The 55,903-nt window shown below is 71.1% G+C and carries 38 protein-coding genes and 1 pseudogene (1 of these 39 only partly in view); 19 read left to right on the top strand and 20 right to left on the bottom strand.

All coding sequences use genetic code 11. From position 1 onward, the window contains the following. Positions 1–17,488 carry the 3' portion of an EndoU domain-containing protein gene (locus tag ACFXBC_RS05225; protein ID WP_385018924.1) on the top strand. The gene continues 470 nt to the left of window position 1, outside the view, so the window shows 17,488 of its 17,958 coding nt (coding positions 471–17,958); its start codon lies off the left edge, out of view; it ends in the stop codon at positions 17,486–17,488. 67 nt (positions 17,489–17,555) lie between these two features. Beyond that, the gene (locus tag ACFXBC_RS05220; RefSeq protein ID WP_385018866.1) at positions 17,556–19,199 is read left to right on the top strand and encodes a hypothetical protein; all 1,644 of its coding nucleotides are present in this window, start codon (positions 17,556–17,558) and stop codon (positions 19,197–19,199) included. A gap of 24 nt (positions 19,200–19,223) precedes the next feature. Here the strand turns inward: ACFXBC_RS05220 and ACFXBC_RS05215 are convergent, their stop codons facing one another. The 12 genes from ACFXBC_RS05215 to ACFXBC_RS05160 form a co-directional block, all read right to left on the bottom strand. Then, the gene (locus ACFXBC_RS05215) at positions 19,224–20,096 is read right to left on the bottom strand and encodes a DMT family transporter (RefSeq protein ID WP_385018864.1); all 873 of its coding nucleotides are present in this window, start codon (positions 20,094–20,096) and stop codon (positions 19,224–19,226) included. Between the two features lie 259 nt (positions 20,097–20,355). Beyond that, on the bottom strand, positions 20,356–20,994 hold the full coding sequence (locus ACFXBC_RS05210) for an OmpA family protein (RefSeq protein WP_385018862.1): 639 nt from the start codon (positions 20,992–20,994) through the stop codon (positions 20,356–20,358). A 3-nt stretch (positions 20,995–20,997) separates the two neighbouring features. Continuing rightward, the gene (locus tag ACFXBC_RS05205; RefSeq protein WP_385018860.1) at positions 20,998–21,585 is read right to left on the bottom strand and encodes a hypothetical protein; all 588 of its coding nucleotides are present in this window, start codon (positions 21,583–21,585) and stop codon (positions 20,998–21,000) included. 19 nt (positions 21,586–21,604) lie between these two features. Next, entirely contained in the window at positions 21,605–22,168 is a 564-nt protein-coding gene (locus tag ACFXBC_RS05200) for a pilus assembly protein TadG-related protein (RefSeq protein WP_385018922.1), read from the bottom strand. Between the two features lie 35 nt (positions 22,169–22,203). Then, positions 22,204–22,431, bottom strand: a complete 228-nt coding sequence (locus ACFXBC_RS05195; protein WP_164262970.1) for a hypothetical protein — start codon at positions 22,429–22,431, stop codon at positions 22,204–22,206. A gap of 355 nt (positions 22,432–22,786) precedes the next feature. Further along, complete coding sequence (locus ACFXBC_RS05190) at positions 22,787–23,677, bottom strand: DUF5936 domain-containing protein (RefSeq protein ID WP_385018858.1); 891 nt, start codon at positions 23,675–23,677, stop codon at positions 22,787–22,789. Between the two features lie 18 nt (positions 23,678–23,695). Next, a complete protein-coding gene (locus ACFXBC_RS05185; protein WP_385018856.1) occupies positions 23,696–24,634 on the bottom strand; it encodes a type II secretion system F family protein in 939 nt (312 codons plus the stop codon). Positions 24,635–24,643: 9 nt separating this feature from the next. Next, positions 24,644–25,981, bottom strand: coding sequence for a CpaF family protein (locus ACFXBC_RS05180; protein ID WP_385018854.1), 1,338 nt, complete (start codon positions 25,979–25,981; stop codon positions 24,644–24,646). Continuing rightward, on the bottom strand, positions 25,978–26,367 hold the full coding sequence (locus tag ACFXBC_RS05175; protein WP_385018852.1) for a TadE/TadG family type IV pilus assembly protein: 390 nt from the start codon (positions 26,365–26,367) through the stop codon (positions 25,978–25,980). The genes ACFXBC_RS05180 and ACFXBC_RS05175 overlap by 4 nt, the downstream gene beginning before the upstream one ends. 275 nt (positions 26,368–26,642) lie before the next feature. Next, positions 26,643–28,253 carry a CpaE family protein gene (locus ACFXBC_RS05170; protein WP_385018850.1) on the bottom strand — a complete coding sequence of 537 codons (1,611 nt, stop codon included), beginning with the start codon at positions 28,251–28,253 and terminating at the stop codon, positions 26,643–26,645. 48 nt (positions 28,254–28,301) lie between these two features. Further along, positions 28,302–29,015 (bottom strand): Flp pilus assembly protein CpaB, encoded by a 714-nt coding sequence (gene cpaB, locus ACFXBC_RS05165; RefSeq protein WP_385018848.1) that lies wholly within the window; start codon positions 29,013–29,015, stop codon positions 28,302–28,304. Beyond that, a complete protein-coding gene (locus tag ACFXBC_RS05160; protein WP_385018846.1) occupies positions 29,012–29,869 on the bottom strand; it encodes a hypothetical protein in 858 nt (285 codons plus the stop codon). The genes cpaB and ACFXBC_RS05160 overlap by 4 nt, the downstream gene beginning before the upstream one ends. Before the next feature lie 421 nt (positions 29,870–30,290). On the opposite strand from ACFXBC_RS05160, the pseudogene ACFXBC_RS05155 reads away from it, so the two are divergent. Beyond that, positions 30,291–31,169: pseudogene (locus tag ACFXBC_RS05155) on the top strand (chitinase); the annotation flags it as partial. A 75-nt stretch (positions 31,170–31,244) separates the two neighbouring features. On the opposite strand, the gene ACFXBC_RS05150 reads toward ACFXBC_RS05155, so the two are convergent. Continuing rightward, entirely contained in the window at positions 31,245–32,072 is an 828-nt protein-coding gene (locus ACFXBC_RS05150) for a serine protease (RefSeq protein WP_385018844.1), read from the bottom strand. 542 nt (positions 32,073–32,614) lie between these two features. Here ACFXBC_RS05150 and ACFXBC_RS05145 point away from each other — a divergent pair. From ACFXBC_RS05145 to ACFXBC_RS05120, 6 genes are all read left to right on the top strand, one after another. Beyond that, positions 32,615–32,830: a type A2 lantipeptide gene (locus tag ACFXBC_RS05145; protein WP_385018842.1), complete on the top strand. Its 216-nt coding sequence runs from the start codon at positions 32,615–32,617 to the stop codon at positions 32,828–32,830. Positions 32,831–32,986: 156 nt separating this feature from the next. Further along, entirely contained in the window at positions 32,987–33,793 is an 807-nt protein-coding gene (locus ACFXBC_RS05140; protein WP_385018840.1) for an HlyD family efflux transporter periplasmic adaptor subunit, read from the top strand. Next, the gene (locus tag ACFXBC_RS05135; protein WP_385018838.1) at positions 33,790–36,114 is read left to right on the top strand and encodes an NHLP family bacteriocin export ABC transporter peptidase/permease/ATPase subunit; all 2,325 of its coding nucleotides are present in this window, start codon (positions 33,790–33,792) and stop codon (positions 36,112–36,114) included. Before ACFXBC_RS05140 ends, ACFXBC_RS05135 begins: the two co-directional genes overlap by 4 nt. A 1-nt stretch (position 36,115) precedes the next feature. After that, on the top strand, positions 36,116–38,965 hold the full coding sequence (locus tag ACFXBC_RS05130; RefSeq protein WP_385018836.1) for an NHLP bacteriocin export ABC transporter permease/ATPase subunit: 2,850 nt from the start codon (positions 36,116–36,118) through the stop codon (positions 38,963–38,965). Between the two features lie 94 nt (positions 38,966–39,059). Beyond that, the gene (locus ACFXBC_RS05125; RefSeq protein WP_385018834.1) at positions 39,060–39,359 is read left to right on the top strand and encodes a hypothetical protein; all 300 of its coding nucleotides are present in this window, start codon (positions 39,060–39,062) and stop codon (positions 39,357–39,359) included. 28 nt (positions 39,360–39,387) lie between these two features. Next, complete coding sequence (locus ACFXBC_RS05120; RefSeq protein ID WP_385018832.1) at positions 39,388–39,855, top strand: hypothetical protein; 468 nt, start codon at positions 39,388–39,390, stop codon at positions 39,853–39,855. 46 nt (positions 39,856–39,901) lie between these two features. Here ACFXBC_RS05120 and ACFXBC_RS05115 read toward each other — a convergent pair whose 3' ends face one another. The 3 genes from ACFXBC_RS05115 to ACFXBC_RS05105 form a co-directional block, all read right to left on the bottom strand. Beyond that, positions 39,902–40,339, bottom strand: a complete 438-nt coding sequence (locus tag ACFXBC_RS05115) for a cytidine deaminase (protein ID WP_385018830.1) — start codon at positions 40,337–40,339, stop codon at positions 39,902–39,904. Between the two features lie 114 nt (positions 40,340–40,453). After that, positions 40,454–41,950: an alpha/beta hydrolase gene (locus ACFXBC_RS05110; protein ID WP_385018828.1), complete on the bottom strand. Its 1,497-nt coding sequence runs from the start codon at positions 41,948–41,950 to the stop codon at positions 40,454–40,456. Between the two features lie 54 nt (positions 41,951–42,004). Then, the gene (locus ACFXBC_RS05105) at positions 42,005–42,481 is read right to left on the bottom strand and encodes a hypothetical protein (RefSeq protein WP_385018826.1); all 477 of its coding nucleotides are present in this window, start codon (positions 42,479–42,481) and stop codon (positions 42,005–42,007) included. 174 nt (positions 42,482–42,655) lie between these two features. Here ACFXBC_RS05105 and ACFXBC_RS05100 point away from each other — a divergent pair, with 174 nt between their 5' ends. The 6 genes from ACFXBC_RS05100 (at position 42,656) to ACFXBC_RS05075 (ending at position 46,609) form a co-directional block, all read left to right on the top strand. Continuing rightward, positions 42,656–43,864 carry a sensor histidine kinase gene (locus ACFXBC_RS05100; protein ID WP_385018824.1) on the top strand — a complete coding sequence of 403 codons (1,209 nt, stop codon included), beginning with the start codon at positions 42,656–42,658 and terminating at the stop codon, positions 43,862–43,864. Continuing rightward, positions 43,861–44,466 carry a response regulator gene (locus tag ACFXBC_RS05095; RefSeq protein WP_385018822.1) on the top strand — a complete coding sequence of 202 codons (606 nt, stop codon included), beginning with the start codon at positions 43,861–43,863 and terminating at the stop codon, positions 44,464–44,466. Before ACFXBC_RS05100 ends, ACFXBC_RS05095 begins: the two co-directional genes overlap by 4 nt. 116 nt (positions 44,467–44,582) lie before the next feature. Further along, positions 44,583–45,062 carry a MarR family winged helix-turn-helix transcriptional regulator gene (locus ACFXBC_RS05090; RefSeq protein ID WP_385018820.1) on the top strand — a complete coding sequence of 160 codons (480 nt, stop codon included), beginning with the start codon at positions 44,583–44,585 and terminating at the stop codon, positions 45,060–45,062. A 128-nt stretch (positions 45,063–45,190) separates the two neighbouring features. After that, a complete protein-coding gene (locus tag ACFXBC_RS05085) occupies positions 45,191–45,598 on the top strand; it encodes an SgcJ/EcaC family oxidoreductase (protein ID WP_385018818.1) in 408 nt (135 codons plus the stop codon). A 232-nt stretch (positions 45,599–45,830) separates the two neighbouring features. After that, entirely contained in the window at positions 45,831–46,187 is a 357-nt protein-coding gene (locus tag ACFXBC_RS05080; protein WP_385018816.1) for a hypothetical protein, read from the top strand. 62 nt (positions 46,188–46,249) lie between these two features. Further along, a complete protein-coding gene (locus ACFXBC_RS05075) occupies positions 46,250–46,609 on the top strand; it encodes a hypothetical protein (protein WP_385018814.1) in 360 nt (119 codons plus the stop codon). Between the two features lie 126 nt (positions 46,610–46,735). Here the strand turns inward: ACFXBC_RS05075 and ACFXBC_RS05070 are convergent, their stop codons facing one another. The 4 genes from ACFXBC_RS05070 to ACFXBC_RS05055 form a co-directional block, all read right to left on the bottom strand. Then, on the bottom strand, positions 46,736–48,205 hold the full coding sequence (locus ACFXBC_RS05070; RefSeq protein WP_385018812.1) for a GntP family permease: 1,470 nt from the start codon (positions 48,203–48,205) through the stop codon (positions 46,736–46,738). 171 nt (positions 48,206–48,376) lie between these two features. Then, a complete protein-coding gene (locus ACFXBC_RS05065) occupies positions 48,377–48,787 on the bottom strand; it encodes a RidA family protein (RefSeq protein ID WP_385018810.1) in 411 nt (136 codons plus the stop codon). Further along, entirely contained in the window at positions 48,784–49,578 is a 795-nt protein-coding gene (locus ACFXBC_RS05060) for an IclR family transcriptional regulator (RefSeq protein ID WP_385018808.1), read from the bottom strand. The genes ACFXBC_RS05065 and ACFXBC_RS05060 overlap by 4 nt, the downstream gene beginning before the upstream one ends. Further along, positions 49,575–50,726, bottom strand: a complete 1,152-nt coding sequence (locus tag ACFXBC_RS05055; protein ID WP_385018806.1) for a sugar kinase — start codon at positions 50,724–50,726, stop codon at positions 49,575–49,577. The genes ACFXBC_RS05060 and ACFXBC_RS05055 overlap by 4 nt, the downstream gene beginning before the upstream one ends. Positions 50,727–50,860: 134 nt before the next feature. Between ACFXBC_RS05055 and ACFXBC_RS05050 the strand changes: the two genes are divergently transcribed. The 4 genes from ACFXBC_RS05050 (at position 50,861) to ACFXBC_RS05035 (ending at position 55,613) form a co-directional block, all read left to right on the top strand. After that, complete coding sequence (locus tag ACFXBC_RS05050; RefSeq protein ID WP_385018804.1) at positions 50,861–52,156, top strand: amino acid deaminase; 1,296 nt, start codon at positions 50,861–50,863, stop codon at positions 52,154–52,156. Positions 52,157–52,216: 60 nt separating this feature from the next. Beyond that, positions 52,217–53,821, top strand: coding sequence for an amidohydrolase family protein (locus ACFXBC_RS05045; protein WP_385018802.1), 1,605 nt, complete (start codon positions 52,217–52,219; stop codon positions 53,819–53,821). A gap of 97 nt (positions 53,822–53,918) precedes the next feature. Next, positions 53,919–55,130 (top strand): pyridoxal phosphate-dependent aminotransferase, encoded by a 1,212-nt coding sequence (locus ACFXBC_RS05040; protein ID WP_385018800.1) that lies wholly within the window; start codon positions 53,919–53,921, stop codon positions 55,128–55,130. Between the two features lie 96 nt (positions 55,131–55,226). After that, positions 55,227–55,613 (top strand): hypothetical protein, encoded by a 387-nt coding sequence (locus ACFXBC_RS05035; protein ID WP_385018798.1) that lies wholly within the window; start codon positions 55,227–55,229, stop codon positions 55,611–55,613. Positions 55,614–55,903 lie beyond the last annotated feature (290 nt).

Raw genomic sequence — 55,903 nt, 5'->3', positions numbered from 1 at the left:
CGGGGCGGGCGGGGGGGGCGGGGGGGGGGGGGGGGGGGGGGGGGGCCGGGGGGATCCCGCCCCGCCCCCCGGCGGGGGGCGCCGCCCGGGCGCGGGGGGGGGGCGCCCCCCCCCCCCCGCGACCGGGGAACGCAACCCCAACGGCACCTACCAGGCGGGCAACCGTCCGGACGGCACCGTCCGGACGATGTTCCCCGACCACTGGAGCCCGGACGAGGTCCTGCACGCCGTCCGGCAGGTCTATCTGCACAGCGTCCGGACCGGCGGGCTGACGCCCAGCCCGGGGCGCTCCGGGCGGTCCGTCTTCGACGGTGAGTACCAGGGCGTACGAATCCGGGGCACCGCCGACTCCCTCGGCGACATCACCGACTTCGCGCCCCACCCCGACCAGTCGGGTCTGGAACCCCCCGCCCACCTCACGCCCCCTCCCCCGCGCGTTGTCGGCGACGACCCGGCCATCAGCGAGGCGGCCGGCCAGTTCTTGCTGCGCGGGGACCCGTCCACCCGGACCGGTGTCCACTACGCCCACGCGGAGAACGACCTCCCGCAGAGAGAACGCGGCATCATCTTCGACCGGTTCGAGACACCGGGGCCCGGTGGAGTGCAACAGGCCCAGGTCTGGTTCCGCGAGCCGACGCGTGGATCGGGAGGCCGGCCGGGCGGCGATCAGGTGCGCTTCCGGGTCGCCAGGGGCGACGTCCCCGAGATGAGCACCCCGGACGGGCACGAGATCCATCCCCGGATGCTGTTCCCGTCCTCCTGGAGCGCCGGAGTCCTGCGCGACGCCGCACGCGACGCCCACCGGGCCGCCCTGGCCGGTGGCCTCTTCGAGGTGCTGCCCGAGGGCGGATACCTGTGGGAGGGCGACGCCAACGGTGTCCGCATACACGGCTTCGTGAAGGACGGGGAGCACCGCTGGTTCCGTCCCTCCCGCTTCCAGCCGCGTGCCGAGTGGAACCAGGACAGCGTCATCGCCGTCACCGGCCCGACGCCGGTGACGATCGCAAGGCCGACCGGCGGCCTGGCCGAATTCCGGGTCGAGCACGTGGTGTTCGAGGGCGGCGACCGGGGGCTGTCACTCACCCGGGTCGTCACCTACCCCAGGGAAATGCCTCCCACCGAGGTCGAGTCGCTGCGGCAGCAGGCGGCGGCGGTGCAGCAGCACATCGACGTCCACCACAACGCATCGAACCCGTCCCGTGCCGATGGGCAGTTGCCGCTGACCCGGTTCGCGGTGGAGCTGAGGCCGGCGGACGGGCCGGGCCGGCACATCGACGGCTCGGACCTCGGCGACCTGTCGACCCAGGACGCCTCGGTGGCCGCCGACCGGCTGCTGGGCCTCGACCGGGACCCCGTGGCGGACCGGACCGCGCTCGTACGCCAGGTGCTGGAGCACCGGCAGCCGGTGCCGGAGGACAGCGATTCCTGGCACAAGCCGCCCGGGCACACGGCGCACACGGACGGGAACGCCCAGCAGGAGAGGCTCTGGCGGGCGGACATCACCGCCGCGCTGCGCCGTCACACCAGGCACGGCCTGCTGGACGAGCCGGGCGTCCGGGAGCTGCTGTCGGCGCGCCGGACGGCCGACGACGCGCCCCATGTGACCCGTGGGACGACCGAGGCGGAGGTGGTGGCCCGTACCGAGGCCGCCTTCGATCCGGACTACAACGGGACGTCCGGCGCGTCCCTGGGGCAGAGCTGGACGGCCGACCGGCTGCGGCTCGCGGCCCTGCACGCGGCCCGCGGCAACGCACCGCGCCGCCAGGACACCTCCCGGCCCGGCACCCTGATCATCGAGACGACACCGGAGCCGGGCGTCAAGCTCGTCACCCGGATCGACCGCGGGTCGCTGCTCATCCTCGGGGCCCAGGTCCGCGCGGTTCCTGTCCCGCGCCCTTCGGTGGACGGTCCCGGTACCCCCGCGCCGCTGACGCCCGGCGTAGAAACGCCCACCCCACAGACGCCCGGAGCGGGGCCGTCCACGCCTGGCACGCTTTCCCCCGAGTCGCCGTTCCCGGAGTCGCTCCTCCCCGGGTCTCCCTACTTCGAGACGCCCTTCCCCGAGTCACCCGCCGCCGGCATGTCCGTACCGCGGACACCCGGTCCCGAGACACCCGGCGCACCCCTGACACCCGGCCCCGGCACTCCCCGTGCTGAAACACTCCCGCTGGAGACACCCGGCCACGAGACGGCCGGCCACGAGACACCTGCCCCACTTGCCGGGCACAACACCCAGGTGAACCCGGTGCACGAGGCCGCCCTGGCGGATGTGCTGGGCCTGCAGCCCGCCGACCTGCTCAGCATCTCGCCCATACTGCGCAGTTCGTCCTCTCCCAGCGAGGCGTTCCAGAGGCTCACCACTCTGGCGGGCCGCGTCGACAACCACCTGCACGTGCCCACGCTCGTCCAGCGGATGACGGAACTCCAGGTTTCCGTGCTCGACTTGTGGGACCTGTCGACCTTCCTGCACAACCAGGGCGACAGCCTGCAGAGCTTGATCGGCCTCCCCCACATGGACCCGGTCGGCCAGCAGACCGCCCAATGGCGGACGACCAAGGTCCCGAAGCCCGATTCGGACACCCTTGCCGTCGCTCACGCGCTGGACGTGCACCCCCTCTTCCTGACCAGGCTGGTCAAAGCCCTCAACCTGCCCGGCCCCCTCGCCGTCGCCCGGCTCAGCGGCGATCCCTCCGCGTGGCAGCGCGCCGCCACCCCCGAGTACCTGGGGCACGAGTATCTCGTCAGCCGGCGCGCGGAAGTCGAGAACCTCAGGGCCGAGCTGGACCGCGAGCGGTTCGCCACCGTCACCGAGAACGTGCTCGGCGGGGACTTTATCCGGACCAGCGACACCGACCGCGACTACCGCAGCTTCCTCCACTGGACCACCACCTCCGATTTCGGTCTGCGGCCCTTCTCGGACGAACAGTTGGCGCACCTGATCACCAACTGGTCTGCGGCGAGGGACACTCCGGCTGCGTCACCACCCGCCCATTTCGATCCCGCGGTGCTCCGGACGTTGCAGGACGAGTTCGACCACCATGTGAACCTCGCCCGTTTCGGGGTCAGTCAGGCCGAGAGGGGCACCGACCCCACGGCGCTCCTCCATGCCTATCTGGGACTCAACGAGCTGAGCCCCATCGTGGAGGAGCAGCAGACCGAACTCGCTCAGCGGCTCGCCGCTCTGTGGGCGAACAACCCCATGAGTCCCGCAACGGTCACCGGACCGACCGCTCCCGCCGGACAACGCACACCGACGCCCCCGGTCGTCGACGAGGACACGGTGATGGGCGAGGATGCCTTGCTGGACGAGGACGGGGACACCGTGATGTCCTCGCCCCCGCTCGTGCCCCACCCGTCCCCGCCAGTGGCCCCGGCACACACCCCCACGCACACACCCGCTTCCCAGCACACCGCCGACCACTCCGTCGCCGAACTCCCGACGGCTCCCGAGCCGGTCTCCGACGACCTTTCGCTGGGTACTGCCGAGGTGCTCCCGCCCAGCAACCGGACCATGGTCCGGGGCGGGGCCGCCGCTTCCGTCTGGGTGCGCGGGTTCGCCGTGGAGCGCACCCAGCTCAGCGACGGCAGTGTGCGCGCCGAAGTCACGGTGCGCATCCATCTGGAACTGCAGGGGGGCGCCACCGACCGACATGCCGAGTACGCCGAGGAGATGGCGGATCGCGGCATCGACGCGTACTACAACACCCCGAACCACCGTCTCCCGAACGGCGATCTGCTGCGGGTCAAGATGAAGTTCGTCGACGACCCCGCACAAGCCCACCACACGGTGAAACTGCACCCGGACCCGGACGGGACCGGCCGTGACGACAGCGGCACCTGGTATGTCTCGGAGGGCGGCGCAAACGCGAAAGAAAAGTCGCACATCATCGCGCACGAGACCGGCCATCTCCTCGGCTTCCAGGACCAGTACCGCGAAGCCAGGGAGGGCGTGCCGCTGCGGCCGGTGTACGACGACCACTCGCTGATGTCCGGCTACTGGACCGACGACGCGGGTCTCGTGCAGTTCAGCATGGACCACATGGCTGGAGGGCGGTTCGACCCGTCGCTGCGGATCGTGCCCCGTGACCTGCTGCTGCTCTCCACAGCCATCGACGCCGCCTGGAAACACACCCCCGGCGTGACCCCGGGCAAGCACGACAAGGCCAAGGCCCACATCCCGCTCGACGTACGGGAACGCGTCCTGCGCGGCAACCCCAGCACCGGCACCACCGGCCTGCTCGCCCCACGCGGCCCCTCCGGACGACACCGCCCCGAAGCCACCGGACCACGCAACCCCAACGGCACCTACCCGGCAGGCAAACAGCCCGACGGCACCGACCGGACAATGTTCCCCGACCACTGGAGCCCCGAAGAAGTCCTGCACGCCGTCCGCCAGGTCTACCTCGACCACGTCAGGACCGGCAGCCTCACCACCGACCCCGACCCCGACCACGCCGGACGCAGGACGTTCGACGGCGTCTACCAAGGCGTACGCGTCAAGGGCACCGCCAACGCCAACACCGGCACCATCACCGACTTCGCACCCCACCCCGACCAGAGCGGCCTGCAACCGCCCACCCACCTCGAACCACCACCACCCCGCGATCCGTACGACGAACCCGCGTACGGGGACGTCGCGCTGCGCTTCCTGACCTACGGCTCCACCTCCGGCAGAACCGGCGTCCACTACGCGATGCCCGGTCCGGGCGGAGCCCTCGCGCAACGCAAACACGGCGTCCTGGTCAATCCGACGTGGGCCGCGCATCCGAACGGAACCCAGTGGGCCAACGTCTGGTTCAAGGAACCGAACCTGCGAGGGCTGACGGCACAGGCCGCCGCCAACGGTGCCCCGCCTCCTCTCGAATGGCAGCGCGGCGACCAGGAGAACGGAGCCGTGCTCGGCGCCGACGGCACGGTGACCACTGGCCAACTGCTCTTCCCCGACCGCTGGTCGCTGTCCGATCTCCGGAAGGCGGTAGCCAGAGCCCACGACCACGCGCTCGGCAACGGTTCGCGGGCGGACGCCCCGGGGGGCGGCTATCTGTGGGAGGGCGTGCATGACGGCGTACGGATGCACGGACACATCCGCGACGGCGAACACCTGTGGGTCAGGCCCTCGACATACCAACCGCTGCTCTCAGCCACGTCCGCCGAGGTACTCGCGGTCACCGCTCCCCTGCAATTCAGTGTGCCCAAGCCGGATGGCACGGAGGCGCTGTTCCACGTCCAGCGGGTGATCCACCAGGACAGCACCCTGGGCATGCGCGTCACCCGGATTCTGCCGCGTCCTTCGCTGGGCGGGGAGGTACACAGCCGACTGGTCGACCAGCAGCTGCCGGAGGTAAGCAGGCAGCTGGCCGCCGAGTTCAAGGTGCTCGACCCGCTCCAGCGCCGCGAACTGAGCAGGATCACCTTCGCCGTAGAGCTGTCCCCGACGAACGTCACGACGACGATCCCCCGCCGCTCCGAACTGTTCCAGATCATGATGGACAACGTGGACACGAGCACCCTGCAGGACCTGACGCTGTTCGCCCCCACCGACCAGCAGGGCCTGTCCTCCTTCGTGTACAGCGTGGCGGAACTGCTGCCTCCGGTACCGCGGACACCGGCCGGCTGGCAGGGTCCGCAGGGGCAGCCGCACCACGGGCAGGACCCGGTCTGGGCATCGGACGTGACGGCCTCGGTGCACCGCAACACCCCCGCCGGACTGCTCGACGAGCCCGGCGTACGGGAGTTGCTGGCGCAGCACGGAAGCCAGAATCCGCAGCCCGGCCCCGTCCCGAACGCGAGCGCAGGCACAGACCCAGGCGCTGGCACAGAGCCAGGCACAGGCACAGGCACAAACATCGAGCGCGCGGCCACGGCAGCCCAGGCCCTCGGACTGCACCCCTCCGACCTCACCAGCATCGACGTCGCTGTGCGGGGCAGCGGCCCCCTGCATCCGGCCCTCGACGCGCTCGACCGGCTGACCGCCCGACTGGAGGCCGGGCCCACAGGGCCGTTCGTCCGCCGGATGACGGAAATCGGTGCGCCGCTCTCCGAGTGGTGGCACTTCTCGTCGTACCTGCACACCAAGCGGGGCCGGCTGTCCGACGTGGTCGGTATGGACCTGGCCGGAGCCAAGAAGCTGCTCAACGACTCGCGCACCCGCCCCCTGCCACTCATCCCGCACGACACGGCAGCCCAGGCCCATGAACTGGGTGTGCACCCGAACTATCTGAAACGACTGGCTGACACCCTCCAAGTACGCCCGGAGTACGTCACCAACCTGGGCGAGGACAAGACCTACTGGCAGCAACCCCTTTCACCCGAAACCCTGGGGCAGAACTACCGCGACAGAGAACGCGAGAAGCAAGAAGACATTCGCATCGCCGGCGACCGCACCCGGTTCGACACCATCGCCGACCAACTGCTCGGCGGCGAACCCTCCCGCACGGAGCAGAGGTTCCGCTCCTTCATGCACTGGTCCAAGGAGGCGCAGTACCTGGGCCTGGAGGTCTTCACGGATCAGCGCCTGCGGGAGTTGGCGGAGCACTGGCGCAAGGAGACGAAGGACGGGACCACCCCAGTGCCCGCGGACTTCGACCCGCGCAAGAACGGGAGGGTCCGGGCCGATCTGTTCCTTACGGTGGAACTCGCCCGGCGGTCGGGCCCACTGCCCCAGAAACTGACGGACGACCTGGCCCTCTACCAGGAGTTCGCCGTCCAGCCCCAGCTGACGGATCTGGACAGGCGGTACGTGGGCGGCGTGTCCCAGGACGACGGCCCGCCCGCGACACCTCCCACGGACCCGCACCCCGCCCAGCCGACCTCCATCCAGCCACACGCCGGCCCGCACAGGGCCCCGGCATCCATACCCACGCCCGCTACTGCTACTGCTCCTGCTCCTGCTCCTGCTCCCACCCTCACCGCCACACCCGCGCCCGCACTCACGCCCACCGCCAAGTACGCCGTCGCCGATCTCCCCCCGGCTCGCCGCCCCGAGCCGGTCACCGTCATCCGTTCGCTGGGTACGGCCGACGTTCTCCGGCCCAGCAACCGGACCATGGCCAGGGGCGGGATCGCCGCGCCCGTCTGGGTGCGCGGGTTCGCCGTGGAGCGCACCCAGCTCAGCGACGGCAGTGTGCGCACCGAAGTCACGGTGCGCATTTATCTGGACCTGCAGCCCGGCGCCACCGACAGGCACGTCGAGTACGCCCAGGAGATGGCGGAGCGCGGCATCGAGGCGTATTTCAACACCCCGAACCACCGTCTCCCGAACGGAGATCTGCTGCGGGTGAAGATGGAGTTCGTCGACGACCCCGCACATTCGAACCACACGGTGAAACTGCACCCGGACCCGGACGGGACCGGCCGGGACAACAGCGCCACCTGGTACGTCTCGGACGGCGGCGCGAACGGAGTCGACAAGTCGCACATCATCGCGCACGAGACCGGCCATCTCCTCGGCTTCCAGGACCAGTACCGCGAAGCCAGGGAGGACGTGCCGCTGCGACCGGTGTACGACGACCACTCGCTGATGTCCGGCTACTACACCGACGACGCGGGACTCGTGCAGTTCAGCATGGACCACATGGCTGTCACCGGGCGGTTCGACCCGTCGCTGCGGATCATGCCCCGTGACCTGCTGCTGCTCACCACGTCCATCGACGACGCCTGGTCGCAGACCCCCGGCGTGGCCCCGGGCGAGCACGACGGAACCAGGGCGCACATCCCGCTCGACGTACGGGATCGAGTCCTGCGCGGCAACCCCGGCACCGGCACCACCGGCCTGCTCGCCCCACGCGGCCCCTCGGGGCGGCCCCAGCCCGAAGCCACCGGACCACGCAACCCCAACGGCACCTACCCGGCAGGCAAACAGCCCGACGGCACCGACCGGACAATGTTCCCCGACCACTGGAGCCCCGAAGAAGTCCTGCACGCCGTCCGCCAGGTCTACCTCGACCACGTCAGGACCGGCAGCCTCACCACCGACACGATCCGGTCCGAACGCCACGGACACCCCGTACGCTCCGGACGCAGAACCTTCGACGGCGTCTACCAAGGCGTACGCATCAACGGCACCGCCGACACCACCGGCACCATCCTCGACTTCGCGCCCCACCCCGACCAGTCAGACCTGCAACCGCCCACCCACCTCGAACCACCACCACCCCGCGAACTCACCGACGAACCCGCATTCGGAGACGTCGCACTGCGCTTCCTGACATACGGCTCCGCCTCCGACCGAACCGGCGTCCACTACACGCTGCCGGGTGACGCCGGGGCCTTCGCGCAGGACAAACACGGCGTCTCCATCGAACCGCTGTGGCCCGCATACCCGAACGGCACCCAATGGGCCACGGTCCTGTTCAGGGACCCGAACGTGCGGGGGCGGACGGCACAGGCCGCCGCCGACGGCGCCCCGCCGCCTGTCGAATGGCAGCGCGGCGACCGGGAGAACGGGACCGTGCTCATCTCCGACGGCATGACGGCCACCGGTCAGCTTCTCTTCCCCGAATACTCGTCGCTGTCCGATCTCCGCGACGCGGTAGCCGGAGCCCACCGCACCGCACGCAGCACCGACTCATGGGTGGAGGTCCCGGAGGGTGGCTATCTGTGGGAGGGCGTGCACCACTATCTGCGGGAGAACGTGCACCTCCACGTAAGGATGCACGGACACGTTCGCGACGGCGAACACCTGTGGGTCCGGCCCTCGACAGACCAACCGCCGCTCTCCCACACGTCCGCCGAGGTGCTCGCGGTCACGGCTCCCGTAGATGTCGTCCTGACCAAACCGGATGGCACGCCGGCGCCGTTCCGCATCCAGCGGGTGATCCACCAGGACAGCACCCTGGGGCTCCACATCACCCGAGTCCTGCCGCATCCTTCGCTGTCCGACGAGTTCCGCGACCACCTGCTCGACAATCTGCTGCCGGACATACGTGAGCAGTTGGCCGACGAATTCAATCAGCTTTCCCCGTACCGACACCGTGAACTGAGCCTGGTCACCTTCGACATAGAACTGTCACCGACCGAAGACGAGGCGATGGAACTCGGGGCCGACTCCGAACTGGTCAAGCTCGCGCAGTCCGACGAAGACCTCAGCCCCCTCATACCGGACCTGATGGCGGTCGACCCCGCCGACGAAGCGGGCATGGACACCTTCCTGCGCGGCATTCAGGACCTGCTGCCGCCGCTGTCGGAACGACCGGCCGACTGGCAGGCCCCGCAGGGGCAGCCGCACCACGAGCAGAACCCGGTCCTGAAGTCGGTCTGGGAGTCGGACGTGACGACTTCGGTGCACCGCAACACCCCGGCCGGGATACTCGACGAGCCCGGCGTACGGACGCTGTTGGCACAGCACCGGGGCCAGGAAACACCTGGTCCGCTCACGAGCACCGGCACAGACACGGTCGTCAGCGCCCATCGTGTGGCCGCGGCAGCCGGGGCCCTCCGGCTGCGACCCTCCGACCTCACCAGCATCGAGGACGCCCTGCGGGGGTCCACCCCCATCCGCACGGCCCTCACGTCACTCCGCCAGCTGGCCGGCCGCATGGGCCTGGGGAACTCCACGCGCGAGCTCGTGAAGCAGATGACTGAAATTGGTGTGCCGCTCTCCGAGTGGTGGCACTTCTCGTCGTATCTGCACACCAAGGGGCAGACGATGTCCAAGGTTGCCGCCATGGACCCGGCCAGGGCCAAGAAGCTGTACGAAGACTCGCGCGCCGAACCGCTCCCGCGCGTCCCGGACGATACGCGGTCCCTCGCCTACACCCTGGGCATGCACCCGAGCTATCTGCAGCGGCTGGCGGACGCCCTCCACCTGGCCCCGGAAGATGTCCTCGGTCTGGGTGAATACGAGACCTTCCGGCAGCAACCCCACGCACCTGAGGCCCTGGCGCGGAAATACTGGATCGACAACTATCAGAGGCTGGAGGATTTCCGCTTCACCCGCAGCCAGATACGGTTCAACACGGTCGCCGACCAACTGCTGGGCAGCGAACCCGACCTCACATACGCGCGCTACCGCTCCTTCATGCACTGGTCCGAGGTCGCGAGCGAGGGGCTGCACATCTTCACCGACCGGCGCCTGCGCGAGCTGGTGGAGCACTGGCGGGTGGAAACGAATGACGGCACCGACCAGGTGCCCGATGACTACGACCCGTTCGATGAACGGGAGCGGTATGCCGAGCTGCTCCACTCGGCCGACAAGTCGACGCTGCTGGACCCGGCGAGGGAGGAGGCCCTGGAGAACCACGACGAGCGCATCAAGGCCCGGCAGAAGCAGTTGGACGAGCAGTACGTGGGGGGCGTGCTTCAGGAGGCCGGCCCGCCCGCGCCCCACCAGCCCGCGGCGCCGCACCCGCAGTCTCCGCCCGCCTTCCTCCCCCAGAGCCCCGCGAACCCCTCGCAGAGCCCTCTCCCGCCTCGGGCACCCGCAACACGGGCACCCGCAACACGAGGCCGGTCGCATTCCGCGCCGGCGCCGGTCACCGTCCCCCCGCAGCGGCCCACAGCCCTGCGCCCGTCGGCTCCCCTGCCGCCGCCGGCTGCTGATCCCGCCCCGCACAGCGTCAAGATCTCCCGGCCCTCCCCCGAGTTCCTGAAGAGCGCGGGCCACGCGGGACCCGTGAGTCAACGCCGGTTCAGCGCCCGGCGCACCGTCCTGCCGAACGGTGTCACCCAGGCGGAGATCACCGTACGCATCCGCCTGGACGCCCAGGACGGTGTGACCCCGGAGCTCATCCAGGCCACCAAGGACATGACGGACCGCGGCCTCAAGAAGTACTACGACGACCCGGGCCACCGACTGCCGAACGGCGATCTGCTGCGGGTGAGGGCCGAGTTCACCGACGACCCGAAGCGGGCGCACCACACCATCGCGCTGCACCTCGACCGCGACGGCACCGGCCGGAGCGACAGCGGGAACTGGCGCCTCTCCATGGACACCATCGATTCCCAGTCGCACATGCCGCCCCACGAGATCGGTCACCTCATGGGCCTGTGGGACTACTACCGCGATCCGCTGGAGGGGTACAAGTCCTGGCCGGTCTACGACGAGCACGCGCTGATGGGCGGCAACTACGCCGACCCGCTCTTCGGCCGGATCGTGTCCGACAACAACTTCCAGCGTCCATCGACCAAGTCGCCGTATCTGCGGATCATGCCCCGCGACCTCATGGTGCTGGGCACCTCGATCGGAGCGGCGCACCAGGACACATCACGGGTCCCCGCCGACATCCCGCTCGACGTACGGGAACGGGTCCTGCGCGGCGACCCCCGCACCGGAGCCGTCGGCCTGCTCGCCCCGCACGGCGCAGCCGACCGGCCCCGCCCGGTGGCCACCGGCGGGCGCAACCCGAACGGCACCTACCGGGCGGGCACCAACCCCGACGGCAGCGCCCGGACGGTGTTCCCCGACCACTGGACCATGGAGGAGGCGCTGTACGCCGTACGCCAGGTGTATCTGCGCGAGCAGGCCGCCGGCCGTCTCGTACCCACCACGGGCGCCCGTGGAATCGAGTCGGGGAACTACCGCTTCACCGGCGACTACCAGGGCGTACGGATCAAGGGCACCGCCGACGGCAAAGGCACCATCACCGACTTCGCACCCCACCACGACCAGACCGATCTGGAGACGCCCCTCCACCTCGAAATACCGGTCCGTCCCGAACTGACCGGCCATCTCCAATACCCCGCCCCTATGCCCGGATTCACCGACGACGCCGCGATCGGCGAGGCCGCGCTGCACTTCCTGACGTACGGCTCCACCCACAACAGGACCGGTGTCCACTACGCGCTGCCCGGTCCTGAAGGGGCCATCGCGCAGTACAACCAGGGCGTCCACATCCACCCGCTGTGGACCGCGCACCCGAACGGCACCAAGTGGGCCACGGTCTGGTTCCGGGACCCGAACCTGCGGGAGCGGACGGAACGGGCCGCCGCCAACGGCGATCGGCCCCCCTCCCCGTGGCAGCTCGGCGACCAGGAGAACGGGGCCATACTCGGCACCGACGGCACGACGAGCATCGGCCAACTGCTCTTCCCCGAACGCTGGTCGACGCACGATCTCTGGAACGCGATCGTCGTGGCCCACCGCGACGCGCACATCAGCCGTTCGTGGGTGGAGGTCCCGGAGGGCGGCTATCTCTGGGAGGGCGTGTACAACGACGTAAGGATGCACGGACACGTCCGTGACGGCGAACACCTGTGGGTCCGGCCCTCGACATACCAACCGCCGCTCCGGCCGGGCCTGTCCGAGGTGCTCGCGGTCACCGCTCCCCTACATTTCACCCTGCCCAAGCCGGATGGGACGCCGGCGCTGTTCCACGTCCACCGGGTGATCCACCGGGACGGCACCCTGGGGATGCGTATCACCCGGGTCCTGCAGTATCCGTCGCTGCTCCCGGAGCAGCACGGCCGACTGGTCGGCCGGCATCTGCCGGAGATGCGTGAGCGACTGACCGCCGCGTTCGACCGGGCCGACCCGTTTCGGCGGCGCGAACTGAGCTGGGTCACCTTCGACATAGCGCTGTCACTGATGGCCGACCCGGTGACGACGCTCAAGGACCACCCCGAAGTACCCGGCATCCTGACCGGCTCGGCCACGGGCGCCCTGACAGCAGTGATGACGGTCGACCCCACCGACCAACGGCGAATGGACCACCTCCTGCTCAGCGTCGCCAACCTGCTGCCTCCAGTGCCGCAGACAACGGCCGGCTGGCAGGTCCCGCAGGGGCAGCCGCACCGCGAGCAGGACCGGGTCTGGGCATCGGACGTGACGACTTCGCTCCACCGCAACACCCCGGCAGGACTGCTCGACGAGCCCGGCGTACAGAGGTTGCTGGAGCAGCATCGAAGCCGTCAGCCGTCCGGCCCGCTCACGAACGCGCACACCCACAGAGGCGGGAACCAGAACGCGGGCACCGGCATCGGCACCGACCGCACAGCCGCGGCGGCCGAAGCCCTCGGACTGCGCCCCTCCGACCTCACCAGCATCGAGACCATCCTGCGGGGCACCGCCCCCCTGCGCCCGGCCCTCGACGCACTCGGCCGGCTGACCGCCCGGCTGGAGGCCGGGCCCACCGGCCCGTTCATCCGCCGGATGACGGAAATCGGTGCGCCGCTCTCCACATGGTGGTCCTTCTCGTCGTATCTGCACACCAAGCAGATCCGGTTGTCCGACGTGGTCGGCAAGGACCTGGCCGGAGCCAAGAAGCTGCGCAACGACTCGCGCGCCCTGCCGTTCGTCCCGCCCGAGACGGCAGCCGAGGCGTACGCGCTGGGCGTACACCCGAACTATCTGGAACGACTGGCCGACACCCTCCACGTACGCCCGGAAGACGTCACCAACCTGGGCAGGGACAAGTCCTACTGGCAGCGGCCCCTTTCGCCCGAGGCCATGGCGCGCGACTACCTGGTCAGCGAGCGCGAGAGCCGGGAGCAGGTCCGCCTCGCCCGCGAGCAGACACGGTTCAACACCGTCGCCGACGAACTACTGGGCAGCGAATCCACCCTCGCCGAGAAGCGCTTCCACTCCTTCATGAACTGGTCCGGTGTGTCGCACCTGCCCCTGAGCATCTTCACGGATCAGCGCCTGCGGGAGCTGGTGGGGCACTGGCGGGTGAAGACGAATGACGGCACCGACCAGGTGCCTGCGAGCTTCGACCTGCGCAAGGACGGGCAGCAACACGCCGATCTGCTCCTTGCGGTGGAACTCGCCAGGCTGTCGGGGCCGCTCCCTCCAGAGCTGGCGGAGAAACTGGCCAGACGCGAGAAGCACATCAAGGGCCAGCTGGCCATATTGGACCTCGACTACGAGGGGGGTGTGCTCCAGGACGACGGCCCGCCCGTGACGCTGTCCGCGGACCAGTCCGCGCCCCACCGGCCTGCGGACCCGCAGCCGCCCCACCAGCCCGTGGAACCGCAGCCCGTGGAACCGCAGTCCGTGGAACCGCGGCCCGCGGCCCCTCACGCGCCCCTCCAGCCCCACCAGTCCCTGTCCACCGCCCTTCCGCAGAGCCCCGCGAACCCCCAGTGGAGCCCTGTCCCACCGCAGGCACCCACCGTCCCGGACACCCCTGTCACCCCGCAGCCCCCCGCTCCCTCCGACGGTCCCACTCCGGGCAGCGTCGAGATCCCCCAGCCATCGGACGCGTTCCTGGACAGCTCGGGCTACACGGGGCCCGTCCGGGAACGCCGGTTCACCGCCCGGCGCACCGAAGGGCCGGACGGTGTCACCAGCGCGGAGGTCACCGTACATATCCACCTGGACCCCCAGGGCGGAGCCACCACCGAACTCGTCGAGGCCGTCGAGGCCGCGACGGTCCGCAGCCTCGATACGTACTTCAACGAGCCGCGGCACCGCCTGCCGAACGGCGATCTGCTGCTGGTACGGGCCGAGTTCACCGACGACCCGGACCAAGCGCACCACATCATCGAGCTGCACCACGACCCGACTGGCAACGGCCGGTCGCGCTCCTCCGAGTGGCACGTCTCCGAGGAGACCATCGGATCCGAACTGCACATGCCCGCCCACGAGATCGGTCACTTGCTGGGCCTGTGGGACTACTACCGGCACGACGCCCCGGGGTCCGACCACAGGCCGGTCTACGACGATCACGCGCTGATGGGCGGCAGCTACATCGACCCGCTCTTCGGCCGCATCAGGGTCGACAGCCGTTTCCAGCCCTCGGCGCGACTGTCGCCGCATCTGCGGATCATGCCCCGCGACCTCCAGCTGCTGGGCACCTCGATCGGAGCGGCACTGCGGATACCGAAGCCCACCGCCAACATCCCGCTCGACGTACGGGAACGGGTCCTGCGCGGGAACCCCCGCACCGGAGCCATCGGCCTGCTCGCGCCGCACGGCGCCGTCGACCGGCCCCGCCCGGTGGCCACCGGCGTGCGCAACCCGAACGGCACCTACCAGGCGGGCACCCACGCCGACGGCAGCGTGCGGACGGTGTTCCCGGACCACTGGACCCTCGAAGAGGTGGTGTACGCCGTCCGGCAGGTGTATCTGCACGAGCAGCGCGCCGGCGGTCTGGTACCCACCACGGACACCCCCGGCATCACGCCGGGGAGCTATCACTTCGACGGCATCTACCAGGGTGTACGGATCAAGGGCACCGCCGGCCTCACCGGCACCATCACCGACTTCGCGCCCCACTCCGACCAGACCGAGACCTTGCCGCCCGGCCAATTCGGCCCGCCCGCCCCACTCGTGTCGCCCGCCCCACTCGGACCGCCCGCCCCCCTCGTGCCACCCGCCGAACTCGCACCACCGCCGGGGCTCAGCAATGAGCCCGCGATCGGTGAGAGGGCCCTGCACTTCGTGATGTACGGCGCCGCCCACAGCCGGACCGGCGTCCACTACAAGATGATCGGTGCGCGCGGGGCCGACGCGCAGCTCGACCAGGGCGTCTTCGTGGACCCGTTGTGGGCCTCGCTCCCGAACGGCACCCGGTGGGCCCGCGTCTGGTTCAAGGACCCGAACCTGCGGGGGCGGACGGCACAAGCGGCCGCCGACGGCACCCTGCCGCCTTCCGGGTGGCTGCTCGGCGACCAGGAGAACGAGGCCATGGTCGGCGCCGACGGCGAGGTGGCCACCGCCCACCTGCTCTTCCCCTCCTCCAATCGCTGGGCCGAGATAGTCATGGCCCACCGCAACGCACACTCCACCGGTTCCCTGGTGGAGGTCCCGGAGGGCGGCTATCTCTGGGAGGGCGTGCACAACGGCGTACGGATGCACGGACACGTCCGCGACGGCGAGCAGCTCTGGATCCGGCCTTCGTCGTTCCAGCCGCCGGCCCCGAAGCGTTCGCCCCAGGTGCTCGCGGCCACCGCCCCCGTACGTTTCGGGGAGCCCGGACCGGATGGCACGGCGGCACCGTTCCGCGTCCAGCGGGTGATCCACTCGGACGGCTCGCTGGGGGTGCACATCACCCGGGAGCTGCGGCATCCGGCGTTGTCCCCGGAGCTGCGCGAGGATCTGACCGACATGCTGCCCAAGACGCAGACGCAGCTGGCCGGCTTCAACCGGCCCGACCCGTCCGGACACCGCGAACTGAGCCTGATCAGCTTTGGCGTGGAGCTGTCGCCGGTGGACGACCCGACGGTGAGCGAAGACAGCACGGAACTGACGGACATCATGGCGGGCTCCCCGAACCCGGGCACGCTGAAGAACCTGATGGGGTTCGACCCCGACGTCCGGGAGGAAATGGACACGTTCCTGTCCCGGGCCACACCTCTGCTGCCGCCGGTACCGGAACTGCCGTCCGGCTGGGAGGGTCCGCAGGGTCAGCCGCACCACGAGCTGGGCCCGGTCTGGACGGCGGACGTGGCGGCTTCCCTGCGCCGCAACACCCCGGCCGGACTGGTCGACGAGCCGGGCGTACGTCTGTTGTTGGCGAAGTACCGAAGCGCGAACCCCACCGGCCCCGGCACAAGCACGAACGCGGGCACGGAGACGGGCACAGGCACGGAGACGGGCGCGGGCGCCGACCGCACGGCGGCGGCAGCCCAGGCCCTCGGACTGCGCCCCTCCGACCTGACGAGCATCGAGGTCGCCCTGCGGGGACCCACTCTCCTCGGCCCGGCCCTCGCCGCGCTCGACAAGCTCACCGTCCGTCTGGGCGCCGGACCGCACTCCACGGCCGAACTCGTCAAGCGAATGACGGAAATCGGTGTGCCGCTCTCCGAGTGGTGGGACTTCTCGTCCTTTGTGCACACCCAACGGGACTGGGTGTCCGCCGCGGAACCCGACAAGCGGCTCACCATGTCCGACATGATCACCAAGGATCTCGCCGAGGCCAAGGCGGTGTACGACGGCTCGGTCGCCCGCCGGCTGCCGCCCGTCCCGCGCGAGACAGCGGCCGAAGCCTTCGCCCTCGGCGTGCACCCGCGCTATCTGACACGGCTGGCCGACGCCCTTCGCCTGGACCCGGAGGACGTCAAGAAGCTGCCCAGGAGCAGGTTCATCCCGCGCCAGGCCCTCTCGCCCGAGGGCCTGGCGCTGAAGTACCGGATCGATCACCGGAGTGAGGTGCTGGACCTCGGCTTCGCCCGCGACCGGACACGGTTCAACACCATCGTCGGCGAGCTGATGTACGGCGCACCCGTCCCCCCGGGACTGTTCCATTCCTTCATGCACTGGTCCACGGTCGCGGACCATGGGCTGCACGCGTTCACCGATCGTCAACTGGGACAGTTGGTGGAGGAATGGTTCATGAGCCCACCGGCCAAAACCGGAAAGGTGCCCGTAGGCTACGACTCGCTCGCGGCACGGAAGGAACACACCGCCCTGCTCCATGACATAGAGGTGGCCGAGCAGTCGGGGCAGCTGACCGCCGAACAGGCAACGGCGCTGAGGCTGCACGAGCGGAGCATCGAGCAGCGGATGAGGTCGCTGTACCAGCGGCTCAGGCAGGGCGAGCAGCAGAACGAGGATCCACCCGTGACACTGTCCGCGCAGGTCTTCGCCGCACTGTCCGGCAACGACTGACACCCACGAGCGACGCGCACGACGGACGCACACGAGCAGCACGAGAAGCAGGAGAGGCGAGGCGGCCATGGCGAGCACGGAACCCGGTTCGGACAGCGAGGTGTCCGCTGCTGCGGAGACACCGGAGGGGACCGCGGAGACCGCGGAGGCCGCGGAGGCCGCGGAGGCCGCGCCGGAGCCGGCCGGTGGCGCGGAGAAGGGTTCGGCGGACGGCTCGGTGCGGGGCGCGGCGAAGCCCCCGGTCACGGAGTCCGGCTCCGGCGCACCGCGCCGTGTCACGTCGTCGGCCGTCAGCGGGGTCATAGGCGCCGAGATACCCGCCGCATCCCAGGCCGGCAGCCCCGCGACCGCCACGCAGAGCGCGGGCCCCGGGGTCGCCCCCGCGGGCGGACCCGAGACGGAGCCCGCAGGACAGACCACCGCGGAGGAGCCCGCCGCGACGGAGCAGCCCGCCGGGGAGCGGCCCGCGGCGGCGCCGGCCACGGAACCGGCGGAAGGCGCAGCTCCCCAGGCCGACTTGGGCCGGGGCGCCACCGCCGCACCGCGCAAGCGCCCCGCGCTGGTCGCCGCCCTGGCGAGTCTCACCCGTACCCGCACCTCATCGGCCACCGATGCCGCGCCCGGCACGGCAGGCACCGCTACCGCGACCGCCGTCGGCGGCAGCGCGGGCAACGGCCCCGGGGGCAGCGACGTGGAGGGCGGCGGGCCCGGGGCCCCCGGCAAGGTGTCCCGGCCGATGGTCGCCGCTGCCGCCATCGGCGGTGTCGTACTGCTGTCGCTCCCCTTCGTCGTCGCCTCCGCCACGGGCGGCGACGGCCCCAAGCACAACTCCCGGAACGCCGCCGCTGGTTACACCGACCCGGGTCAGGGCGCCGACGGATTCGTCCCGGGCGCGGACGCCACCAGGAGGCCCGCGCTGCCCGGGGGTTCGAAGCGCTCGGGCTCGACGGGCGGTCTGGGCGCGCCCCCGATCACGGAGGCCGCGTCCGCGGACAGTGTGAGCGGACCCGGCGAGAAGCCCGCCGACGGCAAGAAGGACGGTCAGCAGAGCGACGGCAAGGACACCGGGACGGAGAAGGGACAGGGCGACAAGAAGTCCGGCCCCGGCTCCTCATCCGACAGCAGCGGCGACGGCAGCAGCGGAAGCAGCGGCAACGGCACCGCCAGCCATGGCTCCAAGGTCAATTCGGCCATGCTCTTCTCCGCGGTCGGCGGCCCGCACTGTTCCAGCAGCTCCGTCACATACGAGGAGCGCGGTGCGTACAGCGACGACCAGGAGGGGTGGACGACCCACGACGGCTCGTACGCGTCCGGCGGCTGCACGGGCCGCTACCGTTCGATGCCGATGTCCGGGAGCAGCTCCAAGGACTCCGGCAACAGCGTGATCTGGGTCTTCCGCACCGGGAAGGTGACGTCGGGGAGCTGCAAGGTGAGCGTCTACATCCCGAACGACAGCGTGGCCCGCCATGTGGGCGGGCAGCCCTCGTACTACACCGTCCACGACGGGACGACGGGGAACGACACCCAGCTGGGCAGCTTCACGATCACGCAGGTGAGCCACCGGGGGCAGTGGGTCGGCGCCTCCACGTACAAGGTCTCCAAGGGGCTGCTGACCGTCAAGCTCCACGACCGGGGGGACGACTGGAGCAGCTCGTCCCGGGACAACGCCCACCACGCGGTGTCCGCGGTCCGGGTGGAGTGCACGGCGTAACGTCCACCGGGCCCGGCCGGCCGTTCACTTCACCCTGGGCGGCCGGCCGGTGTTGCCCGAGGCCAGCGGGGAGCGGGCCAGCTCCACACAGCCGAGGGCGACCAGGGCGAGCGCGCCCAGCTCCGGCACCAGCCACCAGCCGGTCCGCAGGCTCTCGCCGAACAGGGTCACGCCGTACAGGATGCTGATGAGCGCGTCCCCGAGCGTCAGCATCGGCTGGACCGCGACCAGGGTGCCCGCCTGGAGGGCGTTCTGCAGCAGGAAGAGCGCGCCCACGCCGGCCGCCGCCGTGCCGTAGAGCTGCCAGGCCGTCAGCAGCTGGATCCGCCCGTCACCCTCGCCGAGCCGCGCCACGGCGTCCTTCATCAGGGCGGCGGTGAGGGCGTAGCCACAGGCGGCGGCGAGGCCGAGGAGGGCCCCGCGGGAGTTGCCGCGGGTCTTGAGGGCCGCACCGATGAGGACCACCTCGAAGATCCCGGTCAGGACCAGTGCCGGGATCCACACCAGGCCCTCGACGGTCTCGCCACCGCCGCCCGGAGCCGCCGTCGCCATCCCGAGTGCGAGGCCGAGGGTCACCGCGGCCACGCCGTACCAGACGGTGCGGGGCAGCCGTACGCGCAGAAGGTGACCGGCGAGCAGCAGTGTGGCGGGCAGTTCGATGACGAAGATCGGCTGCACCACGGCGATGGGCCCGGTGGCCAGGGCGACGGCCTGGCAGACGGCCGCGACGATCACCAGACCGACCCCGGCCAGCCACACCCGCTGGCGGATCAGATGGCCGAAGAGCGAGACATGCATCGTCTCGGCGTCGGGCACCTTCGCGGCGGCACGGCGCTGGAAGACGGATGCGGCGCCGTTGCTGAGCGCGGTGAGCACGGCGAAGAGAACACTGATCACCGGTCCATGATGAAGGGCGGGGTATACGAAACGGGGACCCGCCCGCTCCGGCCGCGCCGCCACCGTCCCGGCGCGGGTGAGGCGCGGGGCCCGGCCCCACCCCCGTAGGCGCCGGCCCCCTCCCCCGCGTCCGGAGGGTGCGCGCCACAGTGCCCGCCCACGGGCTTACCTGGCAATCGAATTCGGCCACCAGCGAATCCGGTTGCCGGTTCCGGGTCCGGGAGTGCTGCCGTACGGGGTGCCGCCGTCCCGGGGGGCTCTACGAGGTCGCGCCCGACCCGGGCTTCTCGCCGCGAGGGAAGGAGATCTCGACGCGGCGGTTCTTCGTACGGCCTTCCTCGGTGGCGTTGGAGGCGATCGGGTAGTCCTCGCTGTAGCCGCGGATATCGAACGTGACGTCGGAGCCGAGCGACGTGGCCAGCTCCTGCTGTACGGCGTCGGCCCGCCGTTTGGAGAGGACCTTGCCGTGCTGGTAGGACCCGAGGTCGTCGGTGAACCCGAAGACCCGGACCTTGGTGGCGTGCTGGGCCAGCACCTCGTCGGCGATGGCCTTGATACGGGCGTGGGCCTCGGGGTTGAGCTTGGAGCTGTCCTTGGCGAAGAGGACTTCGGCCTGGAGCGCGAACGTCACATCGGCGTTGGTGTCCTCACGGCGCTCCTCGCCGCCCAGGTCCTCGACGACGGACTTGATGTCCAGGACATGGGAGGCGGCGAGCGTCGCCCCGTCACCGAGCCGCAGCCCGGGGGCGGCCGGCTCGATGGCGGGCGGCGGTGAGGACGTCGTACTGTCCGGTGGCGCGCCGGGGCTGGGCCCGGCGGCCCGCGCCCCGGTGACGGTCAGCCCGGTGAGCAGGAGGGCGGCGGCGAGGGTGGCCGCGGGGCGGCGGGGTCGTCTCATGGCTCACTGCCCGTCGGAGATGTCGATGGTGGCCGGGGGCATGTCGGCGATCTGGAACTCGACGGACTTGGTGCTGGCGGGCGGGGCGGGGAACTGGGCGTAGAACGGCTTCTCCTCGTCCGCCTGGATCCCGCCGCTGAACTTGGTGCAGAGGCAGCGCCCGTCGGTGTCCCGCAGAATGAGGTACTTCTTCTTGCCTGCCTGGTCGACCAGCGCGGCCCCGGCCATCGACGTGGAGTTGGCGGCCAGTTCCTTCTCGTCCCCCGCCCAGCTGGGTTCGAGCCAGTACTTGCCGCCCCCGTTCTTCACCGTTCCGCTGACGGTGAGGAAGCCCCCGGTGTCGCGTACGGCGGACGTGATGGTCAGGGTGATGTCGGAGCCGCCCTTGACCTGGGCGAGGACCTTGTCGGCCGACGCGGCCGGGGACTGCTGTGCCGGGTCGCCGCTCGGCTTCGCACCGGCCGCAGGGGAGGACGTACTCCCCTTGTCCTTGCCTCCGCCGTCGCTTCCGCAGCCCGCCACGGTGAGAGCCAGGCCCGCTGTGACTGCCACAGCGGCCAGCAACGTGCGGGCCTTCAAGGTGCGCCGCATGCTCATTTCCTACTCATCCTCACTCGGCCAGGTGAACAGCGAACAGGTCCTTCGGCTGGGGCAGTTCGGTCGGGTCGGGCTTCTTGGGGTCGATCTCCCAGTGCCGGCCGTCACAGTCGAACGCGACCGTCTTCGGGTCGTCGGACGACGCGACCGAGCAGCGCGGCTCGATCATCGCGACGGCGTGGGCCTTGGCATGCCTGCCCTCCGTACCGGGGATGACGGACTTGCCGACGGTGAACCGGGTGGTGATCGTCGCCTCGAAAGCGGGATACCCCTTGACCGTGGTCGGCACCAGAGCGTCGAGGGTGGCGTCGTTGTCGCCCGCGAGCCGGGCCGCCGCCGCGCTCCCCGTACCGGCGACCGGGTGGTCGCCGAGCAGCCAGCCCGCCCAGGCGTCCTTCTGCCCGAGCGAGCCGGTCAGCCCGTCGGCCATCTGGTCCCGTACGTCCTGGGCCGCGGCCAGAGCCGCGGCGTCGGCGGCCGACTGGGCACCGTTGCGGGCCACGGCGGCCTGGGCGAAGGCGAAATAGGCGAAGGCCAGGAAGAGCAGCCCGCCCACCACGACGACATAGATGAGGATGGTCTGACCCCGGTCGCACTCGGCACGGGACGGTCTCAGCCGCCGGTGATGGAGTTCACCGCGGTACCGATCGCCTTCGAGATGATGTTCTGCAGCCCGAGCCCCCGCACCGCCACCACGATCAGCGCCACGATCACCAGCAGCCCGCCGTACTCCACGATGCTCGCGCCGCTGTCGCCCGCGCGCCGGCGCATCCGCGAGACCACCGTGTCGCGCCAGGTGCCGAGCGCCAGATACGCCTTCAGCGTGATGTCCTTCGCCATGCTCTGCCCCTTCGGGAACGTACGACTCCGTCTCTGCGGCGGGGCTGCCGTGCCCGGTGCCCCGCCTCCCCTCACCGCGCAGGGTTTCAGCCAGGCCTGCCGGGCTCCCACGCGGACGTAACCAGCCATGTCGCTCGCGCGAAAGGGCTGTTGGTGCTGGTTCGGTCGGAGCGGCACTCATGCCGGAGGCGGTGCGGTGCATGGCCTGCGCCTCCCTCGGACTCGGCCCGAAGTCATATCCCTGGGGAGAGCGTGGCACAAAGGGGTGCGGCCCCGAAGCGGCTGACAGAAAGTGGCCGGAACCCACCCTCCGTGTCACCACCGGCATCAGGGCACACATCAGGGGTGTCATCGCTCAGTTCCCGAAGAGCGAGCCGAAGTCGGTGGTGGAGCCCAGGAACATATTGGTGACGATCAGGATGAGCGTCGCCGGGACCATCGTGATCAGTGTGACCACCGTGGCCTGCGGGATCGCCTTCGCCGCCCGGCGGCGGGAGTTCTGCGCGTCGGTGCGGCGCATGTCGTTGGCGATCTGTATCAGCGTCTCCGCGATGGGCGCGCCCAGCTCCTCGCCCTGCTGGAGCGCGCTCACGAACTGTGAGACCTGCTCGGACTCGTTACGTCTGCGCAGCTCGTCGAAGGCCTGGCGGCGGCTGACGCCCATGTCCATCTGGCGCAGGGTGATGCGCAGTTCGTCGGCCCAGGGCCCCTCGTACTTCTCGGCGACCCGCTCCAGTGCCTGCCGGAACCCCAGACCCGCGCTGACGACCACCGCGAGGACGTCGAGGAAGTCGGGCAGGGTCCGCTCGATGATGTCCTTGCGTCTGCGGATGGCCTGCCAGATCGTCGCGTCGGCGGCGAACGCCCCGTAGGCGAAGGCGAAGACGGCGAAGATCCAGCTGCCGTTGGTGAGCAGTGCGAGCCCGGCGAGGCCGCCGAAGATGCCGTACACCGCGCGGCGGGCCGCATAGCGGTCGACGGTCAGGCCGCCGGGGTTGCCCGCCGCGTCGATCCTGCGGCGTTTGCGCTCCACCGCCCGGGGGCCCATCGCCCTGAGCACGGCGGGCGCGAAGCGCATCCCCGCCCGGTCGACCGCCCCCTCGGCGCCGCCCACCCGCGTTGCGCCCACTTCGAGTGCGACGGCGAGATCGCTGGGGATCTTCACTTCGGAGCGGTACATCCGCACGCCCTGGAAGATCCCGGCGACGGCCGCGCCGAGCGCGAGGGCGAGGACCAGTCCCACCATGGCTGTTCTCCCGTCCCCTCAGACTTCGATCTTGCCGAGGCGTCGCATGCCGATGAACCCGACGGCGTACAGGCCGAGTGCGACGAGCACGGCCGCCTGGCCGAGCGGGTGGCCGGTCATCCGGGCCAGCGAGCCGGAGTCCATCGAGTTGAGCATGATCATGGCGCCCAGGCCGAGCAGTGGCAGGGTGTACGCGGTGGCGTTGACCTCGGAGAGCATCGTGACGACCTCGCGCCGGGTCTCCTTGCGCTCCTCCAGCGTCTCGGTGAGGTTGCGCAGGCTGCCGACGACCGTGCCGCCCGCGCGGTTGGAGAGGACGAGCGTGGTGACGAGCACGACCAGTTCCCGTGAGGGCAGCCGGGTGGCCAGCTCGCCCAGGGTCTCGTCGATGGACCTGCCGAGGGCCAGCTGGGCGGTGACCGTGGCCAGCTCCTCGCCCGCCGGGGCCTCCAGCTCCTCCGCCGCCATGCCCAGCGCGGTACGGAGCGCGAGCCCGGCGGCGGTCGCGTTGGCCAGGATCCGGGACAGTTCGGGGAGCTGGTTGATGAACGCCTCGATGCGCTTCTGGCGCTGCCAGTTGAGGAAGGTGTGGCCCGCCCAGAGGGCGACCAGGCCCGCGACCGGCCCGAAGAAGGGGGCCAGCGCGGCGGACGCGATCAGCCAGAGTGCGGCGACGCCCCCGAGGACGTACACGGTGAACTCGCCCGCCGTCAGGTCGAGTCCGGTCGCGGCGAGCCGCAGCTGGAGCCGCTTGCCGAAGGCCGTTCCGCGGAGCCTGCGGTCGACCCCGCCGAAGCGGCGGACGCGCAGCCCCTCGGGGCGCGGCCCGCTGTACGAGAGCCGGTCGACCAGGGCTTCGCGCTGGGCCCTCCCCCTGGCGTACAGATGGATGCCGGTGACGGCGAGCACACCGCAGAGCAGCGTGCCGCCGAGCGCCAGCAGAGCGGTGTCGGTCATGGTGCTGCCCTACCTCGCCTCTCTCGTGTGGAGCGGGTCGACGTCTTCCACCACGCCGAACGCGGGCGGGACCGCCTCGTTCGCGAGGTACAGCCGCTCCGCGATCCGGCGTGGCAGCGGCAGGTGCTCGAACCGGCCGTGCACGACCCGGTCCGCGTTCATCGGCTCCGCCCGGAACCGGGCGACCGGGGCGATCCGGAAGCTCTCCCGCCCATGGCTGACCAGCAGGGACATCTCGCTGATCCGGCGGGAGCCGTCGGCGTGCCGGGTGAGCTGGACGATGACGTCGACCGCGCTGTTGATCTGGTCGCGCAGCGCCTCGAAGGGGATCTCCACCTCGGACATCGACCCCAGGGTCTGGAGCCGCATCAGCGCGTCCTCGGCGCTGTTGGAGTGCACGGTGGCGAGCGAGCCGTCGTGCCCGGTGGACATCGCCTGGAGCATGTCGAGCGTCTCGCCGCCGCGCACCTCGCCGACGATGATCCGGTCGGGGCGCATCCGCAGCGAGTTGCGGACCAGGTCGCGGATGGTGATCCGGCCGTTGCCCTCGACGTTGGCCGGCCGGGTCTCCAGGCGTACGACATGGGCCTGCTGGAGCTGGAGTTCGGCCGCGTCCTCGACGGTGATGATGCGTTCGTGGTCCGGGATGAGGCCGGAGAGCGCGTTGAGGAGGGTGGTCTTCCCGGAGCCGGTGCCGCCGGAGACGATCACGTTGAAGCGGGCCCTGACGAACGCGGAGAGGAGCAGCAGCATCTGCTCGTCCAGGGTGCCGAGCGCGATCAGCTCCTGGAGCCGGTACGCACGGGGGAAGCGGCGGATGGTGAGGGTGGGGCCGGTCAGGGAGAGCGGCGGGATGATGACGTTGACACGCTCGCCCGAGGGCAGCCGGGCGTCGACCATCGGATTGGACTCGTCGACCCGGCGGTTGACGGTCGACACGATGCGCTCGATGGTCTGCATCAGCTGCTCGGTCGAGGCGAAGCGCATCGGCAGCTGCTCGACGCGTCCGGCCCGCTCGACGAAGATCGCGTCGGGGCCGTTGACCATGATCTCGGTGATGGACGCGTCTTCCAGGAGCGGTTCCAGTACGCCGAGACCGAGGGCCTCGTCCACGACCCGGCGGATCAGCTGGGAGCGTTCGGCGGTGGAGAGCACCGGGCCCTCGCGGCTGATGATGTGGCCGAGTACCCGCTCCAGCCTGGCGCGCCGGTCGGCGGCGGCCAGCGAGGACATCTCGGCGAGGTCGATCTCCTCCAGGAGCTTGGCCCGGTAGACGGCGACCTGGTGGCCGTCCTCCCGGCCGCCGCCGTGCTCCTCGGGGGCGGCGATACGGGCGCGCAGGCTCATGGTGCCTCCCTGTCGCTCTGGGCTGTGAAGTTCCGGGCTGTGGAGTCCCGGGCTGTGGAGTCCCGGGCTGTGGCGCCCGCGGCCGTGGTGTCGTTCGGCATGGTGACGGTGCGGTGGACCGGGCCGAAGAGGTGGATGCCCGGCAGGACGGAGGGGACGGTGACGGTGGCGGTCGCGCTGATGGTGTCGCCGCCGCCGACCGCGATGCGGGTGTTGCCCTGGAGCCAGCCGGACACGGCGTCGCGTCCGGCGGCGGCGCCGGTGCCGGGCTCCAGGGCCTCGGTACGGGCTGCGGCGCGGGCCGCGGTGCCTGCCTGGTTGGCGGTGTAGCCGACGATGCCGAGCTGGATGGCTGCCATGCCGATGAGGAGGAGGATCGGGAGCATGCCGGTGAATTCGAGGATGGCGGTGCCGCGGTCGTCCCGACGGAGACGGGTGCGCGTGCGGCGGATGGTGCGGGTTTCGGGGGCTCCGCCCCCGGGCCCCCGGCCCTCAAACGCCGGACGGGCTGGATTTCCCCGACGTCGGCTTGATCCCCCAGCCTGGCGTTTCCAGCACACCCGCGCCAGGAATGAGCCCGTCCTGCGGGTCCCCCCGGTCGAAGTCCGGGGGAGACCGAGGACCAGGGTCCGCGGCGGAGCCCCCGCAAGGACGCGCCGCCTCATCTCCCGTCCCCCTCCAGCGCCGCCCCCGCGCTCCCGTCCACCGGCCAGGGGAAGTTCCCGGCCCCGGGGAAGAGGACCGGGGTACGCAGATGGACGGTGGCCTTCATCAGGTTTCCCGACGCGCCGCAGTCGACCTTCGCCGCCCCCCGCCAGTTGGCCGGCAGCCGTTTCAGGCCCGCATCTCGGCAGCCCGCCGTCGTGCCGTCCACCGCGTACGAGGCCGTGGCCGCCCGCGCCGCCTCGTCCGCCGCGTTGCCCGCGAGCGAGAACGTGTAGCCCCACAGGACGCACTGCCACATCGCCACCAGGACGAAGGCGATCAGCGGGGCCATCCCGGCGAACTCGACCAGGGCCGAGCCCCGGTCGCTGTCCAGGCGGGTGCCGCGGACGCGCAGCAGGCCGGTGCGGCCGCCCCTGCCGTGGGAGGCCGAGGTCTGCGTCTTCACCAGGCCGAGTTCACCGGCCAGAGACCACATCGCCTGCTTGACCGTGGAGCGGCTGTCCAGGTCCTGCATCCGGCCCGCGTCCACCGCGGCCTGGAGCTCCTTGAAGTGGGCGGGGACCGCGGTGCGGGCCGCCTTCGTACCGGTGATGCGCTCGACCAGCGGCGGCTGGATCTCGGCGCTCCGGGTGGCCCGGTTGACGACGGTGAGCGTCTCCTCCGCCTTACGGACCTGGAGCCGGTCCCACATCCGCACCATCCGCTTGGCGGCCCGGACGGCCACCACGTCCGGGGTGACCAGGAGCAGGGCGTGGTCGGCCATTTCGACGGCGGCCGCGTTGGCGCCGGTCAGCTGGGTTCCGCAGTCCACGACCACGACCTCGTACCGGCCGCGCAGCGCGCTGATCGCCTGCCGGGCGACCCGGTCGGTGACCTCCTCACCCCGCTCGCCGTCGCCGGGCGCGAGGAGCAGCCCGAGCCCGGTCGGGTGTGCGTACACCGCGTCCTGGATGACCCGGGGCGAGATGTCGGCGATGCCCGCGAGATCGGCGATGGACCGGCGGAACTGCACGTCGAGAAAGGAGGCGACGTCACCGGACTGGAGGTCGAGGTCGACCAGGGCGACCGACCTGCCGGACGCCTGTGCGGCCAGGGCGAGTTGGACCGCGGTGACGGTGGCGCCGACGCCGCCCTTGGCCCCGGTGACCGTGACGACCGTGCCGCCGGGACCTGCGGCCCGGTCGGGGCCTGCGCCGAGGTGGCGGCGTACGCCGGTGGACCAGGAGGCCGCGTTCTGCACCCGGGCCGCCAGCTCCTCGTAGCCGAGCGGCAGCCCGATGAGACCGCGGGCGCCCGCGTCCATCGCGGAGGTGTAGAGGAGCGGGCTGATGTCGGCGGTGATGAGGACGACGCCGACCGCGGGGAAGCGCAGCGCGACCTCCCTGATCAGCTCCAGGGCCGGGGCCGGGCCGATCCGTTCGTGGACCAGGACGACCTCGGGCAGTTCGTCGAGCGATTCGGCGGCCAGCCGGGCGAGCAGGTCGAGCAGCGAGGTCGAGTCGGCGACCGGCGGGAAGGGTTCCGCGTCGGGGAGCTGGCTGAGCAGGGTGATCACCGCGCGCGCCGCGTCCGCGTCACCGGCCACGGGGAGGATGCGAGTCGTCATCTGTCCCTCACCTGTCGCATCTGGGCCCTCACCTGTCGCATCGGGCCCTCACTTGTCGCCGTCGAGGGTGTAGGTACGGTCGCGCTGCGGGACGTCGGCGCCGCCGCCGGGCGCGACGAGCGCCAGCCGGACATGGGTCGCGAACGACTCGGCGTACGCCACACGCTGGGCGTCCAGCGTCTTGAGGGCGAAGGTGATCGGGACGGCGTCGGTGGCCTGCCGCGAGCGGTCGCTCTCGTTCTGGTCCGGGTCGAGGGGGGTGAGCTTGCCGACGTCCACGACGCGTGCGTCCGAGACGATGACCTTGGAGGTGTCCGGGGTGCCCTTGTCGTCGCCCTTGAACGTCGCGTAGATGTTGACGCCGGCGCCCGGCGTGATCTTGCCCGCAACCCCGGTGGACGCGTCGATCATGATGGCGATCTCCTGCTCGCCCGCGGTGAGTTCGGGCTGCGCCACGATCATGTCGGTCTGCAGCAGCGAGCCCTTGCGCAGCCGGGTGACGGCGATCTTGCCGCGCACCTGGGCCAGGTCGGTCACCGCGTTGCCCGAGAGCCACTTCCGCGGCATCCGGGTCTCCTCGAAGTCGCCCGCGGTGAGCTGCTTGTACGGGGCTATGTCGCTGCGGACGCGGTACGCGGTGACCTCGGGGCCGACCTTCGCGTTCACGTCGCGGATGACCGCGAGCACGCCGATGACCGCGGCGACGGCGCAGAGGGCCGACAGGATCAGCAGGACGACGCCGCGGCGCTGGCGGGAGTTCACTGGGCGGGCAACCTCTCGGACGGGGCGTGCGGGTCCGCGAAGGGTGCGGAGCAGAACCCGCAGCGGTCCCCTATGAGTTCGAGCCCGCACCAGTGGCAGAGCTCACGGCGTACGGAGGAGACCAGCTGGTGGAGGACGGACAGCTCGGGGATGGCCGCGGCGAACTCCACCAGCCGGGGGGTGGCCCACCAGCCCGACGAGTCGGCGGGCAGGGCGGTCTCCAGATGGCCCTGGACCTGCCAGTCCGGGGCGAGCACCGAGGTCACCCAGTCGGACTGGAGCTGCCCCCTGGCGACGAGCAGCCGGGTCGCGAACGACGGCCCGTCGAGCAGCCCGGGTTCGGCCCCGGTCACCTTGGTCAGCTGCGGTACGGGCGAGGCGAGCACGGCGAACTGCGAGCCCGGCATCCAGGACTTGGCGTGCGCGGTCAGCGACACCGGTACGTGGTCGAGCCGGGTGACGGTCGGCAGCAGGGCGCCCGCGTAGATGTAGTGGGCGAGCAGCCGGGCGGCCGACGCAAGGACTCCGGGGCTGAAGTCGCAGACGGAGAGCTGTCGCAGCTGCCGGGCGAGTACGGCGACACCGAGCGGCGGCAGGTCGACGGGGAGCAGCGCGATGCGGTCGCTCTCCAGGACCGAGCGGACGGCGTGCAGCCGCTGGACGTACGGCGCGGGGAGTGCGGCGGCGTACGGGACGACGACGTAGCCGTGCTGTTCGAGGAGGGCGTGCAGTTCCGTGATGGAGGCTTCGAACGACTGGGCGGCGGGCGGCTGGAGCACGGCGGCGAGCGGGGTGTGCCGGTCGGACGGCGGCAGCACGAGATCGCCGCTGGTGACAGCTATCGCGGTCGGCACGTCGTGGTCCCCCGTTCACAGCGGGCTGCTCCTGCATCAGCACTGTATCCAGGGGACCCGCCGGAAGAACCACAACTGACCGGAATTCATTGGATCTTGGCGGGCGGGCCGACGGCGCCCGAAGGCGGAGAAACGGTGGAGAAGATGCCCTCGTGCGGACAGATCCCTTGACATTGCAATTGGTCTGGACCAGCTTGGTCGCATTCAGCGGTGGCCACCGTTCCGTATCCCAGCCCCCACCCCCCACTCCTGGAGGCCGTACGTGACATCCCGACGCTCCACCCGCTCCTGGCTGGGCGGGGCCGTAGCCGCCCTGGCCGCCGCGGCCCTCTCCTTCGCCGGGACGACGGCCCAGGCCGCCGACCACCCCGCACCGGCGGCCCACCCGGCCGCGGCGGCCAGAACCGCCACCGCCGCACCGCCCGCCCACGCGGTCACCGGCTACTGGCAGAACTTCGACAACGGCGCTGCCGTGCAGAAGCTCACCGACGTACCGAAGGACTACGACATCATCGCGGTCGCCTTCGCCGACACCGGGAGCTCGCCGGGCGCCGTCACCTTCAACCTGGACTCCGCCGGGCTCGGCGGCTACACGCCCGACCAGTTCAAGGCCGACATCAAGACCGAGCAGGCGGCGGGCAAGTCCGTCGTCATCTCCATCGGCGGCCAGAACGGCACGGTCTCGGTGAGCGACTCGGCGTCGGCGGACAACTTCGCCAACTCCGTCTACGCGCTGATGCAGGAGTACGGCTTCAACGGGGTCGACATCGACCTGGAGAACGGCGTCAACTCCACCTATATGTCCCAGGCGCTCAAGTCGCTCTCCGCGAAGGCCGGTTCGGGCCTGGTCATCACCATGGCACCGCAGACCATCGACATGCAGTCGACGTCGGCCGAGTACTTCAAGACGGCGCTCGCCATCAAGGACATCCTGACCGTCGTCAATATGCAGTACTACAACAGCGGTTCCATGCTCGGCTGCGACGGCAAGGTCTACTCGCAGGGCACGGTGGACTTCCTCACCGCGCTCGCCTGCATCCAGCTGGAGGGCGGACTCGACCCCTCACAGGTCGGCATCGGGGTCCCCGCTTCGTCGAGCGCGGCGGGCAGCGGCTATGTCGCACCGAGCGTCGTCAACGACGCGCTCGACTGCCTCACCAAGGGCAGCAGCTGCGGCTCCTTCAAGCCCTCGAAGACCTACCCCGGACTGCGTGGCGCGATGGCCTGGTCCACCAACTGGGACGCCACGGCGGGCAACGCCTGGTCCAGCGCGGTCGGACCGCACGTCCACAGCCTGTAACCACAGCAGGCCCCCAGCACGGCAGCGCCGCCGCTCCCCCGGCGGCGCTGCCGCATGTTCCGGTGCCGCCGGCCGCTACGGCTTCGGCAGGGCGCAGCCCGAGCGGCTCAGGTCGATCTTGCTGCCGGCTCCGACGCACGGCACGATCCCGTACGTCTCCTCGGCGTAGTTGATGCCCTTGTGGATGGTGACGTTGCCGTTCTCGTCCACCTCGCACGGGTTGTTGTCCGTGCAGCGCTCGCCGTCCTCATTGCCCGTGTTGTTGACGGCGACGACCTTGCCGGTCGCGGTGTCGACCACCGGCGATCCCGATGTACCGCCGATCGTGTCGCAGGCCGAGGTGTAGCGGAGCGAGTCCTTCCAGGTCCAGTCACCCTCCTTGAGGCGGTAGACGAAACCGTCCACGTTGCAGCTGTAGATCTTCTTCCAGTACCCGGAGACCACACTGATCGCGGTCCCCTTCGCCGGGTGGGCGGCGTTGAGTTCCAGCGCGGAGATCCCGTACTTGCTCTGTATCTGCGCGTACGTGGAGCTGAGCTGGTACAGCGAGACGTCCGTGTCGGTCATCGTCGCGTACGCCACCTTGCTCGCCTTGAGCGTGGCGACCGAGCTCCCCGCCGCGTTCAGCAGCGAGAAGGTACGGCTGGACGGCTGGTCGGTGATGACCTCACCGGCAGCCGGGAAGCCGGTCTCCAGGCAGTGGCCGTTGGAGAGCACCAGCGCGGGATCGCCCGGCTGGGAGTCCGGCACGCGGACGACGGAGCCCGAGCAGTTGCTCAGCGCCACCGTTCCGGCGAAGTCGGCCGCCTTGGCCGTGGGGTGGCCGGTGGCCGCCACCGCGGGTGTCGCTGCCGCGCCCGTGAGAAAAAGGGCGAGCAGTGCGCCGACGAGAGGCTTCTTCATGTGGGGGGTCCCCTCTGTGACCGAAGTTCTTCCGGTTTGACATGCGCATTCTTAACGCAAGAGGGGCGGGCGGGGAAGGGCACCCCGCCCGGACACACCGGTGGCCGCACCGCCGCCACACCCTGTCGCACACCCGCCGCACACCCGCGTACGGAGCGGGAACGGAGCCGCCCCCGCGGTACGGCGCGGCCCGCCCGGGGAGTGCCTCCAGTGAATCTGCACACCGAATACGCAGGCCGGTCACGGTGTTCCGAGAACAGGCACACCTGTATGAGCCGGCCTTGGACATGAATTCGGACGTGTCCAATTTGCTGAAATTCACCGCGCTTTCGCGCGGACGGACCTGGGGATGACGTGAAGGCGATGTCCCGGCCAGGTGACCGGGCCTGCACCCGGCCCCAATTCCCCGTTCACACAGCCCCTGACCGGGGGGCTTCCGAGTGGATGCGTACGCCGTGATCGTGCTTTGATCCTCCGCACCGCGGGAGTTGCACCACTGATTCCCGCCCGCTCGCATTACCAAGAGAAGGGCCGCTCACATCATGAACAACGCTCCCCAGGTTGAGACCCTCGAAATCTCCGACGCCGACCTCGACAACGTCTCCGGCGGTCTCGTCGGCGGCCTCGTCAGCACCGTGACCGGCACGGCCGACTCCGTCGCCCCGGTCTCCGGCGTCATCGCCGGTGCCACCGGCACGGTCGAGGGCCTGACCGGTGTCAACACCGGCGCCGTCACCGGCCTCATCGCCGGCGCCTGATCCACGGCTCCGCACGGGCCCCGGAACCTTCCCCAGGGTTCCGGGGCCCGACGGCGCTCCGGCGCGGCGCACCGCAGCGCCCGCGACCGCGTCGGGGAAGCAGGGAAGCACACGGGGAAGAACGGGGAAGAACGGGGAAGAACGGGGAAGAACGCCGTGCAGTTCCGCCAACAGGCCCTGTCCAAGCTGCAGTCGCCCGAGGAGCTCGACCTCCCCGTGCGTCTCGCCAGGCCGCAGGGGCTGCTCGTCCTGGTGGTGACGGTGGTCGTGATGGCCGCCGCATCCGTATGGGCGGTGGCCGGATCGGTGTCGTCGACGCTCCGGGCGCCCGGCATCCTGACGCATGCGCAGGGCAGTGATGTCCTCCAGAGCCCGGTCACCGGCCAGGTCACGGACGTGCTCGCCAGGGAGGGACAGCGCCTGGCCGCGGGCGCACCGGTCCTCAAGGTCCGTACCGACCGGGGCGACCGGCTCGTCCGCACCATCGACGCCGGACGGGTCACCGCACTCACCGCCGGGACCGGCGCCGTCGTCACCACCGGCGCCGATGTCGCCACCGTGGAGAAGACCCGGAGCACCAAGGACCCCCTGCTCGCCGTGGTGTACGTACCGGCGGACCGCGCGGCGACCGTGCCGGTCGGCGCGGACGTCGACCTCACCGTCCAGTCGGCCCCCTCCCAGCAGTACGGGCTGCTGCGCGGCCGTGTCCAGACGGTGGGGCGCGGTGCGCAGACCCCGCAGCGGATAGCCGCCTTCATCGGCGACAAGGAGCTGGCCGCACAGTTCACGAAGAGCGGCTCGGCGGTCGCGGTCCTCGTACGGCTCGTCACATCGGCCGCCACGAAGTCGGGATACGCCTGGTCGTCCGCGGGCGGTCCGCCGTACGCCCTGGACTCCATGACCCCGGCATCCGCCTCCGTACACCTCGCCGAGCAGCGCCCGATCGATTGGCTGCTTCCTTGAGCTCATCCCCCGCCCCGCAGCAGCGGCTGCCACCGGCCGGCCACGGCCGCCGCAGGGCGCGCCCCGCACCCGGGCCCCGGCGCCGCCGCCGGACGGTCCGTACCCCCACCGTGCTCCAGATGGAGGCCGTCGAGTGCGGCGCCGCGTCCCTGGCGATGGTCCTCGCCCACCACGGCCGCCATGTCCCGCTCGAAGAGCTGCGCATCGCCTGCGGTGTCTCGCGCGACGGCTCCCGGGCCAGCAACCTCCTGAAGGCGGCGCGCCGTTACGGGATGACGGCCAGGGGCATGCAGATGGAGCCGGCGGCGCTGGCCGAGGTCGAAGCGCCCGCGATCCTCTTCTGGGAGTTCAACCACTACGTCGTCTACGACGGCATGGGCCGACGCTTCGGGCGGCGCGGTGTGCACATCAACGACCCGGACAAGGGCCGCAGGTTCGTACCCGCCGAGGAGTTCGACACCAGCTTCACCGGGGTGGTCCTCGTCCTCGAACCGGGCGACGGCTTCCGCGGCGGCGGCCGCAGGCCCGGCGTCCTGAGCGCGCTGCCCGGACGGCTGCGCGGCACCACGGGCACGATGCTCGCCGCGCTCCTCGCCAGCCTGCTGCTGGTCGCGACCGGTGCGGCGCTGCCCGCGCTCAGCCGCACCTACATCGACATGTTCCTGATCGGTGGCCAGACCTCGCTGCTCGGCGCGCTGTTCGCTTCGATGGCCACGATGGTGGGGCTCACCGCCGTCCTCACCTGGCTCCAGCAGGCGAACCTGCTGCGCGGGCGGGTCATCGCGTCGACGCTCAGCAGCGCCCGCTTCCTCGGCCATCTGCTGCGGCTGCCCGTGACGTTCTTCGCACAGCGCAGCCCGGCCGACCTGGTGCAGCGGCTCCAGTCGAACGACGCCGTCGCCGAGACACTCGCCCGCGATCTGACCGCCGCCGGGGTCGACGGTGTGGTGGTGCTGCTGTACGCGGCGCTGCTCTGGACGTACGACCCCCAGCTGACGCTCGTCGGGGTCGGCATCGCACTCGGCAACGTCGTCGCGATGCGCATCGTGGTCCGGCTGCGCGCCACCCGTACGCAGAAACTGCGCGCGGACACGGCCCGGCTCACCAACACCGCGTACACCGGCCTCCAGCTGATCGAGACGATGAAGGCGACGGGCGGCGAGGACGGCTACTTCCGGCGCTGGGCCGGGCAGCACGCCACCACCCTCGACGAGCAGCAGCGGCTCGGGGTGCCGAGCGCGTGGCTGGGCGTCGTGGCGCCGGCCCTGGCGACGCTGAACAGCGCGCTGATCCTGTGGATCGGCGGTCTGCGCGCGGTCGAGGGGCATCTCTCGGTGGGGCTCCTGGTCGCGTTCCAGGCGCTCATGGTCCGCTTCACCGCGCCGATCACCCGGCTCAACGGTGTCGCGGGCCGTATCCAGGACTTCGCGGCCGATGTGACACGGCTGAAGGACGTCGAGAGCTTTCCCGCTGACCCCCTGTACACCCGTACCGGCGCCGGCCGTACTGACGGCGCGGGTTCCGACGGCGCCGGTACGCCCCGCCCCGGTACGGCCCGCCCCAGTACGGCCCAGCCTGGCACGGACACGAGTACGCGCCGTCTCAAGGGGCACGTCACGCTGGACGGCATCACCTTCGGCTACAGCCCGCTCGACGCCCCGCTCCTGACGGGCTTCTCGCTGGCCGTGGGCCCCGGGCAGCAGGTGGCCCTGGTGGGCGGTTCGGGCAGCGGCAAGTCGACGGTGTCGCGGCTGATCTCCGGGCTGTACAGCCCGTGGGAGGGCACGATCCGCATCGACGGGCAGCGCATCGACGAGATCCCCCGTGGCGCGCTGACGGCGTCCGTGTCCTTCGTCGACCAGGACGTCTTCCTCTTCGAGGGAACGGTCCGTGACAACGTCGCCCTGTGGGACCCCTCGGTCCCCGACGAGGCGGTCGCCGACGCGCTCAGGGACGCCGCGCTGTACGACGTCGTGGCCCGCAGGCCCGGCGCCCTCCACGCCCGGGTCGAGCAGGACGGACGGAACTTCTCCGGCGGGCAGCGCCAGCGGCTCGAAATCGCGCGGGCCCTGGTAAGGCGGCCGAGCATCCTCGTGCTCGACGAGGTGACCAGCGCCCTGGACGCCGAGACCGAGCACCTCATCATCGACAATCTGCGGCGCCGCGGCTGCGCCTGTGTGGTGATCGCCCACCGCCTCAGCACGGTCCGCGACAGCGACGAGATCGTGGTGCTCGACCACGGCCGGGTCGTGGAGCGCGGCCGCCACGAGGAGCTGGTGGCCGCCGGAGGGCCGTACGCCGAACTGGTCAGGGAGCACTGACGTGACGTACACACACCAGGAGAGCGCCACGGGCGACCAGGTGACCGCCGCGTTCGGCGCACTGGGCGGGCCGGTGGACTGCACCGGGCTGCGCAGCCTGCCGCTCGAAGGCCCGCAGGTCCTGTGGCTCGTCGTCGGGGGCGCGCTCGACCTGTTCGCGGTGGACACGGCCGCGCAGGGGCACTGGCACTTCCTGGGCCGGCTCGACGCCGGGACACTGCTGCTCGGTCCGGTCGACGGCACCCAGCACACCCTGGTGGGGCGGCCGCTGCGCGGCTGTGCGCTGCGCCGCATCGCGCTGCGGGAACTGCGGAGCCCGGGTGACGGCTCATGGGCGTACGACCAGCAGTACCTCAGCCGTTACGACACCCAGGACTCGGCCCTGAGCCTCCTGGAGCACGCCTTCGCGCTGGGCGTGGGCCGCAGCCAGCGGGTGCTGTTCGAGGCCCCGCTCGACGGCAGGACCGCCGGCGACGACACCGTGGGCGACGACGACATCCTGTGGCTGCCTGTCATGCCGGGCAGTGTGCAGTACGGGGCGTCGTACAGCGCGGACGCGGCCGGTGACCTGCTGGTCGACGGGGCGATGTGGCAGCGCATGGTCAACCAGCAGTTCCGGCTGCTCTCGGCCCTCGACCGCTGGATCGAGCGGGTGGAGAGCGCGCACGAGACCCGTACGGCGGCCGGTATCAGGGCGGGCGAGACCGTACGCGAGAACGCCGACCGGACCCTGATCGCCTCCATCGGCCGCGCGCCCGGGGAGGGCCGGCGGCGCACACCCGCCACCGGCGCCGACGACGCGGCGTACGGCGCGTGCAGGCTGGTCGCGGAGGCGGCCGGTATCCCGCTCAACGGACCCGCACCGGGCGCCGCCCCGGGTGAACGGGCCGATCCGGTCGAGCAGTTCGCGCTCGCCTCGCGGATCCGCAGCCGCACCGTCCGGCTGGACGGCCGCTGGTGGCGCGAGAACACGGGGCCGCTGGTCGGGTACCGGGCCGCGTCCGGCGCCCCGGTCGCGCTGCTGTGGCGGCGCGGCGGATACGAGGCCGTGCACCACGGTGGCGGACGGCGCATCCGGATCGGTGAGGCCAACGCGGACGAGTTCGAACCGCGGGCCGTGATGCTGTACCGGCCGCTGCCCGACCGGCCGCTCGGCCCGCTGCGGCTGCTGCGGTTCAGCGCGCACGGCACGGGCCGCGATGTGCGCCGTCTGCTCGGGGCCGGCCTGGTGACGGTCGCGATCAGCGCCCTGGTGCCGGTGGCGACCGGGCGGGTGCTCGGCGACTATGTGCCGAACGCCGAGTCGGACCTGATCGTCCAGGTGGCGCTGGCGGTGATGGTGACGAGCATTGTGTCGGCCGCGTTCATGCTGCTGCAGAATCTGACCGTCCTGCGGATGGAGGGCCGGATCGAGGGCGCCCTGCAACCGGCCGTGTGGGACCGGCTGCTGCGGCTGCCGACGCGCTTCTTCGCCTCGCGCTCCACGGGCGAGCTGGCCAGTGCGGCGATGGGCATCAGCGCGATCCGCCGGCTCCTGTCGGGGGTGGGCCCGCTGGTGGTGCAGGCGGGCACGGTCGGCGTGATGAACCTCGTCCTGCTGCTCTGCTACAGCGTGCCCCTCGCCCTGACCGCCCTCGGCATGCTGGCGGTGATCGCGGCGGTCTTCCTCGCCCTCGGGCTGTGGGAGCTGCGCTGGCAGCGGCGGATCGTGGTGCTCTCCAACAAGCTGAACAACCAGGCGTTCCAGACCCTGCGGGGCCTGCCGAAGCTGCGCGTCGCGGGCGCGGAGAGCTTCGCGTACGCCGCGTGGGCCGGGGAGTTCGCGCGCAGCCGGGAGCTCCAGCGGCGCGCCGGACGCGTCAAGAACCTGACCACGGTCCTCAACTCCGTCTATCTGCCGCTCTGTTCCCTGGTGATGTTCATCCTGCTCGCGGGCCCGGCGCGGGGCAGTATGTCGGCGGGTGACTTCCTCACCTTCAGCACCGCCGTGACGATGCTGCTCACCTCGGTCACCCAGCTCACCGGGGCGGCGCTCTCGGCGGCGGCGGTCCTGCCCATGTTCGAACAGATCAAGCCGGTCCTCGACGAGGTGCCCGAGGTACGCGCGGCCAGCACCCGGCCCGGCCTCCTGACCGGGGAGATCGAGGCGCGCGGAGTCTCCTTCCGGTACACGGACGACGGCCCGCTCGTCCTCGACGACGTCTCGCTCTCCGTCCGGCCGGGTGAGTTCGTGGCGGTCGTCGGCCCGAGCGGCTGCGGCAAGTCGACACTGCTGCGTCTCCTCATCGGCTTCGACCGCCCGGCCGCGGGCAGTGTCCTGTACGACGGCCAGGACCTCGCGGCACTCGACCAGGCGGCGGTGCGCCGGCAGTGCGGGGTGGTACTGCAGAACGCGCAGCCGCTGACCGGTTCGATCATGGACTGCATCTGCGGCGCCGAGGTGTTCACGCAGGAGGAGGCGTGGGAGGCGGCGGAGATGGCGGGACTCGCGGAGGACATCAGGCGGATGCCGATGGGCCTGCACACGATGATCGCGGGCGGCGGCGCCGTCTCGGGCGGCCAGCGCCAGCGCCTGATGATCGCGCAGGCGCTGATCCGGCGCCCGCGCATCCTCTTCTTCGACGAGGCCACGAGCGCCCTGGACAACGAGACCCAGCGCACCGTCACCGAGAGCACCCGCGCACTGAACGCGACCCGCGTCGTCATCGCACACCGCCTGTCCACAGTCCTGGACGCGGACCGGGTCGTCGTCATGGCGGACGGCCACATCGTCCAGCAGGGCCCCCCGTCCGAACTCCTCATGGACACGGAGGGCCATCTGCATGAGCTGGTGCGACGGCAGATGGTGTAGCTGCGTAGGGGCCCGTACCTGCGTCGAAGTAGCCCCGTGGGAGCCGCGACGGTCATGGAGGACGTGTCGTAACACGCAGAGCTACGCTCCTGCCATGGCGCCCAAGGAACGCTTCAGCATCAGCATGGACCCCGACCTCAAGGCCTCCCTCAAGGAGCACGCACAGGCGGCAGAGCTGGATGTGACGCGGTATGTGACCCTCGCCGTACAGAAGCAGATGCAGGAGGACGCCGTCATCGCCCGCCGCTTCGCGGCGGTCGACGCGGAGATCGCCGCCACCGAGGCCCTGCCCGCTCCCGAGGGCGCGGAGACCGAAGTCGACGAGGCCGAGATCACAGCAGCGCTCGCGGGCATCGCCCACGCTCTCGCGCCCTCGCCGGAAGAGGCGGCATGAGCCACCCGGCGTTCGTCTACGCCGCAGCATGCTCATCGCGCTCGACCACCAGGACCGCACGGCACACACCTTTCACCAGGCGCTGGCCCGGCTGGACCACCCGCCCGTGGTACCCCTCCCCGTGCTCGCCCAGGTCTGGCGGCCGGGACGCTGGACCCCGCTGAGCCGGTGCGTACCCCAGTGCACGGTCTTCGGCACCCGGGAGGCCCGGGTCGCGGGGTGCGGCCCCTGCGACGTGGGGCATCTGGAAAGCGACGCGAAACGCGCCGGGCAACTGCTCACGCACGCCGCCATCCCCGCCGAGAAACGCCCCGACGCGGTGGACGCCCTCGCCATGGTCATCGCCGCCCGCCACGTCAGCAGCGTGGTCGTGACCTCGGACGTACGCGATCTCGTGGCCTACCGCGATGCCCTGCCCCAGGCGGAGCAGAGCATCCGCGTCCTGTCCGTCTCGGACCTCGCGGAGTTCATGTCCGGCAAGCGCGTCACCGTGTGATCCGCCTGCGGCCTGCCCATGCCATGACGCATCCGGGCGCCCGGCGTCACTCCGTATGCACCTCGGCCGACGGCCAGGCTCCCCCGGCGAACTCGCGTCCCCAGTAGTAGGGGTTGACCTCGGCGAGGGTGCGGGCCTGCCAGCCACCGGGCTCACCCGGGGCGGGGACCGCCACCTCGACGCCCGGCCCCCACAGGGCCAGCCGCTCCTGACAGATCCCGCACGGGGTCAGTACGGTGAGCCGGCCGGCGATCCGGTTGACGCACACCGACGCGGTGACTCTGCGGTCCAGCGTGTACGCCTGGCAGTACGCCCCGACCTCGTGGCAGAGCGTCACACCCGCGTTGAGGTTGTCGAAGCAGACACTGGTAAGGATCCGGCCGTCATCGAGGTAGACGGCGGCCGCCCCCGCTTCCTCGCGCCCCGGCCAGCGGCGGTCCATCTGCGCGATCGCGGCGTCCACCAGGGCCTGGTCGAGTTTCATCGTGGCATCCTGTCAGGCCGCCGCGGCGTGCTGAAACCCTTTTCCGTTCCCGGCCACCCACCGGCCTCACCTCAACCGGAACGGAGAGGCCGGGAAGGTGTGGACGCCCGATGGTCACGGGGTGGCCAGCTGCGCGGCGCACTTCTTGTCGTGCGCGGGCCGCTTCCCGGTGGCCAGGTAGTCGGTCACCGCGTCGTTCCCGCAGGCGTTCGAGCCCGTCAGGTAGACCACGTGGCCGCCCTGGTCGACGGTGACCATCCGGGCACGGTCACCGAGGGCCCGGCGTGTGCGCAGTGCCCCGGACAGCGGGGTGGCCGGGTCGCGGAGGTTCTGCACCATGAGGACGTCGGAAGGGCCCCGGTCGGTGATCTTCACCTGCGGCTCCTTGGGAGCCCGCCAGAAGGCGCACGGGCGGATGTTGGCCGCGAACGCCCCGTACATCGGGTGGTCGGCCCGGTCGGCCGCGACGTTGTGCTGATAGGTCGTGAGAGCGGTCGGCCAGCGGGAGTCGCCGCAGATCACCCCGAGGTAGGCCGCGGGGAAGTTGTCGCTGTACGCGCCGCCGCCGCTGGTGGTGTCTCCGGCGCCCGGGAGCGGGTGGTTCGTGTCCAGGTCGTGCCAGGTGGTGGCGAGGCCGGCCAGGTCGCTGTCCGCACGGATCATCGCCGCGGTGACGACACGGAAGGTCGTACCGTCGTACCCCTGGACCGGCTTGTGGTCGAGGCTCGCGGCCAGTCGGAAGTACTTCTCGCGTACCGCGGCGGGCGTGCTGCCCAGGTGGTAGCGCCCGGACCCGGCAGCGGCGAACTTGGCGAAGTCGGGGAAGCGGGTCTCGAAGCCCGCGCCCTGGCTGCGCAGTGCGTCGACGTCGTAGCCCTCGGGCGGCAGGCTGCTGTCGAGGACCACGCGGTCGCTTCGGTGGGGGAACAGGGTGGTGTACACGGCTCCGAGGTAGGTGCCGTAGGACTCGCCGTAGTACGAGATCTTCGGTACGCCCAGTGCCGCCCGGATCCGCTCCATGTCCCGCGCCGTGTTCGCTGTGGTGATGTACGGCAGCAGGTCAGCGGTCTTGGACGCGGCGCACTGTGCTGCGAGCTTCTTCGCGGTCACGGCCTGCTTCGCCACGTCGGCCGCGCCGGCCGGGTTGGGCGGGTTGGCCGCCACACCGCCCTGAGCGGCGTTGAATCCACAGGTCAGCGGGGTGCTCTTGCCGACTCCGCGTGGGTCGAAACCGATCACGTCGTACCGGTCGCGGACCTTCTGGGGCAGCTTCATCACCGTGGGGACGGCGAGCCCCGGCAGGGCGGGGCCGCCGGGGTTGAGCAGGAGCACGCCGCGCTTCTCGGCCGGTTTCGTGCTCGCCAGACGGGACACCTCGACGTCGATCGTCCGCCCGTCGGGGTGCTGGTAGTCGAGCGGCACCGCGAGCTTCGCACACCGCAGGGACGCCTCCTTCGGGCTGGGGCACGCGCCCCACCGCAGCGGCGACGGGGAGGGCGCGGCGGCCTTCGTCCGGGACGAGGTGTCCGTGGTGGCAGACCCCGATGTGCACGAGGTCACCGCCGCCGCGCCCACCGTCACGGCGAGCGCCGCGAGCCAGATCCTGAGCATGGTTGTTCTCCTCACTTCGAGAGGGCAGTGGGTGGGGCGCGCCGGGCCGGAGCGTCAGCCTCCGGCGGAAGTGGCCCGGACGGCCGCCGCCGTCCGCTTGCGCCGCCTGCGCAGCAGTACGACGACGACCGCGAAGACCTGGAGCACGAGGTCCAGACCCGGCAGGTCGGCGGTCGTCTCGGAGTGGACGTGGCCGGTGCGGCGGATCGTCCCGGCGGGCTCGCCGTCGTCACCGATCATGGTGTGCTCCCGGTCGGCCACCGCGGTCCGGCGGAACGGGACGACCCGCTCGCGGCACGTGATGCTCCAGCTCCGGCTCACCCGGTCCGTGGTCGCGACGACGGACCCGCCGGCGTCGAGCAGTTCGAAGGCACCGCTGAACCGGTGGGTACGGACGGAATAGTCGGACCCGTGCAGGGTGAAACGGGCGCCCGTGCGGCCTCTGTGCAGCGAGAACGTCGTCAGCGCCCGTCCGTCCTCGGTGAGTTCGTACTCCTGGGTCGGCAGATGGATCCTCTTCGCGTGCAACATGACTCCACTGCAGCACCGGTCCGCCGCTCGGGCCCATGCCATTTGTCATGCATGACTGGTGACAACCACAACGGGGTCGCCCCTCATGGGTGGGCGATGCTTGTCCACATGACCCTGTGCCTGCACCACTCCCCGGACCGCCGCCTGCGTGCCCCTGCGGCAGCCGGACGTAGCATGACCGACGTGAGTGCACGCGATCCGGACGAGTTCTCCGCGGGCCAGTGGCCGGACTGGAGTTTCTGGAAGGACCAGCCGGGGAGCCCCAGGGGATACGGCCGTAGCCGCGTGGCGGTGGCCTCGGCCACGGCGCTGGCCTCCCTCACCCTGATCGCACGGGCCCTGGACATCGCGCACGGCACCGGACCGCCCCTGCTCACCTCGCTCGCGATCGCCCTGGTCGCCTGTTACGGCATCGGCTGCGTCCTGGCGCCCTGGTACGGGCCGGTGGCGCTGCGCCGGGGGCGGGTCGCCATGGTGGCCGCGCTGTTCGTGCTCGGGGCGGCACCGGCCGTGCTGCTCGCGTCGCCGGGCTACCTGACCGATCTGACCTATGCCCTCTCGATCGGCCTCATGCTGCTGCCGCTGCGCCGTGCGCTGCTGCTCGGCCTCGTGACGGTGGTGGGGCAGATCGTCTGGATGCGTCTCGCCCGGGGAGAGGTGGCCTGGGCGCAGGTGGCCATCCTCGTCGGTGTGACCGCGGTACTCGGCACCGTCTTCGCGCTCAACTTCACGATCGGTCATCTGCGGGCCGCCCGTGAGCAGGTGAGGAGGCTGGCCGTGAACCAGGAACGGGAGCGGGTCGCCCGGGACATGCACGACGTCCTCGGCCACAGCCTCTCCACGATGACCGTCAAACTGGGGCTGACCCGGCGCATCCTGGAGTCCTCCGGAGACGTGGCCCTCGCCGTCGCCCAGGTCACCGAGTTGGAGACCATGGCGCGCACGGCGCTCTCCGACGTACGGGCCACCATCTCGGACTACCGCACCCTGTCGCTGGACAGCGAACTGGCCGGCGCCCGCATGGCTCTGCACGCCGCCGGTGTACGGGCGGAGCTGCCCGCGGCGACCGACGCCGTACGCACCGAACTGCGCGAGGTGTTCGGCTACGTCGTGCGGGAGGCGGTCACCAATGTGCTGCGGCACTCCGACGCCGAACTGTGCACCGTCCGCATCGGGCCCGACTGGGTCGAGGTCACCGACAACGGCAGTTTCACCGGCACGGCGAGCCCCGGGAACGGGCTCACCGGCCTCACCGAACGGCTGGCCGCCGTATCGGGCAGCCTCGAACACGAGCCTGCGCCCGGCGGCGGGTTCCGGGTCATCGCCCGCGGACCGGCCCCGGCGGCCCGCCTTACACCGTCCCAGGAAGCCGGGCCGACATGATCCGCATTCTGCTCGCCGACGACCAGGCGCTCGTACGGGGCGCCCTCGCATCGGTGCTCCGGCTCGAACCCGACATCGACGTGGTCGCCGAGATCGGCGTCGGAACCGAGGTACTGGCCGCCGCGGAGCGGACCGCGCCCGACATCGCGCTGCTCGACGTACAGATGCCCGGCCGGGACGGCCTGAGCGTCGCCGCCGATCTCCAGCAGGCGCTGCCCGGCTGCCGCACCATCATCTGCACGACCTTCAGCCGGCCCGGCTACCTCGCGCGGGCGATGTCCGCGGGCGCCTCCGGGTACGTCGTGAAGGACTCCCCGCCCGAGCAGCTGGTCGACGCGATCCGCCGCGTCCACGCCGGTCTGCGTTTCGTGGATCCGGGCCTCGCCGCCGAAGCGCTGGCCGCCGGTGCGAGCCCGCTGACCGGGCGCGAGGCGGACGTGCTGCGCGCCGCGGCCGACGGCGGCACCGTGGCCGACATCGCCAGGGCGCTCCGGCTGTCCCAGGGCACCGTGCGCAACCATCTGTCGTCGGCGATCGGCAAGACACAGGCCCGCACCCGCGCCGAGGCGGCCCGGCTCGCGGAGACCAACGGCTGGCTGTGAACGGGAGCGGGGGCCGGGGCGGGGCCGAGAGCGGGGGCGCGTCCGGGAGCAGGGGCCCGGGGGCGGGGCCGGGCAGGACCGTTTCGGTGGGAACGGTCGGCTGCTACGTTTTCCGGGTGAGAAAAGGACCTGCCACGCGAAGCGCAGGGGCGGACGAGCCCCTCGGCTTCGTCATCGCCTCGGCGGGCAACGCCGCGGCTCTCGCCTTCGAGTCCGCCCTGGCCGCGGAGGATCTGCTCCCGCGGCACTTCGCCGTGCTGCGCGGGCTGCGTGACGGCGAGGAGCACACACAGCAGCAACTCGCCTCCGCGCTGGGCATTCCGGCCAGCCGTCTGGTCGGGCTGCTCGTGCTGCTGATCGAGAGGGGCCTGGTGGAGCGGCGCGAGTCGCCGGCCGATGCCCGGGTGAAGCTGGTCCGCCTGCGGGAGGAGGGCCGGGTGGAACTGGAGAAGCTGATCCGGCTCGCGGGCGCATCGGAGAGGCAGCTGACCGCGGGGCTGACGGCCGACGACCGGGCCGAGCTGCGCCGTTTGCTCGGCATCGTCTACGCCAACGTCGCCGTGGAGCCCGAAGGGCGGCCCGTCCGGGCCTGGTGACCGGCCCTCCCGGCCCGCATGCTCGATCCCGTGACCGGCACGGGCTTGCGCAAATCGTTTCGGTTGGAATAATTTCAGTGAGAACTGATCGAGCGCTGCCACGAGGCAGCCGACCACAGGAGACGACCATGACAGTCACGAACCAGGACACGGTCGAGGCATTCCTCGCACGGATCCGGGACGCCTGGGACGCGGGGGACGCGAGCGGCTACGCAGCACAGTTCGCGCAGGACGCGTCGTATGTGATCTTCATGGGGGACGTCATGCTCGGGCGCACCGCCATCGAGCAGACACACCGCGAGGTGTTCGCCCGGTGGCAGAAGGGCACCCGCATGACGGTCAAGCCGATCGACGTACGGATGCCGGACGAGTCCACCGCGGTGGTGACCACCGTCGGCGGCGTCGGCAAGGGCAGCCGGATCGGCTTCGACAAGCTCCAGACCTTCACGCTCCGCCGCCACGAGGGGCGCTGGGAGTGCGTGGCCTTCCAGAACACGAAGATGAGCCGCCGGTCGAAGCGCGCCTACCGCTCCTGACCGCACCCCGGCAACAGGCCGCTTTCCACGGAGCGTTGGGATTTCGGGGTTCCGGCCCACAGGCCCAGCGGTATCCGGCAGAATCCGCAGTGAACCGCCCTGCGCAAGACCGGCCCGCTGACCACGGGCCGCAAGAAGCGGGAGCGCCCCTCATGCCACCCGAGGGCATCCGCTCGGCACAGTCGTGCGGAAGACGGGGAGACGGAAAAGACGGAACGACGGGGGATACGAGATGCGATCGATCAGCCGACTCACCACCTGGTTCACCACCCTGGCCACCGCCGTGGGGGCCACCGTGGTCCTCGCAGGAAGCCCGGCCGCCGCCGACGGCGGAGGATACTGGGACACCGGGTGTGATTACGGGCACGCGTGCATCCACCTTTCGGGGATGCGCCATCTTCCGAATTCGTACTGGAACGTGAACGGCTGCGGCTCACACGGCATCAACGACTACTACGACGGCGGCATCGCGAGCGGCAACACCTTCATCGTCTACTACAGGGACAACACGTCGGACACCGTTGCCGCCTGGAGCGGACGCCAGTTGGACCCCAACAACGTCATCACCGAGCTCTACGTGCTGTGTTGATCCACTGCGGAGCGCCGACCGGCCTCGCACCGCAGGCCACAACAGGAAAAGGGGGATCCGACATGCGATCGATCAGCCGAATGACCGCCTGGTTCACCACCCTGGCCACCGCCGTGGGGGCCACCGTGGTCCTCGCAGGGAGCCCGGCCGCAGCCGACGGCGGAGGATACTGGTCCAATCAATGCGACTACGGACGGGCGTGCATCACCCTGTCGGGCGGACGCTCGGGGCCTGGCGGCGCGATCTGGAACGTGATCGGCTGCGGTTTCCACGAAGTCAATGACTACTACGGGCACGCGATCGCCCACGGCAACACCTTCGTCGTCTACTACCGGAACAACAAGTGGGATCGCGTTGTCGCCTGGACCGACCGCGGGCTGGACCCCACCAACGTCGCCACCAACGTCTGGGTGTCCTGCTGAGAGTTGCTGTCACTTCTGGCGGCAGCGTCCACACCAGGCCCACCGGCACCGATGGGCCCCGGAAGCGGCATCGCTTCCGGGGCGCCCGGATGTCCGGGGACGGGCCCGCATCATCCGGGGACCGGCCTAGATCACCAGACTGAGCAGCGCCGCGACCACGAAGCCCGCAAGCGACAGGACCGACTCCAGGACCGTCCAGGACTTCAGTGTGTCGCGTTCCGAGATGCCGAAGTACTTGGCGACCATCCAGAAACCGCCGTCGTTGACGTGCGAGGCGAAGATCGAGCCGGCCGAGATGGCCATGATGACCAGGGCGAGGTGGGGCTGCGAGAGGTGCTGGCCGTCGACCAGGGGCAGGACGATGCCCGCCGTGGTCACGATCGCCACCGTCGCGCTGCCCTGGGCCACCCGCAGCACCAGCGAGATCAGATAGGCCAGCACGATGACCGGCAGGCCCACGTCATTGAAGGTCTTGGCCAGCGCGTCCGCGATGCCGCTGCCGCTGAGGACCGCGCCGAAGATACCGCCCGCGCCGACCACCAGCAGGATGTTGCCCACCGGCTTCAGCGAGGCGGTCGAGACCGCCTCCAGGGACTTGCGCGACCAGCCGCGGCGGATGCCGAGGAGGTAGTACGAGAGGAAGAGCGCGATCGTCAGGGCGACGAAGGGGTGACCGAAGAACTCCAGGACCGAGCGGAGCGTCGAGGGGTCGAGCGCGATCGAGGAGAACGTCGCCAGCAGGATCAGGATCAGCGGGGTGCCGATGATCGCGAGGACCGTGCCGAGCGGGACCGGCTTCTCCTGCGCCTCGACGCCCTGCGCCCGCTGCTCGGCGACGACCGCCGCCTTCGCCTCATCGGCGGCCTCGACCATGTCCTGCGGTACGGGGACGAAGAGCCGCTTGCCGATCCACGCCGCGTACACCCAGGCGGCCAGCACGGCGGGGATGCCACAGGCGGCGCCGATCACGATGATCCAGCCCAGTGAGACATGGAAGAGCGCGGCGGCGGCGACAGGTCCCGGGTGCGGCGGCAGGAACGCGTGGGTCATCGACAGACCCGCCAGCAGCGGCATCGCGTACAGGATGATGGACTTGCCGGACCGCTTGGCGGCGGCGTAGACGATCGGCGCGAGGACGAAGATGCCGACGTCGAAGAAGACCGGGATACCGAAGATGAGCCCGGTGAGCCCCATCGCGAGCGGGGCGCGCTTCTCGCCGAAGAGGTTCAGCAGCCGGGAGCTCAGCACCTCGGCGCCGCCCGAGACCTCAAGGATCGAGCCGAGCATCGTGCCGAGCCCGATGATGATCGCGATATGCCCGAGGATGCCGCCCATGCCCGACTCGATCATCGAGACGGACGACGACTTCTGGACCGTGCCGAAGAGTTCGGTGACGGAGAGTCCGGCACCGAGGCCGACGGCTATGGAGACACCGAGCAGCGCGACGAACGGCTGCAGCCTGACCTTGATGATCAGGAAGAGCAGGAGCGCGATGCCCAGGACGGCGACGGTCAGCAGACCGGTGGTGCCTCCGACGATGGCGAGCAGCCCCCCGGTGTGGGGTGGCGCTGCGGGGGTCTCAGCGGCGAAGTACATGGGGGAACTCCGTTGTTTCCTCGGGGACTTCAGGGAGGGGGTGCGGGCAAGAAGCGGGGGCGCCCGTGTCAGCGAGCCGGGGTACGACAGGGTGCGGCAGGGCAGGGTGGAGCGCGGCACGGCGCCCCGGAGGGGGGAAGGGGCGCCGTGCCGGGTCGGGGTGGGGCGGTGTCAGCCGAGTACGGCGAGCGCGTCGATCTCGATGAGCAGGCCGGGCGGCAGACCGACGTAGACGGTCGTACGGGCCGCGGCGGGCTGGGTCAGACCCTGCTCCTCGAAGTACGCGTTGTAGATCTCGTTCAGCTCGGCGAAGTGCGCGACGTCCGTGAGGTAGACGCGCATCATCATCACGTCGTCCCAGGTCGCGCCGCCCTCCTCCAGGATCGCCTTGACGTTGGCGAAGGTCTGGAGGGTCTGCTCGCGCAGGGACGGGCCCGCCGGGGTGGGCGCCTGGCCCTCGACGGCCGGCAGGAAGCCGACCTGGCCGGCGACCTGGAGGATGTTGCCCTTGCGGACGCCGTGCGAGAACTTCGCGGGCGGCGTGGTGTGGGTGGCGGGGGTGAGAGCGGTCTTCTCGGTCATGCCCTTGCTTCCTTCGGGGGGTGGTGCGGGGGGACGGACTTCGGCTGCGGTGCCGTGCCCGCGTACTCGCCGCTGATGGCGTCGGCCGTGCGGCGCACCAGCGGGAGCAGAGTGAGGAGTTCCTCTGCGGTCACGACCACATTGGGCGCCGACATCGACATAGCGGCGACGACCCGGCCGTCCACGCCCCGGATGGGGGCTGCGACGCAGTTGATGGACTCCTCGTGGCCACCGAGGTCGGTGGCCCAGCCCTGTTCGCCCACCGTGGCCAGCTCCTTGAGGAAGGCGCCGGCGTTCGGGGTCGAACGGGCCGTGTAGGTGGGGTAGTCGAGCCGTTCGGCGACGGCGCGCCGCTCCGGCTCGGGGAGGTCGGCGAGCAGCAGTTTGGCGACGGCCGCCACGGTGATCGCGACGGGCCGGCCGATCCGCGAGTACATCCGGACCGGGTAGCGGCTCTCGACCTTGTCGATGTAGAGGACCTCGTTCTCCTCGTACACCGCGAGGTGCACGGTGTGCCCGCACTCCTCGTTGAGCCGGGCCAGATGGGGGTGGGCGATCTCCCGTACGTCGAGGTTCTCCACGGCTTCCTGGGCGAGCGCGAAGAGCCGGGTGCCGAGGCGGTAGCGCTGGTCCTGCTGGCGGTATACGAGGCCGTGCTCGTGGAGGGTACGGAGCAGCCGCAGCGCGGTCGACTTGTGGACGCCGAGGCTCTCCGAGACCTGGCCGAGGTCGGCGGGGCCCCGGGCGAGCAGCGGCAGGATGGAGAGCGCGCGGTCTACGGTCTGGCTCATGGCGTACGTACCTCCTCGTCGGCGTCCCGGTCGGTGTGCCCGTCGGCGTCCCCGTCGGCGCGGGTCGCGTCGGCTCCCGTCGTACGAGGCGGAGTCCCCCCGGACGCGGTCCCGGTCCAGCCGGGCCCGATCCGAAGTGTCCCCCAGGCGGTGTCGTCGAGAGCCGCGAGGCGGTCGGCCTGCTCGCGGGAGGGCGGGTCGGCCAGATCGCCGTGGACGGTGAGGGCGGCCGCGGCCATCAGATGGCCGTGCCGTACGCGGTCCCGGACCGGGAGGCCGCGCAGCGTGCCGGAGAGGAACCCGGCCGCGAAGGCGTCACCGGCGCCGACCGGCGCCACGACATCGACCCGCAGCGCGGGCACGATGGTGACGGTGTCGTCCGCCGAGGAGCCCGCCGGGGCGTCCTGCGTCCGCGCGAAGACGGTGGCCCCCGCCGCCCCCCGCTTCACGACCAGCACCCCCGGCTCCGGCAGTTCGGCCCGGATCGCGGACGCGCCGCGCACACCCCAGGCGGCCGCCGCCTCGTCCTCGCCGACGAATACCAGGTCCGCTCCGCGCGCCAGGTCGAGCAGCACACGCGGCCCCGCCCCGTCCGCGTCACGCCACAGCCCCGGCCGGAAGTTGACGTCGAAGGAGACCAGCGGACGGCCCGGGGCGGGCGCGGTGAGTTCCCGCATCAGGGCGAGACAGCCGGGCGAGAGCGCGGCGGTGATCCCGGAGAGGTGGAGCACCCGCCCGGACCGGAGCGCCGCGCCGTCCAGCACGCCGGGCGCCATCGCGCTGGCGGCGGATCCGGCCCGGTAGTAGACGACTTCGTGGTCGTCGCCGTCGCGGTCGTCGGCGGTACGGAAGTAGATACCCGTGGGCCGGCCCGGATCGCGCTGGACGGCCGAGGTGTCGACCCCGTACGCGGCGACGGCCCCGGTCAGGTGGTCGCCGAAGCCGTCGGCGCCGACCCGGCTGATCCAGCGCGCGGAGTGCCCGGCGGCAGCCAGCGCGCACGCCACATTGGACTCGGCGCCGCCGATGCCCCGTTCGAAGGAGGGCACGTCGGCGAGGCGGCCGGGCCGTGAGGGCAGGAACGTGACCATGGACTCGCCGAGACAGACGACGTCCACGGCGGGCGCTGGGGGGTGCTGCGCGGTCACGATCGCTCTCGCTCCTCGGGGCTGGGCGGCCGGGGGCTCCGTTGACCCGGCGATGGCTCGGATGTTAGACAGCGGTGAGCGATATGCGCAATGAGCGTTGCACATGATGCAACGCACACTCTCTGGGAGGTTCCATGGCGGGCGCGGCAGGTACGGCGGACGCGGCGGACGCACGCGAGACCATCGGCGCTGAAGTGGTCGACCACCGCTTCAAGGGGCTGCCGCCCGACGCCACGGGGCTGACCCTCGCCGCCCTGGCGGCCGAGCGCCGGAACCTCTTCACCGACGGGTTCACCACCCCCGTGCTCGCGCTCTCGGCCGAGTCGGTCGAGCACAACCTCGCCCTCATGGAGACCTACTCCACCCAGCACGGTCTCGCCTTCGCCCCGCACGGCAAGACGTCGATGGCCCCCCAGCTCTTCGACCGGCAGACCGAGCACGGCGCCTGGGGCATCACCCTCGCCGTACCGCACCAGGTCCGGGTCGCCCGCGCCTTCGGGGTGCAGCGGATCTTCGTCGCCAACGAGATCGTGGACGCCCCGGCGCTGCGCTGGATCGCCGCCGAACTCGCCGCCGACCCCGGCTTCCGCTTCATCTGCTACGTCGACTCCGTACGCGGTGTCGAGCTGATGGACGAGGCGCTCCGCGGCGCCGCCCGCCCGCTCGACGTGGTCGTCGAACTGGGCGCGGGCGACGGCGCGCGCACCGGCGTGCGGACCGAGGCCCAGTGCGCGGCGGTCGCCGACGCGGTGTCCGCCACGGACACGCTGCGGCTGGTCGGCGTCGCCGGTTACGAGGGCGAGGTGCCCGAGGCCGACGGCGAAAAGGTACGTGCCTGGCTGCGCCGACTGGTCGCGCTGGCCGCCGACTTCGACCGGGCCGGCCGCTTCGCGGGCCTGGACGAGATCGTGCTGAGCGCAGGCGGCAGCGCCTGGTTCGACGCGGTGGCCGACGTCTTCGCCGAGGTGCCCGCGCTCTCCGCCCCCGTACTGAAGCTGCTGCGCTCCGGCGCCTATGTCTCCCACGACGACGGCCACTACAAGCATCTGACGCCCTTCAACCGGGTGCCGTCCGAGGGCGCGCTCCAGCCGGCCTTCCGGCTCTGGGCGCAGGTCGTCTCACGCCCCACCGGTGAGCAGGCGTTCGTCAACGCGGGCAAGCGGGACGCGGCGTACGACCTCGACCTGCCGCAGGCGCAGGCCGTACGCGACGCGCGCACCGGCGAGGTACGCCCCGCCACCGGCATCACGCTCACCGGCCTCTCCGACCAGCACGGCTGGCTGCGTACCGCCGACGAGGCCCGTCTCGACGTCGGCGACTGGGTCGGCCTCGGGCTCTCGCACCCCTGCACCTCCTTCGACAAGTGGCAGCTGATCCCGCTCGTCGAGGCGGACGGCACGGTGACGGACTACATCCGTACGTACTTCTGAGCGGACCGGAAGGGGGACCGGCGGCACAGCACAGCAACACAGGGCAAGGGAGCAGGAACCATGGATCTCGTCATCCGCGACGTCCGGGTCGTGGACGGAACCGGCGGTGCCCCGTACCGCGCCGACGTCGCCGTCGACAGCGGGCGCATCACCTCCATCGTCCGTGAGGGGTCCGGCCCGCGGCCGGGTGCGGCAAGGGTCATCGAGGCGCACGGGCTCGCCCTGTCGCCCGGCTTCATCGACATGCACGCCCACTCGGACCTGGCGCTGCTGCGCGACCCCGGCCACGAGGCGAAGGCCGCGCAGGGGGTGACGCTTGAGGTGCTCGGCCAGGACGGGCTCTCGTACGCACCGGTCGACGACCGCACCCGCGCCGAGGTCCGCCGGGCCATCACCGGGTGGAACGGCGACGGTTCGGACATCGACTTCGACTGGCACACCGTCGGCGGCTATCTGGACCGGCTCGACCGGGGCATCGCGGTCAACGCCGCGTATCTGATCCCGCAGGGAACCCTGCGGATGTACGCGATGGGCTGGGACGACCGGCCCACCACCCCGGCCGAGACCGAGCGGATGAAGCAGCTGGTGGCCGAGGGCATGGAGCAGGGCGCCGTCGGGATGTCGTCGGGGCTCACCTACACCCCGGGCATGTACGCGGACGACGCCGAACTCACCGAGCTGTGCCGGGTGGTGGCCTCCTACGGCGGCTACTACTGCCCCCACCACCGCAGTTACGGCGCCGGCGCGCTCCGGGCGTACCAGGAGATGGTCGGCCTCACCCGGGCCGCCGGCTGCGCGCTCCACCTCGCCCACGCCACCATGAACTTCGGTGTGAACAAGGGGAAGGCGCCCGAACTGCTCGCCCTCCTCGACGAGGCGCTGGACGGCGGCGCCGACATCTCCCTCGACACCTACCCGTACACCCCTGGCTGTACGACGCTCGTCGCCATGCTCCCCAGCTGGGCGAGCGAGGGCGGCCCCGACGCGATCCTGGGGCGGCTGCGGGACGAGGAGACGTCCCGGAAGATCCGCCAGGTCATGGAGGTCGAGGGCGCCGACGGATGTCACGGAGTGCCCATCGAGTGGGACGCCATCGAGATCTCCGGGGTGTCCGACCCGGCGCTGCGCGACCATGTCGGGCGGTCCGTCGCGGCCAGTGCGCGCGAGCGCGGCGAGGAGCCGTGGGTGACGGCGCGGCGGCTGCTGATCGAGGACCGGCTCGGCTCGACGATCCTCCAGCACGTCGGCCACGAGGAGAACGTCCGGCAGATCATGCGCCACCGGGTGCACACCGGCGGCAGCGACGGAATCCTCCAGGGCGACAAGCCGCACCCCCGGGCGTACGGCACCTTCCCCGAGTACCTCGGCCGGTACGTACGGGAGCTGGGCGTGCTGTCCCTGGAGGAGTGCGTGGCGCATCTCACCTCGCGCCCGGCGGCCCGGCTGCGGCTGGCGGACCGGGGCCTGGTCCGCGAGGGGTACCGCGCCGATCTGGTCCTCTTCGATCCGGAGACGGTCGCGGCGGGCTCCACGTTCGAGGCCCCGCGCACCCTGCCGACCGGTATCCCGCATGTGCTGATCGACGGCCGCCCGGTCATCGAGGACGGCAGGCGCACCGACGTGCTCGCGGGCCGCTCGGTCCGGCGCACACCCGCCAGGGCCTGAGGGCCGGGCCCCGGCGCAGACCCGCCGGGGCCCGCCCTCCCCCCCTGTGGGCGAAAACACCAGGCCGTCGCCGTTATGTCACCGTAGGGTTGCGGACATGCAGGTGATCCAGTCAACGAAGCTCGCCAACGTCTGTTACGAGATCCGGGGCCCGGTTCTCGACGAGGCAATGCGGCTGGAGGCAGCAGGTCACCGCATCCTCAAGCTCAACACCGGCAACCCGGCCGCCTTCGGTTTCGAGTGCCCGCCGGAAATCCTGGAGGACATGCTCCGCAACCTCGGCGGCGCGCACGGCTACGGCGACGCCAAGGGGCTGCTGTCCGCGCGCCGGGCCGTGATGCAGCACTACCAGACCAAGGGCATCGAGCTGGGCGTCGAGGACATCTACCTCGGCAACGGGGTGTCCGAGCTGATCCAGATGTCGATGCAGGCGCTGCTCGACGACGGCGACGAGGTGCTCGTACCGGCCCCGGACTATCCGCTGTGGACGGCCTCGGTCTCCCTGGCGGGCGGCACGGCCGTGCACTACCGCTGCGACGAGCAGGCCGACTGGATGCCGGACCTCGCCGACATCGAGCGGAAGGTCACCGACCGCACCAAGGCGATCGTGATCATCAACCCGAACAACCCGACGGGCGCGGTCTACGACGACGAGCTGCTGCGCGGCATCGCGGACATCGCCCGCCGCCACTCCCTGACCATCTGCTCGGACGAGATCTACGACCGGATCCTCTACGACGGCGCCACCCACACCCCCACGGCGGCCATCGCCCCCGATCTGATGGTCCTGACCTTCAACGGCCTCTCCAAGAACTACCGGGTGGCCGGGTTCCGCTCCGGCTGGATGGCGGTGTGCGGACCGAAGGGGCACGCCTCCTCGTACATCGAGGGCCTGACGATCCTGGCGAACATGCGGCTCTGCGCCAACATGCCCTCGCAGCACGCGGTGGCCACGGCGCTCGGCGGGCGGCAGTCGATCCAGGACCTGGTGCTGCCGGGCGGCCGCATCCTGGAGCAGCGCGACACCGCGTACGAGCTGCTGACGCAGATCCCCGGGGTGACCTGTGTGAAGCCCAAGGGCGCGCTGTATCTCTTCCCGCGCCTGGACCCGAAGGTCTACAAGGTGAAGGACGACCGGCAGATGGTCCTCGATCTGCTGCGCGCCGAGAAGATCATGGTGGTGCACGGCACCGGGTTCAACTGGCCGGAGCCCGACCACTTCCGGATCGTGACGCTGCCCCCGGCGAAGGAGCTGGAGGACGCGGTGACCCGGATCGGGAGCTTCCTGGACGGCTACGCGCAGCGATGACGCGAGCCGGCACGGTTCACGACTCGGCTCAACTTTAGACAGAATCTAATATAGGACGCTAGGATGGAGTCCTGCCCGCGAGGAGGAGGCCATCCCATGTACGAACCGATCCGCACCAAGTCGGTCCACACGGTGGCCGAGGAGTCCGCAGCCACCGGTTACCCCCACCGCAGCCGTGACGAGGAGCTGGACCTCCAGCTCGCCGGTCATCTGGCCGCGCTCCTCGCGGTGACGGACGAGCTGGGCCTGACGGCCGAGGGGGACCGTATCGCCGAGCAGGTGGCCAGGTTGCGCGGCACCCCGCCGACCCGGCACGCGGGCCTCAGCAACGCCTCCCCCGCCGCCCTGCACGCACGCGCCCACCATCTGGCGGGCCGCGCCCTGCTGGTGGCGGCCTCACGCGCGGACACCGCGGCGGCGATCCTCTCCGCGGAGCGGATGGACGCCCACCTGGCGGCCCGGCCACTCGCCGGCGCCCACTGACCGGCCCCGGTTCGCGGGCCGCGGAGGCGCGCGGACCGGGCGCCACCCAACCTCCCCGCGCATCACCTACCGCGCACCGCCCACAGCGCACACCGGCACACCGCACCTACGAAAAACCCGGGCCCCCGGGGCAGAGCTAATTTGTCGGGGGGGGGGGCGCGCTCGCGGGGGGTGGCGCACCCCCGCGAGCGGGGGGGGGGGGGGGGGGGCGGGGGGTGGGGGGCGCCCACACCGGCGGGGCCGGTCGCACGGGCCGATGAGGTCCCGCGTGCGGGGCGCGCCCCCGAGTC

Source organism: Streptomyces sp. NPDC059398 (assembly GCF_042751845.1).
Lineage (GTDB): Bacteria > Actinomycetota > Actinomycetes > Streptomycetales > Streptomycetaceae > Streptomyces.
This window is presented reverse-complemented; position numbering and strand designations above follow the sequence as displayed.

Excerpts from the sequence above, each read along its gene's own strand:
- ACFXBC_RS05220 (WP_385018866.1), top strand. The coding sequence starts at position 17,556 with ATGGCGAGCACGGAACCCGGTTCGGACAGCGAGGTGTCCGCTGCTGCG.
- ACFXBC_RS05210 (WP_385018862.1), bottom strand. The coding sequence starts at position 20,994 with ATGAGACGACCCCGCCGCCCCGCGGCCACCCTCGCCGCCGCCCTCCTG.
- ACFXBC_RS05205 (WP_385018860.1), bottom strand. The coding sequence starts at position 21,585 with ATGCGGCGCACCTTGAAGGCCCGCACGTTGCTGGCCGCTGTGGCAGTC.
- ACFXBC_RS05195 (WP_164262970.1), bottom strand. The coding sequence starts at position 22,431 with ATGGCGAAGGACATCACGCTGAAGGCGTATCTGGCGCTCGGCACCTGG.
- ACFXBC_RS05190 (WP_385018858.1), bottom strand. The coding sequence starts at position 23,677 with ATGGTGGGACTGGTCCTCGCCCTCGCGCTCGGCGCGGCCGTCGCCGGG.
- ACFXBC_RS05185 (WP_385018856.1), bottom strand. The coding sequence starts at position 24,634 with ATGACCGACACCGCTCTGCTGGCGCTCGGCGGCACGCTGCTCTGCGGT.
- ACFXBC_RS05180 (WP_385018854.1), bottom strand. The coding sequence starts at position 25,981 with ATGAGCCTGCGCGCCCGTATCGCCGCCCCCGAGGAGCACGGCGGCGGC.
- ACFXBC_RS05175 (WP_385018852.1), bottom strand. The coding sequence starts at position 26,367 with ATGCTCCCGATCCTCCTCCTCATCGGCATGGCAGCCATCCAGCTCGGC.
- ACFXBC_RS05170 (WP_385018850.1), bottom strand. The coding sequence starts at position 28,253 with ATGACGACTCGCATCCTCCCCGTGGCCGGTGACGCGGACGCGGCGCGC.
- ACFXBC_RS05150 (WP_385018844.1), bottom strand. The coding sequence starts at position 32,072 with ATGAAGAAGCCTCTCGTCGGCGCACTGCTCGCCCTTTTTCTCACGGGC.
- ACFXBC_RS05145 (WP_385018842.1), top strand. The coding sequence starts at position 32,615 with ATGAACAACGCTCCCCAGGTTGAGACCCTCGAAATCTCCGACGCCGAC.
- ACFXBC_RS05125 (WP_385018834.1), top strand. The coding sequence starts at position 39,060 with ATGGCGCCCAAGGAACGCTTCAGCATCAGCATGGACCCCGACCTCAAG.
- ACFXBC_RS05120 (WP_385018832.1), top strand. The coding sequence starts at position 39,388 with ATGCTCATCGCGCTCGACCACCAGGACCGCACGGCACACACCTTTCAC.
- ACFXBC_RS05115 (WP_385018830.1), bottom strand. The coding sequence starts at position 40,339 with ATGAAACTCGACCAGGCCCTGGTGGACGCCGCGATCGCGCAGATGGAC.
- ACFXBC_RS05110 (WP_385018828.1), bottom strand. The coding sequence starts at position 41,950 with ATGCTCAGGATCTGGCTCGCGGCGCTCGCCGTGACGGTGGGCGCGGCG.
- ACFXBC_RS05105 (WP_385018826.1), bottom strand. The coding sequence starts at position 42,481 with ATGTTGCACGCGAAGAGGATCCATCTGCCGACCCAGGAGTACGAACTC.
- ACFXBC_RS05100 (WP_385018824.1), top strand. The coding sequence starts at position 42,656 with ATGACCGACGTGAGTGCACGCGATCCGGACGAGTTCTCCGCGGGCCAG.
- ACFXBC_RS05095 (WP_385018822.1), top strand. The coding sequence starts at position 43,861 with ATGATCCGCATTCTGCTCGCCGACGACCAGGCGCTCGTACGGGGCGCC.
- ACFXBC_RS05085 (WP_385018818.1), top strand. The coding sequence starts at position 45,191 with ATGACAGTCACGAACCAGGACACGGTCGAGGCATTCCTCGCACGGATC.
- ACFXBC_RS05080 (WP_385018816.1), top strand. The coding sequence starts at position 45,831 with ATGCGATCGATCAGCCGACTCACCACCTGGTTCACCACCCTGGCCACC.
- ACFXBC_RS05075 (WP_385018814.1), top strand. The coding sequence starts at position 46,250 with ATGCGATCGATCAGCCGAATGACCGCCTGGTTCACCACCCTGGCCACC.
- ACFXBC_RS05070 (WP_385018812.1), bottom strand. The coding sequence starts at position 48,205 with ATGTACTTCGCCGCTGAGACCCCCGCAGCGCCACCCCACACCGGGGGG.
- ACFXBC_RS05065 (WP_385018810.1), bottom strand. The coding sequence starts at position 48,787 with ATGACCGAGAAGACCGCTCTCACCCCCGCCACCCACACCACGCCGCCC.
- ACFXBC_RS05060 (WP_385018808.1), bottom strand. The coding sequence starts at position 49,578 with ATGAGCCAGACCGTAGACCGCGCGCTCTCCATCCTGCCGCTGCTCGCC.
- ACFXBC_RS05050 (WP_385018804.1), top strand. The coding sequence starts at position 50,861 with ATGGCGGGCGCGGCAGGTACGGCGGACGCGGCGGACGCACGCGAGACC.
- ACFXBC_RS05045 (WP_385018802.1), top strand. The coding sequence starts at position 52,217 with ATGGATCTCGTCATCCGCGACGTCCGGGTCGTGGACGGAACCGGCGGT.
- ACFXBC_RS05040 (WP_385018800.1), top strand. The coding sequence starts at position 53,919 with ATGCAGGTGATCCAGTCAACGAAGCTCGCCAACGTCTGTTACGAGATC.
- ACFXBC_RS05035 (WP_385018798.1), top strand. The coding sequence starts at position 55,227 with ATGTACGAACCGATCCGCACCAAGTCGGTCCACACGGTGGCCGAGGAG.